This is a genomic window from Propionibacterium sp. oral taxon 192 str. F0372, from assembly GCF_000413315.1.
GTDB lineage: Bacteria > Actinomycetota > Actinomycetes > Propionibacteriales > Propionibacteriaceae > Brooklawnia.
Genome location: NZ_KE340297.1, coordinates 344,618 through 400,266, shown reverse-complemented (window position 1 = coordinate 400,266; position 55,649 = coordinate 344,618). Strand labels below are relative to the sequence as shown.

Sequence of the window (55,649 nt, the reverse complement as noted above, 5' to 3'; positions counted from 1 at the left end):
CCCACGGTCCGCGGGTCGCGATTACTAACCCGGGGCCCAGGGCCAGCCAGCGCCGGACCACGTCTTCCACCGGGGTCTGTTCCCCGTACAGCCACGCGATGTCCTCATCGGAGGCCTTGACGACATCGGACAGGGCAACGATCTCCTCGATTCGTGCGAGCACCGCATCGGGGGAGCCCATCAGCGCCGGGCGCACATTCGGGTCATAGGAGACCGTCCCGGTAATGGCCATCTTCTTGACCGCCGCGAGCACCCCTTCTGCCCCGGGGGCCAAGGTGGCGGCGAAGGACCCGGTGTGCAGATGGGATAGAGAGGTTGGTTCCGGAAGCGGCGGAACCTTCCACTCCAAGTTGAACTCGTAGCTGGCCCGGCCCTGCTCGTCGATGGTCGCGTCGGCAGTCGCGGTGTGCGGGGCGCCATCGCTGCCGGTAACGAGCTTAACATCGGCGGCTTGGGCAAACTGCTCGATGGCTTGACCACGTTGGTCCTTGCCCCACCACGAAGCCAGTTGCACTTGGTGGCCCAGGGCCGCCATCCCGGCCGCTACGTTGAGCGGTGACCCGCCGACGTGTTCGGAGACCTGGCCGTCGCGGTGGATGATGTCGATCAATGCCTCGCCGAGGCACAACACGGGAGAGTAGTTCTGCATCTCATACTCCTAGAGCAGGGACGGGGTCACTCAAGACCCAGTTTGACGGACATCTCCTCAAGCGGCACACCTTTGGTCTCGGGCATCACCTTGAGCACCCAGACCAGCTGGCCCACCATGCACACCAAGAAGATCGTGAAGGCGAAACCACCACCCAGTGCACCGATCACCGGCGGGAAGGCGTAGGTGGTGATTGCGGCGAAGACCCAGTGGGTCAGCGAACCCAGCGACTGACCACGCCCGCGCACTTGGTTCGGGAAGATCTCCGAGATGAACACCCAGATGACCGAACCCTGGCCGAAGGCATGCGATGCGATGAAAGCCATCAGACCGATGAGCACAAGCACCGAGGAGGTGGAGCTGAAATGACCCTCGAAAGAGAACATCACAACGGTGATGAATCCCAGTGACAACAGGTAGCCGATCGAACCGACGATCATCAGGCGGCGACGTCCGAAGCGGTCGATGACGGTCAGCGCCGCCATGGTGGCGATGAGGTTCATCAGACCAACCCCGACACTCATCAGGTAGGAGGTGTTCGCGGCCGCACCGGCGTCCTGCATGACCTTCGGTGCGTAGTAGAGGATCGCGTTGACCCCCGAAAGCTGATTGAAAGCTGCGATGGCGATGGCCATCAAGATGACCTTCAGGTAGCGCCGGGTGAAGAAAGGAGTGCGTGCTGCGCTGATGGCCTGGGCTTCGGCGATCTGTGCCCGGATTTCGTCGAGCTGGGCCATCGATTCCTCTTCGGTGTTGCACAGGCGGCGGGAGATCGACGTGGCGAGGTCCACCTTGCCGTTGGCCAACAGCCAGCGCGGGGTCTCCGGAGTGGTCATCAGCATGAGCAGGAAGATGACGGCAGGCACCGCCATCACCCCCAGCATCCACCGCCAGGCGACGTCCTCGGGGGCAATCAGCCGGATGATGTAGTTGCTGAGGTAGGCGACGAGGATGCCCAACACGATGTTGAACTGCACCAACCCGACTAGTCGGCCACGTTGCGCCGGGGGAGCGATCTCGGCGGTGTAGATCGGCGCGACGACCGATGACATGCCGACGCCGATACCGCCCAGGAAGCGGAAGATAATGAACATTGTGTGGGATGCGGCCAGGCCAGTGCCCAGCGCGCCCAGGATGTAGAGCACACCGATGATATAGAGCAGTCTCTTACGACCGTAGCGGTCGGCCAGTTGGCCGGAGAACAAGGCTCCGGCGATGGTACCGACGGTGGCGATGGCGACGATGAAGCCGAGCCCGGAATCGTCCAGGCTGAAGACTTCTTGCAGGGAACTGGTGGTTCCCGAGATGACAGCCGTGTCGAAGCCGAAGATGAGGCCGCCGATCGATGCGACGACGGCGGAGCGGATGACCAGTCCATTGGCTCGGGACTGGGGGATTGCTGGAGCGTAACTGGACACCAAGTCCTCCAAGGAGCGAAGCAGTTGCCAAAATCTTTGACAACGTTGTCTATGAGATGACTGTAAATCGGACATGTCACGGATGCAATAGGTTTCCGTGAATCTTTTCTATCGGGCATGCTTGTTGCTATGAGCATCTCGGACAGACCCACCATGACCGACGTGGCAGCCCGTGCCAAGGTGAGCCTCAAGACGGTCTCCAGGGTCGTCAACGGCGAGCCCGGAGTGGCTGCCGCGACCATCGAGACTGTGGAGAAGGCCGTTGCTGAGCTCGGTTATCGGGCAGATCTCCAGGCGCGCGGGCTGAGGCGCGGGGATCGTCGGTCGCAGTCTGTCGGGCTCATCGTGAGTGCCATCGCCAATCCCTTCGACGCAGAGATTCACGGGGCTGTCGAGGCCTTCGCGGGAGAACGCGACATCGTTGTCCTCGGACTGAGCTCTGGCGGGGATCCCGACATTGAACTACGCCGCGCGACGAGCCTTTTCGAACGGCAGATCGACGGTCTCATCATCTCCTGTGCCGGGCCGGACCAACAACCGCTGATTGATCTGGCCGAGAAACGCCCCGTGGTCTTCATTGACCGGGAACCCTCTGTCCCGCTGGGTGATGCGGTGGTCACCGACAACCAGATGGGAGCGGTACGGGCGACCAGGCACCTGGTGACGGCCGGGCACCGGCGAATCGCCCTGCTGGCCGACGACCAGCGCATCCAGACCGCCAGGCTTCGCTGTGAAGGCTTCCTGGCTGCCATGGACGAATTCGGGATAGGTCCCGATGCGGAGTTGATCAGGTGTGATCTTCTTAACGAGGAGATGGCCCATGCCGCCACCCATGAACTACTCAGTTCCCCGAACCCGCCGACCGCCATCTTCGCGGCCCAGAATGCACTGACCATCGGGGCACTGCGTGCCATCCACCAGCTGGGGCTGGAGGGCCGCGTCGGACTGGTCTCCTTCGACGACATCCCGCACGGTGACATGTTCCCGGTCGGGCTGACCGCCATCACCCAAGATCCGACGCGTATCGGGCAGGTCGCCATCGAACGCCTCCTGGGACGAATTGATGGTTCCATCACCACCCCACCCGAGCGCATCGTGGTGCCCACCGGTTTCGTGGTGCGTGGATCGGGGGAGATCCCGCCGCCGAACGGCGAATGACCCAGAGAATCAGTGGGATGACCGGGTGATTCCTGCTCGGTGTCTTTGGTTGATCGTGGAGGATATTGTCTGACGGCATTGCCGATCCCATTGTTGCCCTGCGATTGGCCAGCCGGTAGGGAAGCGGTTTTGTCGCATGCGCTACCGCCGTTTGTTGCGCCGGGGACCGGCCCGGGTCAGTCGAGTTGACGCCGGGCAGCTCCCTTGTCGGCGCTCTGGGCCAAGAGCCCGAAGACCTTCAGGGCGTTGGACACCGGTCGCTCACGATTCGCGGGTTTCCAGCCCGCGGCGTCGCGTTCGATACGTCGGCGTTCCAGTTCCTCGTCGGAAACCTCGGCATTGATCGAGCGTTCCGGGATGTTGATCGAGATGATGTCTCCGTCGTTGACCAGACCGATAGCCCCACCTGAAGCCGCCTCGGGGGAGATATGGCCCAGCGATAACCCTGATGAGCCGCCGGAGAACCGGCCGTCGGTGATCAGCGCGCATGTGGGGCCAAGACCCACGCCCTTGAGATAGGAGGTCGGATAGAGCATTTCCTGCATTCCTGGTCCGCCCCTGGGGCCCTCATAGCGGACTACCACCACGTCGCCCGCCTTGATACGGCCGCTGAGGATCGCATCGACGGCCTCCTCCTGGGATTCGGTCACCACGGCCGGGCCGGAGAAGACCCATTGCTCCTCGGGAACCCCGGCGGATTTCACCACACAGCCGTCAACGGCGATGTTTCCCTTGAGGATGGCCAGGCCACCGTCAGCGGTGTAGGCATTCGACACGCTGCGGATGCATCCGGCGGCCTCGTCGAGATCCAAACAGGGCCACCGATTGGTGGTGGAGAACATCTCAGTGGTGCGCACCCCGCCCGGAGCGGCCAGGAAGAGCCGTTTAGCCTGGTCAATCGCTTTGCCGCCGCGTACATCCCAGTCGTCGAGGAAGGATTGCAGATCGTCGTGGTGGATCGAGTGAACATTGTTGGTCAGCAGTCCGGCGCGGTTGAGCTCGCCCATGATCGCAGGGATGCCACCGGCGCGGTGCACGTTCTCGATGAAATAATCTTTGGAGTTCGGGGCCACTTTGCAGATGCACGGAACCCGGCGGGAGATCTCGTCGATGTCGTCTTGGGTGAAATCCACCCGAGCCTCCTGGGCTGCAGCAAGCAGGTGCAGGATCGTGTTCGTTGACCCACCCATCGCCACGTCCATGGTCATCGCATTGGTGAAGGCCGCCTTGGTGGCGATCTCCAGTGGCAACACGGAGCTGTCATCGGCGTCGTACCAGCGATGACATAGTTCGACGATTCGGTGTCCGGCCTCGATGAACAGCTCTTTGCGGAAGGCATGGGTGGCCAAGGTGGTGCCGTTGCCCGGCAGCGACAGCCCCAGGGCCTCGGTGAGGCAGTTCATCGAATTGGCGGTGAACATTCCCGAGCAGGAGCCACAGGTGGGACAGGCATTAGCCGTCACCCGCTCCAATTCGGCGTCAGAGATTGAGTCATCAACCGCCAGGGTCATCGGATCGATCAGATCAAGGCGCTTGGATTCGCTGCCGTCATCCATCTGGATTGGGCGACCAGATTCCATCGGGCCGCCGGAGACGAAGACCGTCGGGATGTTGAGGCGCAGTGCGGCCAGCAACATTCCCGGGGTGATCTTGTCGCAATTGGAGATGCACACCAATGCATCCGCCTTGTGGCCGTTGACAACGTATTCCACCGAATCGGCGATGATCTCCCGGGAGGGCAGGGAGTAAAGCATCCCGTCATGGCCCATGGCGATGCCGTCGTCGATGGCGATGGCGTTGAATTCCCGGGCGACCCCACCTGCCTCACGCACCGCATCGGCGACGATCCGCCCGACATCGCGCAGGCCGACATGACCGGGTACGAATTCGGAGAAGGAGTTTGCGATGGCAATGATCGGCTTCCCGAAATCCGAGGCCTGTAAACCAGTGGCGAGCCACAGAGCGCGGGCTCCGGCCATGTTGCGACCGTCGGTGGTGGTGCGGGAACGCAGTGTTGGCATGTGAGGTCCTTCCGAGTCCTGGTACACAGTAGTTGGGTGTTTTTCCCAGACCGGAATCGTGTTGCGGGGTGGACATTGGTGACGGGCCGGTGAACCTGCTACCCCTGCGGTCCGGTCATCCCAACCTTGACCGCATTGAGGCGTTCGAATAGCGCGGCATCGACGGATCAGGCCACCCTGGTGCCTTTGGCCAAAGTACGAGCGGGGGTACGCAGACATCGGCTGGCCAGCACCAGGCAGCCTGCTCCGCCGAGGCAGATGAAGGCCAGACTGAACGGCCAGAAGGCGTTGTGGTGGTGCAAAGTACCTCTGGAACGCGTGTCCTCGTAATGTTCTTCGGTATACGTCATGCAGGAGTACTCGACCCGTGAAGGAACAGGATCACGCATGCCGTTGATGCCTCCCCCGATGATGTCCAGCAGCGCTGGGCCGGTGGAGGAGTCGGAGTCTACAGTGGTGCGCAATGAAATGTCACCGAGCATCACGAACGGGTTGGCAGCGACGATCCACCAGATCCGGTCACCATGGACCACATCGTAGGTATAAATTTCCGGCTCTTGCTTGCACACCTTGTGATGTTCGGTGGAATTGTCGTAGTCAATCTCGTATCTGACAATTGTCTGCTTACCCTTGGCGACCAAGGTCGCGAGTGCGGTCATCAGCGGCGTTCCGACAACCAGCGTCGTGACCACCAGATAGGTGAGCACCGTGGAGGCCGCGGGGCGGGCCGTGGCAGCAGAGAAACCCAGCCCGACAGCGCATACCGCCCCCAAGGTAGCGACCATGACGAGCATGTGCAGAAGCAGCGTCGCCGCGCTCATCTGCCCGGCAGCGGTGAAAAAGGCTAGGAAGGGCAAGGCGATGGTGAGGAAGGCGAGTGCTGCGGTCCAGGACGCCACGAATTTTCCGAAAACGATCTCGCTGGCTCGCAAGGTTGTTGCCTGCAGCAATGCCAAGGTGGCGTCCGCCCGGTCGCTGTTGATTGAGGTGGCCGACAGTGTCGGCGCGATGACCAGGCCAATCCCCAGAACGAAGCAGAGGGTCAGTTCATACAGCAGGGGCGCGGATTCGGTGGGGTCGATGTTGCCGAGGGTGGCCAGGCCCTGTATTCCGGCGCACAGCAGGAACAAGACAACTGCCCAGATCCCCAGCATGACCTTCCATCGCGTCGATCGCACGCGCTGCCGCAGTTCGAGCACCGTCACGGTGCGGACCGCTCGCCAGTTCATCGTCGTTCCACCTCCATCATTAGATAGGTCTCCTCCAACAAGCCCATCGCAGGGGTGAAAGACACCACCTCCACGCCAGCTTCGATGGCGCCGCGCAACAGGGATGCGGCCTGGGTGTCGTCGTCGGCACGCAGCACGACGGTGCCGTCTTGGGCGGGCTGTCCACCGATTTGTGGGTCGGTGGCCCAGGTTGCGAGGGCCACCGGGTCGAGGGCGCGCATCGACCACTGGCGTTGCACGTGGCCGGTGAGTCTGGAGACCGGACCATCACCGCTGTTCACCGGCACCTCTGGTGGGTGGACTGCCTTGCCGTGGGCCATGAACACCGCGCCGTCGATCATCTGCTCGAGTTCGGACAGGATATGGCTCGATATCAGGATGGTTACTCCTTCGGAGGCGAGATCCTTCAGCAGTACCCGCAGATCGGCGCGGGAACGCGGATCCATTCCCGCGGCGGGCTCGTCGAGAAGAAGCACCTTCGGCTGGTGCAGCAGCGCCCGTGCCAGGCCCAGCCGTTGCTTCTGGCCGCGGGACAGCACCCGGGCAGGAGCATGGGTCATCTCCGAGAGGTGAACGGTGGAGAGCATCTCATTGCACCGTCGGCGTCCCGCTGCCCGGTCCAGGCCCTGGGCATCAGCGAAGGTCTCCAGAATCTCCAAACAGGTCAGTGAATCCCAGGTGCCGAAGGCATCCGGCATCCACCCGACCGTGCGGTGCACCTCCCTGGGCTGGGCGACCGGATCGAGATCGGCGATGCGGATCTCCCCGGAATCCGGGCACAACAACCCAGCAAGCATGAGAAGCAGGGTCGACTTCCCGGCACCGTTGGGGCCCACCAGACCGGTGACCGTACCGGCTGGGACCGTTGCCGACATGCCCGCCACGGCGAGGACGTGCCCGAAGCTCCGGAAGACGTCGTTGATCTCGATGCTCATGGAATAACCGTAGGTACCTATCGAGAAAGTGGGTGCCGAACTACGGCAGGTGTTTTCCCTGACTTCGTCCGGCAGCCAGGTACGTGCACGTCCGGCCCGGTGAACACGATCTTGCGTGAGGTCGATGCCTGGTCAGCGTGGGTAACTGGTTTCGACAAAGATGGTGTCAGCTGCCTTCTCGGCCTCAGCGATCGCATCCGGGTCGGATGTGACGGCGGTGAAGGTCAGCTCGTAGTAGTAGCCAGAGCTGCCCAGGGCCGCGACTGTCAGAGTAGAGGTGGGCTCGCCGTCGAGCAGTTCCGGGTCCCCCTTCGGGTCGCTCCACCGCCACTCCGCGGCCTGCTTGGCGCCTGGTACCGGGATGCTGCGACTAGAAAAGTCGTTGCCGATGCGCTGCCTGGCCCTGGCACCCATCTCCTCCATGGAGGACGCGTTCCCGGGCAGACCGGGGCCGAACCATGTGGCATCCACGAACCATTCATCCTTGTCAGAAGGTGTGAATCGTACCATCCAGCCGCCGGATCGTTGTTGTGGGGTGGTGTTGGTCGTCGTTACGGGCAGGGTGACCCCGACCCCGGAGAAACCGAAGATCGTAGCGTTCGCCCCTTGGGTGGTGCGGCTCACCTCCAGCTGACTGGCTTCGGTCACCGAGACAGCGGGGGCGGCAGAGGAGGGTGCCGCCGAATCAATCGCTGAAAAACTCGCCGACGCCTGCTCGGGTAGCGGCGCACTCGTACTGTCGGCCCCACACGCGGCGCTGGTGAACACCAGGGTGGGGACGACAGTCATCAACACTGCGCGTCCTGCATTCACCCGGCCACCCTAACCCGCAAAGGGTCAACATGGAGCTGATCAGGTGGGATAATCAATCGGCTCACAATTCCACCGGGTACTGCGGATGCGGTACCTCGGGGGCGATACGTCCGGTGACAAAGATGTCGTGCCACAGCATGAACACCAGTAAGGTCCAGATCTGACGCGAGTAGTCGCCCTGCCCGGCCTTATGGGCGTCGAGCAACCGCAGTGCAGCCGCTTTGTCGATGAACTCCCCGGCATCGGTCCGGTTGATTAGGTCGGCCGCCCATGAGTAGCCGTAGTCCTCGGTGAGGTAGACCCGCACCGGCACCGGGAAACCGAGCTTGCGGCGATTCAGCACATGGGCCGGAACCACCTTTGCCAATGCATTGCGCAGCGCGACTTTCGACTGGTCAGAGGTGATCTTCTGCTCCAGGGCAATGTGCCGGGCGACCTCGAAGACCTCCTTGTCCATGAACGGAACCCGCAATTCTAGCGAATTCGCCATGGTCACCCGGTCGGCCTTGACCAGGATGTCCCCGCGCAACCAGGTGAACAGGTCGATATGCTGCATCCTGGCTACTGGGTCCCAGTCCTTGGACAGCGCGTAGACCGGGTCGGTGACGTCACGGAAGGAGACCGCGGGATCGGCGGCGGGCATCACCTGACGGATCTGGGCGTCGGTGAAATGCCGGGCATTGCCGTAGTAGCGCTGCTCTAGGTCAATGGTGCCGCGCTCCAGCAGCGATTTGCCACGCATCCCCTGCGGTAGCACTCGGGAGATCGCTCCCAACCCGCGACGCAGCGGATTGGGCAGCTTAGTTAGCGGGGCCAGGCTGATTGGCTCACGGTAGATGTTGTAGCCGCCGAACAGTTCGTCGGCGCCCTCACCCGAGAGCACCACCTTGACGTGTTTGCGAGCCTCGCGGGCGACGAAGTAGAGCGGCACCAGGGCCGGGTCGGCGACTGGATCGTCGAGGTACCACACGATGAGGGGCAGGGTCTCGAACAACTCCTCCTGGGAGACGATCTTCACGTGGTGGGCTACACCGATGGCTGCAGCGGATTCCGCCGCGACATCTACCTCCGAGTAGCCCTCACGCTCGAAACCGGTGGTGAAGGTGAGCAGATCCGGGTTATAGCGCTTGGCCAGAGCGGCGATAGCGGTGGAGTCGATGCCCCCCGATAGGAAGGAGCCGACAGTCACGTCGGCACGCATGTGTTTGGCGACGGAATCGTCAAGCACGGTCAGGATGCGGTCCTCCAACTCGGTGGTCTCCTGCGCCCCAGAGACCGGGACCGCGTCGAAGACGGGGTGGAAGTAGCGGTGGGTGCTCAGCGCCCCGTCGCGCACCTCGAAACTGGTGCCTGATTCAATGCGCCGCAGATTTGCATCGGCCGATTCCGGTTCCGGCACGTACTGCAACACCAAATAGTGCTGGAGGGCTAGCTTGTCGACGACCCCGGGCCCGGTCATCTCGCGCAGGGTCTTGGCCTCGGAGGAGAAACCGATGCCGTCGTCGAAGGTGGCCACATAGAGCGGCTTAATGCCGAACCAGTCGCGGGCGCCGAAGGCGACCTTATCTACCGTGTCCCAGATGACGAAGGAGAACATGCCTCGCAACTGTTCCACCCAGGCTGCTCCGTGCAGGTGGTAGCCGACGATGACCGGTTCCCCGTCACCTGAGGTGTGGAACTGCGCGCCCTCGGCGATCAACTGTTCACGCAGCTCAACGTAGTTGTAGATCTCGCCATTGAAGACCATGACATAGCGGTCGGGCTGGTCGGCGGGGCCCCAGAACAGCGGCTGGGAAGAGCCCTCAATGTCGATGATCGACAACCGGTTGAACCCGAAGCAGGTCCGGTCGTCATTCCAGATTCTGGTGTCGTCTGGCCCCCGGTGGCGCTGGCAGACCATGCCGCTGCTCACCTGCCCGACGCGCTCGTCGCTCAGTTTCTCAGTGGCGATGAACGCCGCGAATCCACACACACAATCACCGATCCGAAGGCTGTAAGTACCCCTTGAGGATAGCCGAGCCCGGTGGCGACGCGCCCGGGCTCCGGATTCGGGCAGACCCCGGAGCATCCGTTGGCGCCCGGTTCCTGCCCTTGAGCGGGCCCAGATGGGGAATCGGGGAGTTTTCCTACCCCGGCGCCCACGATTGGAACTGGTCTGGCAGAATCAAACTCATGAGTCCGCGACAAATTGAGGTCTCCGAGCCCCGCGAGGTTGGAATCACCGAACTGGTGCTGCGTGACGCACACCAGTCCCTGTTTGCCACCCGTATGGCCTTGGAAGACATGGTTGATGCCTGCGCCGATATCGACGCCGCTGGTTACTGGTCCGTCGAGTGTTGGGGCGGTGCCACCTATGACAGCTGCATCCGTTTCCTGAACGAGGATCCGTGGGAGCGCCTCCGCACTCTCCGCAAGCTCCTCCCGAATTCCCGCCTGCAGATGTTGCTGCGTGGTCAGAACCTGCTCGGCTACCGCCACTACAACGACGAAGTTGTCGATCGCTTCGTGGATAAGTCAGCCGAGAACGGCATGGACGTGTTCCGCGTCTTCGATGCCTTGAATGACCCTCGCAACATGGCCCGCGCGATGGCTGCGGTCAAGAAGACCGGCAAGCACGCCCAGGGCACTATCTGCTACACCATCTCCCCGGTGCACACCGTCGAGGGTTATGTGAAGTTGGCTGGCCAGCTCATTGACATGGGTGCTGACTCGATCGCCCTGAAGGACATGGCTGCACTGCTCAAGCCGCAGCCGGCCTACGACATCGTCAAGGGCATCAAGGATACCTACGGCGACAAGGTGCGCGTCAGCGTGCACTGCCACTCCACCACCGGGGTGACTCAGGTCTCGCTGATGAAGGCCATTGAGGCTGGAGCCGACAGCGTTGATGCTGCAGTGTCTTCCATGTCGCTTGGCCCGGGCCACAACCCGACCGAGTCCGTCGTCGAGATGCTCGAGGGAACCGGGTACACCACCTCGGTCAACATGGATCGCGTTCTCAAGGTACGTGACCATTTCAAGAAGATCCGCCCGAAGTACCAAAACTTCGAGTCGAAGACCTTGGTCTCTACCAATATCTTCTCCTCCCAGATCCCCGGCGGCATGCTGTCCAACATGGAATCCCAGCTGCGCGCTCAGGGCGCTGAGGACAAGCTGGATGAGGTGCTTGCCGAGGTGCCGAATGTGAAGGCCGCTGCTGGTCACCCGCCGCTGGTGACCCCGTCGTCCCAGATCGTCGGTACTCAGGCTGTGTTCAACGTCCTCATGGGCGGTGACTACAAGAAGATGACCGCCGAGTTCGCCGACTTGATGCTCGGCTACTACGGCGAGTCCATGGGTGAGCGTGACCCGGAGGTCGCGAAGAAGGCCCAGGAGCAGACCGGCAAGGAGCCAATCGACTGCCGCCCGGCCGACAAACTCGACCCGGAGTGGGAGAGCCTGAAGGAGGAGGCCTCCAAGCTGGAGGGCTTCGATGGCACCGAGGAAGACGTCCTCACCTACGCCATGTTCCCGGGCGTGGCTCCCACCTTCTTTGCCGAGCGTCCGCAGGGCCCGAAGAACGTCGGTCTCACCGAGGGTCAGCTGAAGGCTGCCGCCGAGGGCCAGTCCGCCGCGCTGTCCGGCCCGGTCACCTACAACGTGACGGTCAACGGGATTACCAGCACCGCGACCGTCATCCCGGCCTGAAAGGGGCGTGACTGATGGCAACGCAACACACCATGGCCGAGCGCATTGAGCACCTGAGTAAGGAGCGCGCTCGTGTCCAGGCTGGTGGTGGCGAGGCACGTATCGCCAAGCAGCACGAGAAGGGCAAGATGAGTGCCCGGGAGCGCATCGAGCTATTCGTTGATCCCGGGTCGTTCACCGAGACCGGCGCCTTCCGCAAGAACCGTACGACCGCCTTCGGGATGGACAAGGCGGACATGCCCGCAGACGGTGTGGTCACCGGCCACGCCTCGCTGATGGGCCGTCCGGTCTTCCTGGCCTCCCAGGACTTCTCCGTCGTGGGTGGTTCGGCAGGTGAGACGCACAACATCAAGGTCACGGAGACGATGGAGTCTGCGCTCACCGCGGGTGCTCCGTTCATCTTCATCAATGACTCGGGTGGCGCTCGCGTGCAGGAGGGCATCGACTCTCTGTCTGGCTACGGCAAGGTGTTCTTCGCCAATGTGAAGCTCTCCGGCGTCGTTCCGCAGATCTCGATCATCGCCGGCCCCTGTGCTGGTGGAGCGGTCTATTCCCCGGCGCTGACCGACTTCATCATCCAGACCCGCAAGGCCCACATGTTCATCACGGGTCCCAACGTCATCAAGCAGGTCACTGGTGAGGAGGTGACCCAGGATCAGCTCGGTGGCGCCGATGCCCACCAGCAGATCTCGGGTGTCATCGATTTCGTGGCCGATGATGACGAACAGGCCCTGCTGATCGCCCAGAAGGTCCTGAGCTTCCTGCCGTCGAATTCGTACGAAGAAGCTCCGATCCACAAGCCCGACTACTCGGCAGACCCCGATGAATCCTTCCGGGACATCGTGCCGATTGAGGGTAACAAGGGCTACGACGTGCGTGACGTGATCAGCAAGATCGTGGATTACGGCGACTTCCTTGAGGTCAAGGCCGGTTACGCCGCCAACATCGTGACCGGTTTCGGTCGCGTCGGCGGTCGTTCGGTGGGCTTCATCGCCAACCAGCCGAAGGTGATGTCGGGCGTGCTCGATATCAACGCCTCCGACAAGGGCGGTCGTTTCATCCGCATTTGTGACGCCTACAACATCCCGATCATCAACCTGGTCGACGTTCCCGGCTTCCTGCCCGGCGTCGCCCAGGAGCATGGTGGCATTATCCGCCACGGTGCCAAGATGCTGTTCGCCTACTCCGCCGCCACCGTTCCGAAGATCACGGTTGTCCTGCGGAAGGCATACGGTGGTTCCTATCTGGCCATGTGCTCGAAGGAACTTGGGGCCGACAAGGTGTTTGCATGGCCGAGCGCGGAGATCGCGGTGATGGGTGCCGATGGCGCCGCAGCCGTGGTGTTCCGTAAGGAGATCGAGAACGCCGAAGATCCGGCTGCCAAGCGTGCGGAACTGGTTGAGGCCTACCGTGAGAAGTTCGCGACCCCGTTCGCGTCCGCAGCCCACGGCTATGTCGACGACGTCATTGATCCGGCAGCCACCCGTCGCGAAATCTTGGTCTCCTTGGAGCTGCTTGCCAACAAGCGCATCCAGCGTCCGGCCAAGAAGCACGGAATCTTCCCGGTGTAGTCGGTAGGAGTGAAATGAGCAACGAGAAGAATCTGTCCGCCGCGGAACTGGCGGGGATCGTGGCCAAGCTCCAGGCTGAGCTCGCCGAACTGAAGGCAGCCCAGCCGGTGCCCGAGGAGGATCTGGTCGTCATTGCGGCGACCGCCTGTGCCTTCCTCGGTCTCAAGGGCAAGGTCAAGGCCATCCAGTTCGCCGGCCGGGCAACCAACACCCTGCCGTCGGCATGACCCGTTGATGAACTGAAAGAGGAATTGAAATGCGTCTCAAGATGACCGTCAACGGCACTGAGTATGTCGTCGACGTGGAAACCGAGCCGGAGGTTCGTCCGGTCCCGGCACCGATCGTGATCGGTGGCGGTTCCGGTGCGGTTGCCGCTCCGGTCGCTTCGGCTGCCGGTGGTGCGGCCGGACCAAATGATGTCACCGCTCCGCTCGCCGGTTCGGTCGCCCGCTATGAGGTCGCCGTTGGCGACAAGGTGGAGGCTGGGCAGGTTGTGGCAGTGCTGGAGGCCATGAAGATGGAGACCGAGATCGCTGCCCCCAAGGCAGGCACGGTCACCGCACTGCTGTGCGAGATCCGTGAAGCCGTCCAGGGTGGCCAGCCGGTTCTGACCATCGAGTGATCCGGCCCCGACAGTTGCCGGGAACGACATTGAAAGGGGTATCGTCCTTCGGGGCGATGCCCCTTTCGTCGTCGCCGGTTTGTCGTGTTCGTTCGTTGCGGTGCCATTGGCTCGCACTGACATTCCCTGCAGCAGCGTAGCTATTGGGTATTCTTTACCTGTTTTGGGTGCGATTGGTCACGATACGTGGGGACGCCGTCCCCTGCCTACGAGCAGGATTCCCGCAACGATGAATGCGAGCCCAGGGCTGATCCACAGGGGCCAGCCCGGTCCTGGAACCGCGTAGGGGACCGTCGTCATGGTGGTGTGACTGCTGGTGGTCCGAGATGCGACGACGAAGGCATCACCCACGGGCATTGCCCCGAAGACCATGGCTCGTCCGTCCAGCATGCCCCTGCCCCGCCAAGGTAATGGTAAGCCGAGCAATTCCGCCTGCTGATTGAGTCTGTGTGCCAATGCGTCGTCCCCATTGGCCCGGGCAGCTCCCATGGTGACTGCTGAGGCCGACAGCGAGACTCCCGCAATGAGGGGGCCCGAATCCACATTCCCGGTGCCCTCAATGCCCAGGGGATGTTCGCGCACCCCGATCAGTCCCCAGGTATGGGTGACAAATTGTTCCCGGAAGCGTTTCCATTCGCTGGTGGCGACACTCTCGTCGATGTCTTGGAGGAAGGTATTGATGATTGCCTGGCTTGAGCCGGTTGCCCGTGTGACTTTTTGGGCCGTGAACCTCTCACCCAGCAAACCGGTCTGCGGATCACGCCAGGAATCCATGGTGGAGAGTAGGCGTTCGGTGGCTTCATCGAGGCCCTCCACCTCGGTGAGGTGATCTGCGCGGTGAACCGCCGACCATGCGACGATGAGGTCGCAGGGCCATGCCTGTCCCGGGTAGGAGGTCAGGGGAACGTGATGAGGATCGTCAAGGGCTGCCAGCAAGGATTGGGCCTCGTCGTGTGCCAAGGATCTGTCTGTGGAGTCGCCGAGCTCGGCGGCCAGCACCAAGAGTTGCAACCGCCACCCATGGTAGAAGGCACCATGGGGCACGCCGCGATGGTCCCCACCGAAGATCCCGGCGATCGTGTCCTCGTTGATGGCCTCAATCTGGGCGTGCAATAACGCGGTGTTGTGCTCGACATCGATGCCATCGAGGGCTTGGCGCCCAGCAGTCAATCCGGTGAGGGCCCGAGTGAAGAACTCTCCTTCAGGGAACATTTTTTGCATGTCGAGCCCCGCGCCGTGAGCGAGCTGGCGATCCAGGGTGCGGATATGACGCTGCTCGCGCGCGGGTGAGTGGATAGGAGCAGCTGCGGCTCGGAGAACCCAGGCGCACAACAGCATCCCGGCAACGATGAACGCCACACTGGTGCGAATCCTCAGCTTGTTCACGCGTCGCGGGCAACCTTCCAATTCGAGGCTTGGGCGCGGGGGCGGATTACTAGGCGATCGATGTTCACGTATTCGCTAAGCGATGCGATCCAGCGCACGGCCTCCGCGATGTCTTCGGCCAGCAGTGGGTGATCGACGCCTGCGTACACGGCATCGGCAGCAGCCTGATCACCCAGGCGCACCAGGGAGAATTCCTCGGTGTGCACCATTCCTGGGGAGATCTCGCACACCCGGATCGGGCGCCCGGCGAGTTCGAGACGCAACGATCCGACGAGGTAGCGCTCCGCGGATTTCGCTCCGCAGTACCCGCCTCCGCCCTCGTAGGCGGTCTCCGCTGCGGTCGAGGTGATGAACACCATCGCGCCGTGGGCGGCCTCCACAGCGGGCAGCAGCCCTTGGGTCACGCGCAGCGTGCCCGCAACGTTGATCTGGTACATGCGGTTCCAGTCGTCGGGGTCTGCGGTCTCGATAGGATCGACGCCGATCGCTCCGCCCGCGTTGTTGAGCAGGAGATCGACACGCTCGCCGACGATCTCGACGAGACCGCGCACTGATGCCGGATCCGTGGTGTCGCAGCGTACCGCGACGCCGCCGATCTCTGCGGCCAATGCTTCCAGACGGTCGATGCGACGGGCGGCGCAGAAGACTCTGAACCCGTCGGCTGCCAAGGCACGAGCCGAGGCCGCGCCGATTCCACTTGATGCTCCGGTGACGACTGCAATGGGTTGGTTCATGTTTCGATTCAACCATCGTATGCCCGGCGAAGCAGTGGGAACGACATGATCCGGACCATGCGGGATGACGAGCATCTGGGGAGAGCCGCCGTTCGCTATGTGCTCACAATCTGAACCGGGGCTGAGTGGCCGAACCGAGGCTGATTGGCGTTTGACTGAGCCATTTCCCGGACCGGAGGAAGAGATTGCCTACGACACCCGGCGTTGGCTCAGGAGGTCTCGATTCCGAATTCCTTGGAGTTCAGGTCGGCCCGTAGTCTCGCCCAGGAATCCCCGCGCGACCAAGTAATCTCCAACTCGTCGTTCGGGGTATCGGCAACGCTGATCTCAGCGTCGAAACCGAAGGCCGGATGGGTGCTGCGCAGTCGCAACAATTCCAGCTGCCGTTGCACGACTGGAGTCGCCAACCCGGCCTCAATATCGGCGACCGACAGGTTCGTGCGGTTGATCTCCTTGTGCCCGCCTTCTCCCGCCGCAGTAACCGCGGCATGGTCGTTGCGTCCGGCGAACAGATCCAGGTACCAGACCTGGGGCTTGCCCGGTACGAACATCTGGATGGCCCGTGCCAGCACCATGGCATCGTCGTCCTCGCCGAGGGCAGAGTAGTAGGTGGCGTTGACCTGGTAGTAGATGGTCGTGTCACCGTGCAAGTCCTTGACGTGACCTCCGCGTGAGGTAACGAGGCCGATCAGCTGCTGGATCTCGTCATCGCTCAGCAATCCCTTGAGATCAAGCAGCGGGATGCCGTCATGGCAGCCGAGCATGTTGATGGTCCGGATGTCCTTGTCAACCAGTTCACCGATCCACCGTTTGAGCACACCCGTATCCCTGGTGGCCAGCGAGTGGATGAGCAGGCCGGGCAGGAAGAAGTCGTAGGTCAGGTATCCCCTCGCCGAGATCTCCTCGTGGATCCGTTCCTCATAGCGGGAATGGATCTCTGGCAGCAATTTGACGCCGCGTTCATCCGCGAGCTTGCGCACCTTCGCCAGCAGCTCCCAGGTGTCGGGATCGTTGAGGAAATTCCTGGCCCCCGGTTTCTTGGACGCGTAGGCGAAGGCATCGAGACGCACGATCTGGGCTCCATACCCCGCCAAGGTGGTCAGTGTGTCGGCGTAGAACTCCCAGACCTTCGCCGAGTTGATGTTGAGATCCATTTGTCCCAGGAAGTGCCGACGGGATTCGAAGTAGTCGACGACGGCAGCGCGCTGGGCGGACGGCAGCTCGCCAAGGTCGGCATCGGCAGGGGATCCGTCGGCAGCCAACGCCCGGTTCACCCGTTCGAGAGCCAGTGAGGCCAGCCCGTATTGCAGACCGCAAGCGCGCATCAGGTCCTGGACATCTGGGGTGGGGTAGCTCACCTGTTGGTAGAAGGTGTTCCAGTACGGCTTCCTTGTCCCGTCGGGCATCGGCACCATGAGAAGTGGCAGGCCCGGTTTGCGGAAGAACATGTCCTTGGTCAGTTCTGGATCGGGCCGGAGGTACCCGGCTTCGGTCATCGTGCCGTGACCGTCCCAGAACGTGTTCCAGTCGATGAAGAAGTCCGCGTACTGCGATTCGTCTCCCTTGGCCAGCAGATCCTGGAACTGGGGGGATAGCACCGAGGCGTGGTTGAGGATGAAGTCCAGTTTCAGGTCGACACTGCGGGTCAGCGCGTCGATGTCGCCCTGGGTGGCGTAGCGCGTGGACAACTCGTAGTCGATGACGGAGAAACCACGGTCGAGATCGGTGTTGAACACGCTGGGCAGCAGGTATACCGAACCGAAGACTTCGCTCAGTTCGGGGCGGTCGAGGAAGTCGACGACGTCGTGGACGTGCCCGCCCAGGGAGTCTGGGTAGAGGTTGAGCATCGGGCGTGCATTTTGTTCACTGGACGCGGTCATTGCTGCCCGGTACTGCGCATGGCTCAGCAGTTCACCGGATTTCGAAACGATGATCCTGGCGGTGGGGGCCTGGGAGTGCAGCTTCGCTTGTTCCAGGCCGAGCACCATCATGGTGAAGGGACTGTCTGGGGCCCCGTCGCGGGCCCGGGATCGTCGGTGCGCGAGGGTCTCCTCCGGGGTGGAGTTCAGCAGAATGGGGATGTCGATCCCCTTTATCAGGGGGTTATTACCGTGGGTCCACTCGATGAGCAATACACCCACGTCGTGCACGTCGACAGGTTCGTACCAGACATCCCCCTCTGTGCGGCCCATCCGTTTCAGCGTCAACAACTCGGCCCCCGATTTGAAGGCCGCGATGATGTCGTTGACCTCGCCGAAGTCGACCTCTTCCGCGGAGCCTAAGTAGGCCTCCAGGGCAGCCCGTCCGGCTGCTTGGTAGGTAGCCAGCCAAGGGTAGGCCTCCACGGCGACAGGGTCGGCGTCGGCGGCGCTCTGCTGCAGCATCGTTAGGTCGCCCCGAATATCAACCGTGGTCAGGCCTGCATCCGCCAGTCCACGCACCCCGGCCATGCGGAAGCGGCGCAGCCGTTCGGCGTCGTTCGCTGCGGGGATGCGCCGTGGATAGTTATCCCCGGACATGACATAGCAACCGATTCCGTCGCGACGCAGCAGTTCGCCGAGTACCGAGCCGATTTCCGACTTCCCCACCCCGGACCCGCCGTGCACGGCGACAACCGCCCGGTGTGGGTCGTGCTCCAACAGGGGGGAGAGCATCCTGGTGAGCGTCGGCAGGATGACCTCGGCCTTGTCGACGTGCCCTTGGTCGATTTGCACGCTGTCGCCGGGCATATCGCCGGTCGGGATTCCCCGGAAGTCGTTGACGGGCATGGGCACGGCAGCCTCCCGTAGGCTCGATTTTGTCGGTCTGGTCGTGTGGCCCTTCCCCTGCCTCGCGACCAGAAGATGAGCTTAACCCTATCTCGTGGGCGCGGGATGGGTAGGGTTATCGCTCTTTTCCGGGATATTCGTGCGGGTCCGAGGCCTATTCTCACAAGTGCCGGGCGATCCAGCCGGTGGTCAGCTCCATCACTTCGTCGCGATTAGTCTCGTTGAAGATCTCGTGGCGTCCGCCCTCGTGGATGACGCAGGTCACGTCTCGGATACCCGCTGCGCTCAATGCGAGCGTGGCCGCACGGGCGCCCCGGCCATTGGCTCCAGCCGGGTCTTTCCCGCCCGACTGTGCCAGAACCGGAAGGTCTGCGGGAATGTGGCGCAGCAGACCCAGATCCGCCACTCTGGCCAGGCCGGTTACCACATCGCGGAAGAAGGCCGCGGAGGATACGAAGCCGCATAATGGGTCGGCGACATAGGCATCGACTTGGTCAGGATCCCTGCTTAGCCAGTCGAACTCCGTCCTGTTCGGATGAAATGGCTTGTTGAATCCCCAGAAGGCTAAATCATGCAGCCGTTGTGAAGGTCGGCTGGGGCCTTTGGCGGCTTCCCGGTTAGCTACTGCGCGGGCCACTGGGGTCAATCGCCCCACCCCCGCGGGAGTGCCCGAGAGCACCAGGGCCGCGAGCTCACCACCCCAGCGGATTGCCACGTCGCGCGCGATGGCTGTTCCCAGGCTGTGGCCTACCACGACGATCGGCAGCCCGGGATGGTCGCTGCGGTCCGCGTCGAGCAGGGCACGCTGGTCTTGGATGATCACTTCCCAGCCGTCCTCGTCGGCGAAATGCCCGATGGTTCCGCTGGCGGACACGCTGCGGCCATGCCCCCGGTGGTCGTCGACTCGCACCGCCCAGCCCCGGGCGGTGAGCGTTTCTGCTAGATGCTCGTACCGGGCGGCATGCTCGGCCATGCCGTGGATGACGTGGACCACCGCGGTGGGTTCCGTGTCGGGCAGCCATTGCTCGACAAACAGCTGCTGGTGGTCGTCGGTGGTGATCGTGCGGATGTCGTGACGCATGACTCCAACCTAAGTTCTGCGGCAGGGGTGATAGAAGAGGAGACGCCGGGTGATCGCCGCAAAACGGCACCCTGGCCACTGTGCCTGCCGTATCCTGCCGGTTAGGCTTGACTCATGACCTACAAGCTCATCCTGCTCCGCCACGGCGAGAGCGAGTGGAACTCCAAGAACCTGTTCACTGGCTGGGTCGATGTCGATCTCAACGAGAAGGGCGAGGGGGAGGCTAGGCGCGGCGGCCAGTTGCTTGCCGAGCAGGGTTTGCTGCCCGACAAGCTGCACACCTCGCTGTTGCGTCGCGCCATCCACACTGCCTACATCGCTTTAGACAACTGCGACCGCCACTGGATTCCGGTGGAGCGCTCCTGGCGGCTCAACGAGCGTCACTATGGTGGCCTTCAGGGGCTGAACAAGGCCGAGACCCTCGAGAAGTACGGCGAGGATCAGTTCATGGCATGGCGTCGTTCCTACGACGTGCCGCCGCCGGTGCTGGAACACGACGCCGAGTACTCCCAGTGGAATGATCCCCGCTACGCCGATATCCCCGCTGACGAGCGCCCGGTGACCGAGTGCCTCAAGGACGTCGTCGCTCGCATGCTTCCCTACTGGGAATCCGCCATCAAACCGGATCTGGCCGCAGGGGAGGTGGTCTTGGTGACCGCCCACGGCAACTCACTGCGTGCCCTGGTCAAGCATCTAGACCAGATCTCCGATGCCGACATTGCCGCCCTCAACATCCCGACCGGCATCCCGCTGCTCTACGAGTTGGACGACGATTTCCGTCCGGTGACTCCGGGTGGGCGTTACCTCGACCCGGAGGCAGCCGAGGCAGGCCAGAAGGCCGTTGCATCGCAGGGCAAGAAGTAACCTTCATCACTCTGGCAAGAGGGCCGGGAGCCTAGGGCTCCTGGCCCTCGTCGCATGGTGACGAGAAATCTTGGTGCCCACCCTTGCGCGCCATATCGAAAAGCATTAGTATCGAGAAACGTTAGCAACGATTTTCGATAATATCGTCTCTCGATAAGGAGCAACGATGGATACTACGCAACGCACCAGGAGCAACCTGACCCTGATCGCCATCGGGTTTGCTGCAGTGATCCACTGCGTCGAATCGCTGAGTTGGCTGCTGCGACCCGATCCCTATGTGCCCACCAAGCTCGCGGTAGCCGCCGGTGAGGCCATGTCGCCAGACGGCAGGGGTATCAAACCCGAGGCGCTAGCTCCCGATGCTGCCTGGACGCTGTGGGGCACCTCGATTCTCACAACTGTCATCGGGCTGTTGGTCTGCTGGATGCTGTATATCGTCGCGAGCAACGCGTTGTCGAGCAGGCTGCTCGCCGAATCGACGGTGCGCGCAGCACGCCACGTCTCGAACCTGATGCTCGTGTGGATCATCGTCGATTTCGTGGGAGTCACAATGGGTAACAACTGGGTACTCAACAATCTCGGATTGAGCCGTGACATCCCAAGTTACGACCTGACGAGATGCGTGTGGGGCTACCTGCTGTGGGCCCTGCTGTTCATCTTCCGCGTCGCGCTTTCTCGGGCTCGGGCTGCCGAGGACGAATTGGAAGGTATCATCTGATGAACGAGCCGGTCGTCGTCGTCCACTTGGACAAAGTTCTCGCCGATCGGGGAATGACCTTGGCCGCTCTCTCTGAACTGGTCGATGTCTCCGTCGTGAACCTTTCGGTACTCAAAAATAACCGTGGCAAGGCGATTCGATTCACCACCTTGGCCGCACTCTGCAAGGCCCTCCAGTGCACTCCCGGTGACCTGTTGGGTGTCGAATACCACTGACCATCCGTATTCCGATTGCACGTCAACATTCCGATTGCACGTCACCCCACATTTTCAAGGAGATACACACGATGAACCCCATCAAGAAAACCCGCAAGGTAAAGATCATCATCGCATCGGTCGGCATCGTCTTGTTGGCCGTGATCCTGGCTGCGGTGCATTTTATCGGCCCGCTGTTCGGTTTCTGGCTCATCCCGCCCTCACCGAAGGCCCATGGTAAATACGCAATCTCCCTGATGGACCGCGGATTGCACGCCAATACTCCGCAATGGCAGACCAAACGGGCCGAGGCATTGGATGCGATCGGGAAGGCACGTAGCCGCGAGGAGGTGACTCCCATCATCGAAGACGCTCTGAAAGTGGCCGGGGGCAAGCATTCCTTCCTGACGACTGATGAGCAGCGTAAGGAAGACGAGACCTTATTCGAGCTGCCGACCAGCCAGGCCGATGGTGGAGTGGTCACGGTGCACCTGCCCGGATATTCCGGCACGAGCGAGCAGGGCCAGCAGTATGCCGACACCGTGGCCAATGCACTGACGGCATCCGGGGCCTGCGGTGCCATCATTGACCTGACGATGAACGATGGCGGAGACATGGGGCCGATGCTCGCCGGGCTATCGCCACTGCTGCCCAATGGTGAGGTGGTCACCTTCAACACATCCCTCGGTGACATGGTGGTCACCCTTGAGGGCGGCTCGGTGAAGGGCGGCGGCACCCCGACCAAGACCGATGCCGGGGCGACGAAATTGAACATACCGGTGGCCATCATCACCAGCGCAGACACCGCAAGTTCTGGGGAACAGGCTCTGCTGGCCTTCCGCGGCCTGGACAATGTGCGGGTCTTCGGCCAGCCGAGCGCGGGCTATGCCTCGGTCAATCAGGGTTTCCCTCTCTACGGTGGGCTGCTCATGCAGCTCACCGTGGGCGAGACCATCGCCCGGACCAGCGAACATTTCGGCGAGATACCGATCGATCCAGATGAGGTGGTGAGCCTCGACGAGGCTCCCACCACCGCTCGTGAGTGGCTGGCATCGAAGGGCTGCAACTGATTCGTACCCGAACTCTGACTCCGCGCGATGGCGTGGGGCCAGAGTTCGGTGCCGTGCTGGAAGGCGGCCAACAAGTTTTGGGGAAGCGGGCCGCCGTCATCGCCGAGCCGCCATAGGGTCAGTCGGCGATCAGCCGAGCGATGACTGCGGGTTCGGGTATGCGACCCGCACGCAGGGTCGGCACCACGGTGGCCGCGATGGTGATGGTGAAAGTCACGAGAATCGTGCCCACGAAGATCCCATACGGCGGTTCGAATGCGAACACCAGTCTGTGTGTGAGCGGGAAACCGAGAGCAAACACCCCCAATGCACCGACAGACATGGCGAGCCCGAGAATCGTGGCCGTCACCGAGATGATGACCGCCTCAAAGAGGGGAACAAGCACCCGCTGGCGTGGAGTTGCGCCCACGATGCCAAGCAGGGCAAGCTCCGCGTCCCGCTGTTTCGACATCATGATGAGCGACCCGACACCACCCGACAGGGACACCAGCAACGGCAGGCCTAGAAGGGCGATCATCGCTCTCCACCCGGTCCCGACCATGTCCTTGGTGTATCCACTCGCGTCGAAACTGCTTTGCAGGGAACCGACCGTGCAGGCCATCCCCAGGAATAGGCCGATGGTCATCATCACCGGAATGATCGAACGCAACAGCCGGGGAGCCCGGGCATGTGCGGTGCGTCGCGCAAGCTGCCAGCTGGGAATCGTCAGTGGCAGCAACCTGACCCAGGCGAAGGTGAGTGGCTGGATCAGGACCGGGGCTAGCAGCGAGAACAGAACGGCCAACAGCACCAACGTGGACACACCCGTCTGCACGAGGTTGTACAACGTGTCCTCATTCATATTGGCCGTAGTGAAGAACACTGAGACATACGTTCCCACCACGGCGATAGCGACGACAATGGCAACCACGATGCGCAGGCGTGACATCTTCGCCACCTCGGATCCACTGGCGTGCTGCCGAACCGCTTCGACGGGCGGTACCTTGCTGGCCCGGCGTGCCTGGCGGAGGCCGCCAACGACGGCCACAACAACTGCTATGGCCACGATGGCCAAGGCCATGGGAAACGAGTACAGGGGTTCGATCGTTGCTATGTCCTCGTGAGCTTCGAATCGTCGCCACTCGACGAGGAAGTTGAGCGCGGGACGCAGCATGAGCATGGCCAAAGCAGCTCCCAGGACCGAGCTCAACAGGCTCATCGCAACCAATTGCACGACCACGGTCCGAACGATCTGTTGCGGGGTGGCCCCACCCAGAGCCAACCTGGCTAGGGAGCCGTGCCGCGCGCCGAGCGCCAGGTTCGTCGCGGTTCCCAGAACCGAAAGGCTGACGATAGCCGAGAACACCATGTTGCTGCCTGCTATGGAAATCAATGCAGCGGCGTACTCACCACCTGCCGCGGCCACAGAGGCGCACACGAGCCCTGGGAGCAATAGGGCGAAATTCGTTGCGACGAAGGCCAGGCTGACACCGAGCCAGGTTCGAAGAGACCCGCGCAACTCCGCGAACATGATGGTTCTCATGCCTGCGCCCTCTCCGTGAGCTGGGTCAGTACGTCAGCAACCTGCGCGACATTTTGCGGACGCAACTCGCCGGTCAGCCGCCCATCGAATAGGAAGACCACACGGTCGCACCGTGCCGCCACACCCGGGTCGTGGGTGACCACAACAACAGATCGTCCCGGCTCACGAGCAACCTCCGCCAGCTTCGCCATCACCAGTTCACCTGAGCGTGAATCCAGCGCACCGGTTGGTTCATCGGCGAAGACAATCTGGGGCTGCTGCGCCAAGACCCGCGCCAGAGCAGTCCGCTGCTGCTCACCGCCGGACATCGAGGGGACTTTGGCGTCGACGCGATGTTCAAGACCCACCTCGTTCATGATGGCGACGAGCTGCTCCCTCGGGGGCTTCTTGCCTGACAGGAGGTACGGTAAAGCGACATTCTCGTAGGCGGTGAGCGTTGGGACGAGGTTGTATGACTGGAACACGAACCCCAACTCGCCCCGGCGCATCTCGGCTAGCGCCTTGCGAGACCGGCCCGCCAGGTCGGTTCCGTTGAAGCTGACCTGACCGCTCGTCGGCTGGTCAAGTCCGGCGAGGCAGTACATGAGAGTGGATTTGCCGGAGCCCGAGGGGCCCATGATGGCAACCATCTGTTCCGGCATGATCTGCAACGACACCTCGTGCAGAACGGGGAGGTCTTTCCCGTCGACCGAGAAGGATTTTGATACCTGGTGGGCGTGCACTGTCGGTGCTGTGCTCATCGTGCTTCTCCTGTTTCCTGCTGGGATGACTGGGCATCGTTCATGTGGGGGTGGTGGGCGATGTTCGCCCTGTGGAAATGGTCCGGGTCATCCAGTGGCTGCTGCTCGGATAACAGCAGCCACTGGGAGGAGGTTCCCAGCTGTTCTCACCGCCCATCGGGAAGGGCGAAGGGCCCGCGCTGGGCGATCTCCTCCCATCGTTGTGGCGTGATCCGCCTGGCGATCACCAAGGCCAAAGCAATCATGACCAGGCCGACAACCACCATGGTGATGATCGATGCGTTGCCCAGGCCCAGCAGCCGGGTAATCATGTGCCCGGTGTGCCATCCGCCGTGGATGCCGACGGCTGCCCACACGCTGCGCGTCCACAGCGCCATGTACCCGGCCAGCAGTGCGATGCCGAAGGTCCCCACCACGTATAGGACATGGTCGAGGGCGTTGTTCTGGCCTCCATTGGAAATCAGGTGCATGGCGGCGAAGACCGTGGCACTCACCCACAGGGCTCGCTTGGGGTGGATAGACAGGGACTGCATGAGGTAGCCGCGCCACAGCACTTCCTCGCCAATTCCTTGCAGGATGAATGCCAGTGCGAGGTTGGTGATGATGAACATCGCCACAGATGTACCGAGGTTGTTGCTCGTTTCTGCCTGGTTATTTCCGATCTGGTTCATCACTGCGCTGACCAGGACCATCACGGTCACCGACAGCGCGGTGGCGCAGGCCAGAATGGCCATCGACCGGGCGTTGATCCGCAGGCCCAGCGCAGCCACCGGGCGCCGGTCTAGGAAGCGGGTGAGCAGGACTGACAGCAGCAGGTAACAGAGCAGGGCGGGGGTGTAAAAGATCACGACAACGAATATCTGCGTCGCCATATCCTTGCTTTTCGCCAGCTCGGCCAGGCCGGGGACGTATTTCATGAGGATGATGGAGGTTGCGGAGACCATCATGGCCACGATGGTCAGCACCACGCGGACCCACTCGGGTGCGCGCGGTGGGGCCTGCCACTCGGGTGAGGCAGGGGCATGTGTTGTGTGGGTGAGGGACTGGAGTTCCGGAGCGACGGTGCGTGTCAAAGTGTTCATGCCACGACGGTAGGAAGCGGGGTGGGGAGGTTTCGCGTGACCGTGGGCCGGACTATGGGTCGCGCATCATGACCCGGGTCGCTGCCCACCCATGACCCCGGTCATGGGACGTGGACCCCATCCGCCGCCTACCTTGGGGGTATGAACATACGGCACGACGTCACCGCCGACGGCCACCCAAGGATGTCAGCCGGTTCATGGTGGCCCGACCCCACTAGAGGGTTCTTCATACCCGGGCTCAAGGCCGTCGCCGTGGCTTGTCAGGTGCTCGCCGGGCTTCAGCTCCTGAAGCACCTGGAGGCCGCCCCGGTACTGATCGGTGCTGTTCAGATGGCGCCGGTGGTCACAGCCATTGCCTGGACCGTCCGTTACCGTACGCGCAGCCAACGTGTGAGAGCCGTATGTTCCCTCGTCGCTTTCGTGAGCGCTGCTGCCTCCACCTCGGTGGGCACGCTGGGGTTTGGAGCGCCGACCCTCATGGTCGCCGTAGCGTTGCTGGTGGTGGACCTGTCTTTGAAAGCTGGGCTGATTGCCAACCTGATCTTCGTTGGGGCGGCATCCATCGTGACCCTGATGCTTGATCGGGACCCGCTGGAGGTCGCTTTGGTGGGGATCAACTTTCTCATTTTCCTGGGCTCCGGTATCCTTCTGGGCTTAGTTTTGGCTCGCTACGATGCTGTCCTGACCGATCTGCGTCAGACCTTGGCCGAGCGCGACGCGGCCTTGGGACGCGCCGAGCGTCAGGCCGCCGTGGAAAAGGAACTCATGCTCGCCGAAGAGCGGGCCCGCGCAGCCCATGAACTCCACGACGGCTTGGGGCATCGCCTCACTCAGATCGGCATGAGCTTGGAATTCGCTGCCCGCGTGCGCGAGCGCGACCCCGAGGCCGCCTGGCAGGAGGTCGCCGTTGCCGAGCGTACGAGCCGCGAGGCCGTCGGTGAGATGCGTACCTGGGTGCGGGCGTTGAGCCCTGCCCACCCCAGTGTCTTGCAGGCTTCCGGGGAGAAGAGCGCGGGAGCGGCGAACCTTACGGATGCTGTGGGGGCTGCAGGGCTCGACGTTGTCGCAGCCTCTTTTCGCGGCACCGGAGTACAGGTCGACGTCATGGATGAGGTGGGGCCGGGCGTGCTCACCCAGGAGGCTGAACTTCTCGTCCATCGAGCCGTCCAGGAGGGGTTGACCAATGCCCTACGACATTCAGGTGCCCGTGTCATCACCATTCACCTGACGAGCGCAGCCAACGAGGCTCGCGAGAACAGCGCTCGGCCCAGCCACATTGAGCTGACCGTCACCAACCCGATACCCGCCGAGCGTCGCGAAGCTATCCCTATCCCGGCCGTGGGGCAAAACGGTGGGCCTACACCCGGCTTCGGTGTCGGCGGACTCGCGCAGCGTGCCGCCGAGCTTGGCGGCACGGCCACCGCCGGACGTGACGGTGACGCCTTCCGTCTGTGCCTGACTCTCCCCGCCAGCACCGCCCTGCAAGCAGCCCATGAGGAGGTCGCATGAATGCCGTGCGTGTCCTCATCGTCGATGACCAGCAGCTGCTGCGCCGCGGCCTGATCATGCTTTTCTCCACCATTGAGGAGGTGGAGGTTGTCGCCGAGGCCGCTCACGGCGAGGAAGCACTCGCGGTGCTGGCCTCCCGCGAGGTGGATGTGGTCTTGGCCGATGCCAAGATGCCCACCATGGACGGCATCACCTTGGTGCGCCGGGCCGCAGAGCACCACCCGGGGCTGCCGGTGCTGGTGCTCACCACCTTCGACGAGCCGGACATTGTCCAGGGAGCGATTGCTGCGGGGGCTGCCGGTTTCCTCCTCAAAGACACCTCTATCGAGGCTCTTGCCGAGGCGGTGCAGGCTGTGCATCGTGGGGGCATGGTCATCGACCCGCGTGTGGCGCGTTTGGCATTCGCGGCTCAGCAGGGCGTCGACGAATCTGGGCCGCCCGAGTTGGCGGTGCTCACCCCTGCTGAGCGGGCGGTCGGTGAACTCGTTGCCCAGGGGATGACGAATGGGCAGATCGCCACCCGCTTGGTTCTGGCGGAGGGCACTATCAAGAATCATGTCTCCGCGCTTTTGCGTAAGTTGGCTGCGCCCGATCGTACTGCACTGGCGCTTGCCCTGTACCGGGCGCTTCACCCGTCGGCACAGTAGGTGTCGGCGTTGGTAGGGTGCGGGGTCTGCAACCGGTCAGTCGGCCCTACCAAGAGCGCAAACACGCACCCGTCACGGATCGCGTTCAGCATTCGCCCAGGAATAGTTCTTGTCTTGCTCACCACACATCATTGATGTCGTGGATCAAAGCTCGATACCGTGTCGGAAGGTGGCTAGGAGGTTTCGGGTGATTTGGTCGTGTTTGCGGGTGAGGAGTTCTCGTTTGCCGAAGGTGACGGTTGGTGGGGTGTGTTTTGTGCGGGCGCGTTTGTAGGCGGTTTTGACTGCTTTGGTGATGTCGCTGGAGCGGATGTTGGTTGCTAGCCATTGTGGGTCGAAGGTGGCGCTGATGGGTTGGCCGAAGATGCCTAGGGTGATGGTGAGTGCGTTGTCGTAGGCGGTGGCGGTGGTGTGGTGGCCGATCCATGTGGTGGGTTCGGTGTCGCCGAGGGCGGTGAGTTCGGCGTCGACTTTGGCGTGTTCGCGGTCGGCTAGTTGGAGGGTGTGCCATCCGAAGGGGCCGGGGTAGGGTTCGGCAGGTAACGGGTCGGGGGAGGGGAGCCGGTGTCCGCCTTGGTGGTAGATGGCGTTGATGGCCATGAATATGATGCCGAAGGCTTCGTCGAGGCTGGAGTGTGTGAGTTTGTGGCGCCAGTTGAGTGATACCCGTACGCGTTGTAGGTCGAAGGTGGGGGTCATCCATACTCGGACGGCTCCGGTGGGGTCGGGGAAGCCTTTGTCTGGGGACCAGTGCTCGGTGTCCTCATCATCGCCGGTGTCCTCGTCATCGTTGGTGTCGTGTTCTTGGTGGGTGGGTGTGTGGTGGCCACCGAGCATGGGTTGTGTGGGGTCGAGGGGGTCGTGGTCGTCGTGCTCGGGTTCTGGTTGTGGGTAGTTCGGTGCTGCTAGGAACTCGTCATCGACATCATCGAAGTGCCATATAGATCCATCCATTGGGTACTCCTTGATCATGTGATGGGTGTGAGGGTTCCGGTGATTTGCATTCGGGTGCCTAGGAGGATGGATGCGAATCGCCAGGTGATGGTGTTGCTGCCGTCGGGGTTGGGGTTGAATTCTAGGTTGGAGCCGCTGGGCATGGGTTGGGTGATGTCGATGCCGGATTCTTCTTTGATGTGTTGGGCGGCGATGTTGACTAGGTTGGGGTCGTAGTCGGACAGCCGGAAGGTGGGCGGTTTCGGGGTGTTCTGATCGAGCGGGGTGTCGTTTTCGGAGGTTCTGTAACAGTTGAGATCTGTTGCCGCTGCAGGGACGCTTGAGGTGCTCAGATATGGGATGCAGACTGTGCCGAAGATCGTGGTAGTTCGGGGTAAAAAAGCTGTTTCGCTAACCTCGTGGAGCCATATCACCCAAGTGGTGATGGCTCCGTTGTTGGGGATGACTTTGGCGCGGTCGGTGGCCATGGTGGCCACGTCGTGGGGATTGAACGGGTCGGGTGAGTCGATTACTGGCTGTCCGTCGATTGTCGTGCTGCCCGGAAGGTAGCGATCGTCGCCCTCGGGGGCGGAGCAGTGCATGTCTTCTATGTGGGCGCCCATCAGGGAAATCAGCTTGGTGGCCACGGGTTTCTCGCAGTTTCCTGATTGCTTCGTCTGCTCATAGCGTTCGATCAGGGCTGGTACGTCGAAATCAGATAATGGGGCAGATCCCCGAAAATGGAGATAGGACGACGCATCTGTGAGTTCGGTGACCCTGAGTTCCTTGTTGTCGAGACTCAGAGAATGTGGTGTTCCTTGATAGGTGGTATGCACCATGACGGTGTCCAGAAAAACCTCTATTTCGTGGGCCTGGGTGATGCCGGTCTCGGCGATGATCTTGTCCAGTTGTTTATCTAACGGCAACCCAGGGCCCGGTTTAGATCTCCAGCACCCAGTCATCACCACCAGCACCACCAATGCCGTGGTGAGGACTGCTGTTGTGCGTGTGAACCGGTTCATGTGGTTCACCAGCTCTTCTCGAAATGTGTGTTCTTCCCGGAGAATCCGGTACCGCACACATCTGCGGTCTCCACGGTGGTCTGGGTGATGTAGTCGGCCCGGCTACCCATCCACCGCCGGGCCTCAGCCAAAGCGGCGGCCAGCTTCTCGTTGGTGTCCTGTGAAACCTTCTGCCACTCCTGGCTCTTATGCCCAATCGACTCCACCCCAGCAATCGCAGACTGAATATGTGACTCAACGATCGAAGTTCGAATATAAAAATCCCAGGCAAAGAACTCGTTCCGAGACATTTTATCAAATTTTGATCGAATCTTATCAGGATGGAATTCCCACTTTTCTAAGTTTCTCTTAGCATCATTGATGGCGCCGAAAATTTCGTCTGCTGTGGTGCTGCCGAGGGTTGCCTGGATGATGCACACCGATTCGACGGCTCCCTTGGCATTGCTTGCCAGATCGGCCAGCGCCCGGGCCTGGTCTGCCCGGTAGAAGGTGTTGGCGGCGTAGGCGTCGGCTGCTTGTCCGGACCATTCCGGTATGCGCACCATGGCCCGTACCTCTTCGGCGATGCTGGCCAACTCGGCAGCAGCCGCCTTCCACCTGGCAAACGGGCTGGTCATGTTGTGCTCTACCACATCGGCGGTTCGCACATACGGCTCCACCAACCCCTGCAACTCGGCGAATTTGTCCTGAGTCAGCTTCTCCAGGCCGCCGAATCGCTCCATCGTCGTGGCAGCGTCGTAGCCGGCGGTGCAGTACCAGGTGCGTGGGACGCAGGATTTGGCGATCTCCACCTCGGCGCGGTCCGTGGCGATCGCCGTGTCCATCAATCCACGCAGCTGATCCATCAGGTCCTGGATGTCCTTGCCATTGGAGAACGGCACCCCACCGTGGGTATCGGTCGGGGCTACCCCCGATCGCGGGGCCGGCTTTTCGCCTTGAGTTTCATCAACTGGTGTGCTCATTTGTGGTCTCCTGTGGATGAGGCTGTTGAGGTGTTTTCGGTCTCGGTGTTTTCGTAGTCGTTGGCGCTTCGGTGCAGCGCATCGGCAGACCCGTGGTAATTCGACGACACTTCGGTGGTTTGCTGCTGGGCAGAGCCCTGCATCGACTGGTAGGTGGCCGAGGCATGCGCCACTATCTCGAAGCGCATGTCCTGATCCAAACCACTCATTGACTGGGCGAGGGTTGTCATGCGTGTGGAGAGGTCGTCCCATCGTTTGGAGGAGGTGTGCATGTCGGCGGGGGAGGTGTGAAAATCGCTGGTTGATCCGCTGGCGTGGGTCATCCCGCCGTTAGTAGGCATCGGGGTGGTTGTTCCTCCGATGGTTGGGTGAGTGGTGGGTGTTCCTGGTGATGGTGCTGTCCCCGGTGAAGGTGTAATACCTGGTGTGGGTGTGGGGATGATGCCTGGAGTGTGACCACCCACCTCGGGCGGGGTACCGGGGATCCCGCTGCCGGGAGTGGTGGGTGTAGTGCCGGGTTGTGGGGTGGGGGTGGTTGTCCATCTGCCGGTGGTTGGGTTGTAGGAGCGTCCTGTGAGGGGGTTGTCGTAGGTGTGGGTGTGGGGGTTCCAGGTGCCGAAGTGTTCACTGAATCCTGGATCCAAAGGATGCCATGGTTGTCCGGTGGCTGGGTTGATCCCAAACCCGTACTCGGTTCCGGCAGCACCGGCAGCCGCGGTGCCTGACCCGCCAGCACCCATACCGCCAGCACCTAGAGTCCCACTGGGTGAACTCAACACCCCACCACTAGCCAGGGGTCCGGCCCCGGTTCCTGTACTACTGGTGGTCAACGGACCACCGCTAGCAAGCCCTGGGGATCCGGCACCTATCCGGCCAGCACTAGCAGCGGTGGCCGGGTTGGCGGGCCCACCCCACATAGGAGGCGGCATCATTGTGGTGGGTCCGCTGGTGTGTTGGTTTCGGTGGCGTTGTTCGCCTGGATTGATGTCTTCTTCAATCAATTCAAGATCATTGACCACATCATCGGTATCTGATCGATAACCACCCTCATCCACCGGCGCAACCCGCAAACACCGCTCCCCAAAATCCACCACCACACACCTCCACGTGATACCTCGCCACGACCCGACCGGTCGCTTGCTGCTGGCTTTGAACATAGCCGCCGACAGGAGCACTTATGCGGGAAAAGCAAACAAAATCCGGAGAAAAATCTAACCACCAAGATCAATACACTACTGTATTGAAACCCTGCAATGTGCTTTTAACAAGCAAAAACCTCTGCTGTGGGATAGCTGCCATCCGCCGCGTCACCGGCCACCATGCTGGATCAAACCGTTGGCTGGCTGCACTTTCTGAGCACAGCCAGCCAACAGGCTCCTGCAGGCGCAGAACCACTGTTGCGGGAGAACGTCACCTTGTTCTGGTGATACCGGTGGCAGCGATGGCCTCAGCCGCTGGCTCGTCCAGGGGCAGAACCATGGTCATGCGGTCCAAGCCGCCCCAACGAGCCATCCTCGAACTGTTCATCTGGTTACGCAACCGCCCCGTGGCTGCTTGCGGACGAAGCTTGAGCAGCAGGCATGGTTGCTTCCCCAGGATCGACTTTGTGTCGGCGACGGTGCACGAAGAAACCATGTCGTGTGTCAGCGTCCAGCCAAAGCGACCGGTTCTGGTCACTGACTCAGAGCCCACCACTGCATCGACCCGGTACTTGGCGAACCACACCATCGCCTGCAGCCCCCACATCAAGGCGCCGCCTCCAGCACCAAAAGCCCAGAACGTACGTTCGTGTTGAATGCAGTACACCGTAGTCAAGATGAAATGCAGACTCAAGAAGGTCATTGCGACGGCATAGCTCAGCCCAGCACGGTCCATGGAATGAACCTTGATCATTTGATCCTGCGCTGGCGTGGTGTCTCGATGGTTGCTTGCGGTCATTTTCTGAGATTCTGTGCGCTCCTAGCTCGAAATGTGTTGTGCATGGTTTGCTGGAATGTGTTCACCATGTCCTGAAGCCTCTGGATAGCGGACGGCAATATTGATCAACGCCACACTCAGGTTGTCGGCCAATCCTCGCCCTCGGGGAACTCGCCGGTGATGATGTAGATCACCCGTCGGCCCATAGCCACCGCATGGTCAGCAATTCGCTCAAAATAGCGACCCAGCAAGGCCACGTCGACGGCCGCCTCCACCCCGAACTCCCAGTCGTCACCAAGGATCACCTGGAATTGCCTGGTGCGCAGGTTGTCCATCTCCTCATCCTGAGCGGCCAGCGTGCGGGCCTCCTCCAGGTTTCGTTCCGCGAGCACCCGCCCGACGTTGCCGATCATGTCCTGGGCGACGGTGCTCATCCGCTCGAAATTTCCCACCAGGGTCTCCGGCACTGCCCGCTCCGGGTAGCGCATCCGGGCGATCTTGGCGATGTGCGCGGCGAGATCACCCATCCGCCCCAGTGCCGCATTCATCTGGATCACCGCCACCAGGGTGCGCAGATCACCAGCAACCGGTGCCTGGCGGGCCAGGATAGTGAAGGCCTTCTGCTCCAGGGCATCGTGGGCGGCGTCGATGCGCAGATCTCCACCGATCACCCGCTCCGCCACCTGAAGATTGGCGTTGAGCAGGGCCCTCGTCGCGTCGCGCACAGCGATTTGGATGCTGTCCGACATGGAGGCCAATTCATTGACGACGCTTTCTAGGTCATTGCGGTAGAACTCGCGCATTGTCACTCCTTCATCCGGCTGCCAGCACCAGTGTCGTGCAAGCTGGCGCAGTGCTCAACCCGTGGAGCCTCGCGCTGGGCGCCCTATGATGCGAGATGTGGAGATCATCCTCGTCGCCCTCATCGCGCTGGCTATCGGCTTGTCCCATGCGCCGGTCGTGGCATGGCTGAGACGCAGAACCGGGATCGAGGATGTGCTGAACACCGAACCACCGAGGGTCCACGAACAGCTTGCCGTCGCCCTCGACGTGTTAGAGGAGACCGCAGCCGTCGTCGTCGGCCCGCACGACGAACTCTTCCACGCCAACGCCCAAGCGAAGGCCTTCGGAGTTGCCCGTGGCACCAGGATCGCCCCGGACTTGCTGCTCGACGAGGTGCGTGCGGTGCGTGAATCGGGCGAAACCCGGCGCATCCCGCTGAGCGTGCGGCAAGAGATCGGGGTGCCGGTGCTAGAGGTACGTGCAGTGATCGCCCCACTGATCGACGGCATGGTGCTGGTCTTCGCCGACGATAGCTCCGTGCGACAGCGCACCGACGACATCAAACGAGATTTCATCGCCAATGTCTCCCACGAACTGAAGACCCCGGTGGGGGCCATGCGAGTGCTGGCCGAAGCGGTGCAACAGGCGGTCGATGATCCGCGGGCGGTGGAGCGTTTCTCGGAGCGGATGATTTCTGAGGCTGATCGGTTGAATGGGCTGGTTGCCCAGATTATCGAGTTGTCGCGGCTGCAGTCCCACGATCCGCTGTTCTTGCCGGGCCCGGTCAACCTCGACGAGGTGCTCGCGACTGCCATCGATCATTGCCGCGAGTTGGCCGATGCCCGGCAGATGATGCTGAATGTGTCCGGGCAATCAGGACTTTGTCTGCCTGGGAACACCGAGCAACTGGTTTCCGCCGTCGAGAACCTCGTTACCAACGCCATCACCTACTCCGAGGACCGGGCGCGCGTGGCCATCACGACGCGGATGGTGGTCGTCGACGAGGAGTCCATGGTCGAGATCCGCGTCGCCGACAACGGCATTGGCATCAGCCCCGAGGAGCAGCAGCGAGTCTTCGAGCGCTTCTACCGGGTCGACGACGCCCGTTCCCGGGCGTCCGGCGGCAGCGGTCTGGGCCTGGCGATCGTCAAGCACATCGTCGGTGCTCATGGCGGAACCATCAGCTTGTGGTCCAGCCCTGGCCAGGGTTCAACCTTCACCATCTTGCTGCCTGCCTTGGCCGCCGAGCCCGAAGTCACTGCAGGGGAAGGTGAGCCGTGAGCCGCATCCTGGTCGTCGAGGATGAGGACTCCTATCGTGAGGCCATCGCATACATGCTCGCCAAGGAGGGTTTTGAGGTGAGCCAGGCCGCCGACGGGGTTGCCGGGCTGGCGGAATACGAACGCACCGGAGCCGACTTGGTGCTGCTCGACTGGATGATGCCCCGGATGGATGGCGCCGAGATGTGCCGCAGATTGCGGGCCCGCAGCAATGTTGCGGTGATCATGGTTTCCGCCCGGGATTCCGAGGTCGACAAGGTGGTGGGCCTGGAGATCGGCGCCGACGACTATGTCACCAAGCCGTTCTCCCAGCGGGAGCTGGTGGCTCGAATACGTGCCGTGCTGCGGCGCGGGCAGGATCCGGCGATTCCTCCCGGTGTCATTGAGGTGGGGGAGGTCCGGATGGACATCGATCGTCACGAGGTCTCGGTGCATGGTGCCGTGGTGCGGCTGGCGCTCAAGGAATTCGAGCTGCTTGAGGTGTTGATGCGCAATGCCGGGCGAGTGGTGACCCGGGACCAGCTCATCGACCGGGTCTGGGGCGCCGGTTACGTGGGGGATACCAAAACCTTGGATGTCCACGTGAAGCGGCTCCGGGCGAAGATCGAACCCGATCCCGGCAACCCCACCCGGCTGCTCACCGTGCGCGGGCTCGGCTACCGGTACGAGGCATGAGGTCTGGGCGTCGCACGATCTAGTGATGCAGCATCCAATCAGCAAGACCGGATGGGGGATCGGGAATTGAGTGCCAGCACTGCGGCTGCCAACTGCTCATCGACGATGAGCAGATCGAGCGCCCCGGTACGCAGGGCGCCCAGCACTCCAGCCGCCTTCTCCTTGCCCGAGGCTAGGCCCACCACGACGTCGATCCTGGCCAGCGCTTCCAGGTCGAGGCCGATCACCCGGTCTGCGGTAGGGGCGCCGACGGGGCATCCCTGGATGTCGAAATAGCGCCCGAGCATGTCGCCGACTGGTTGGCTGGCGGCCAGCGTCGCTACTTCGTCTTCGGCGAGTTTCATCGCGGTGACGACTTGTTTGGAGGTTTGGTATTGGTAGCCTCCGATGCCGACGAAGGCCAGATCACAACTGGCCGCCCGTTCCAGGGCCTCACGCACCGAGGTCTCGCTCATCATTGCCTGCTGGGTGAGCGGTGATTCGACGATGGCCGGGGCGTAGAAGTGGTCGGCGGTGACCGAACACTTCGCGGCGACGACCTCCATATTCGTATTGCCCGATGGGGCGGTGTCCAAGGTCGGCATGCCGCCCACCAGAGGAATCAGACGGGTCTGTTCCGGCAGCTCCATCTCGGGAAGTTCGTCGATGAGTGCCCCCACGGTGGTGCCCCAACTGAAGCCGATCCGGGAGGCCCGCGGGGCGCGGTGGGCGAAGGCCCGCACGCCGAGCCTGGCGACGTCGCGCAGGGTGGGTGTTGGGGCCTGGGTTTCGCAGACCAGCGCCTCGCTCAGGGTGAAGGTGCTCATCAAAGCGGATTCAAGGTCGCGATTGCGGTCAATGTGCTCGACTCCGGCGATGGTGATCTTCACCAGGCCGGATTCCCGGGCCTCCGACAGCATCCGGGAGACCGTCGATCTTGATAGCTGCAGCCGTTTGCCGATCTGGCCCTGGTCCATGCCCTCCAGGTAGTACAACCGAGCTGCCTCGACCAGCTGCTGCCTGTCACGACGTGTCGACACGACGCTCCTCCTGCTCGGGACTGGGGGTCATGAGCAATGGTGAGGGCCCGCAGCACAGGATTGCAAGTTGCTTCGGTGCTTGGGCTGGCGATGATCGTCGAATGGGGTCCACCCCGTCGCATCGACTCCGGTCTGCGAGCCCAGGGCCACGACGTGATATCACGCGGTGGAATCCCGGCTTTTCTTGGAACTCCACCGCGTGACAATCCGGAACTATCGTCAGCCCAGGACCCCCCTGGCGACGAGCGCATCCTGTAGGCGGCGCATCGCCACCAGCGGACGGGTCTCGTCGATCTTGATGTCGTCGTAGGTGATGATCTCGTCGACCGGCTTGTCCACTATCAGCGTGGAGTGTTGCAGAAGCCCGATCGGCACCGCGTTAAGTTCCCGGGCGCGTTCGGCGGGAATGGCCCACCCGTAGAAGTGGTGCCCTCCCATGCCCTCCAGGGTCGTTCCGGCCTTGAGCTCAGCCTTTGCCCGGCCCACCACCTCGGTGCACACATAGGTGGACTGGAAATCAGCCTGACGGTTCAGCACCGCCTCGGCGATGGACAGGTGTGCCTCAATGGAGGCGATATGCCACGGCCGGTAGAACAGGTAGTAGGGCCCGTGCCCGAGCTTCAGGTAGTCGAGTTCCTCGGTGATCACCTCGGAATCGGATTTCACGATGGCGAAGACTCCGGGGGCCACGTCGCCGGTCACGTATTCGACCACTGCGCCCTTCCCGAAGTCGAGGATGCCCCCGTCGGCTGCGGGAATCAGCTTTTCGGCGAGTTGCTTGAGCGGGATCTCTTGGCCATGCATGCCCTCCACCTCGACCGGCAGATTCGTCGCATTGGACAGGGCCGCCATCTCTAGCTGGGTTTTGGTGCCGTCGGTGAACTCGGTGAGCATGCGCGGGTTCATCTTCTTGCGTGCAGCCTCGGCTTCGTTGTCTTCGGGCACCGAGTGTGGGATGTTGACGTTGTTCTTTCCCTTGCCAGCGCACACCACGGTGAGCCCGAGATCCTCGGCGTATTCGACGAGCTTGAGGCACTCGACCGGTTCGTCGCCGCGCATCACCGTGTAGACCGAGTTGCCAGCATTGGCCATCTGCGACAGCAGCGGACCGACGGTGATATCGGCCTCTACGGTCATCAGGGCCACATCCTTGGCGTGGGTGATGCAGGTGTAGGCGATCTGTGCGGCGATCTCCGGCACACCCGATACCTCCACCACGATGTCGACCGGCAGCTCGGGCATCTTGAGCCCGTCGGAGATCACCGTCGATTTGCCCTTGGCAATCGCCTCGGCGGCAGCGCCGAGATCGGTGTCGGCGACCACGACATCGTCGCGCCCGGCATTGTGTAGCGCGGATGTCGCCTTGTCGAGCACGATGTCGGCGACGGCTGCTACGGCCATTCCTGGTGCCTTCTGGATCGAGGCGACCAGCCCCGAACCCATCTGCCCGGCACCGACAACGCCTACCCGCACCGGGCGTCCCAGTTCGGCCTGGCGGGCCAGCAGTCCCTTCGTGTAACCCATGTCATTCCTTTCAATCACTGCGCATCGGGCCGAGGGGCGGTTGCCGGTGCTTTTCGAGTCAGCCCGGAAGCGGTTCTGGCGGGCTGGGTTATGTTCTTGTGCAGATTGAGTTGGACCATCGCCATCTCGACGGCGGCCTTCAGTTGGCGGCCATGAACCCGCTCCGCCGCCCCGTCGACCGACCCCAGCAGTTCGGGCCGGTCACGGAAGCGGGCGAAGACCGTCGCCCCGGACATGGCCCGGGCCCAGACGACCTGCCGGGTGGCGGTGTCGACGATGGCGATGAGGATCGCGCCTCCGGCCATGGACCGCCCCCGGCCAGAGACGAGCATCAGGTGCTCGCCTGTCATGGCAGTCGATGCCTTGCGGAGTTCGGCGTTGTAGGAGCGCATCTGGAGCCAGGTGAGCGCCACTCCGATGAGCATCGCCGCGACGAGAATCGCGGGGAATCGCCAGTCGACACCGTTCATCTCAGGCTCCGGTGAACTCGATGGCCGAACCCTGGGCCGGTGCGGTCGGATCCGGCCCACTCGCCAGGACCGCCCCGGGGAGCAATTCTTGTTCGGGCTGGTTGATGTAGACCACGATATGGCCGAGTTCGGTGAGGTTTTCGCAGGCTCGTCCACCTACCGCGTCGATCGTCCAGGTGCTTCCAGCCAGGTGTAGCTGGTCACCTGCCGCGATGGGGCGGATCAACTCCGTGGCGTTCGTGTGAACCACGCTCACGTCGGCCAGGGCCTCGGGAACGGGTTCGCCGAACAGGATGATGACTCCGGCCTCAAGCATCTCGGCGGCGTCGGGGCCGACCTTGGTGACATCGGCTTTCCATAGGGTTGTCATGTGTGTCTCCTCTGGTTGGAGGCTGGGTTCAGATGAGCAGGAAGGATGCCAGGTAGGCGATCAACACCGCGAGCGGTGAGGTCACCAGACGAGTGAACAGTACCGCGGACACACCCACCGACACCGTCTCGGGCTGGGCTTCGCCCAGGGACAGCCCCACCGGAACGAAGTCACAGCCGACTTGACCGTCGATCGCGAATAGCGTCGGCAGGGCGTATTGCACCGGAAGCGCCCCGGCCGCGATCTGCTGGCCCATCAGCACGCCGATCACCTGGGCGATGGCTGCACCCGGGCCGAGCACCGGTGACAGGAATGGCAGGCCGACGATGACACCCAGCAGCACCAGGCCGATCGGATTTGAGGCCAGCGGAGTTACCCAGGTGGCCAGCGCATTCGAGATACCGGTGTAGTTGACGATGCCGATGAGCAGGGCGACGTAGGCCATGAACGGAAGCACTGTCTTCAAGATGATGTCCAGGGCCTGACGACCCGAGGAAAGCAGGGTGTTGATCAGGTAACCGATCACATTGCCGAAGCGCACCACCAGGCTCATGAAACCGCCCTGTTCGAGCTGGGTCTGGGAGACGGTCTTCGGCCGCTCAGCGACGGGCTCGGGCTCTGCCTGTGTGGTGGTGGCCTCGGTGACGTCCGTTGTGGTGGCTTCCGTGGCCTGCGCGGTGGTTACCTGGTCAACGCCCACGGCCGACACGAAGATATCGGCGGTGATGAATTTGGCGAGTGGTCCTGTCGGAGAACCCGGGTAGACGTCGACGGTAGGAATCCGCTTTTTGGGGTATACCCCGATGCGGGCTGTGCCGCCACAGTTGATCACTGCGGCCATCACACGGGCATCGTCGACATGGTTGCTGAACCCGTCGACGGCCTCGGCTCCCGACAACTCGGCGATGCGCGCCGCCACCGGGTGGATGCCGCCGTTGGTGACCGACAAGACGACGTTCTTCTCGTCGGTTGGGGTGAGGATCATGTCGTCGCCCCAGCCGCCGTTGCCCTTGACGATCTTCACGCTCTGGTAGCTCATGCGACACCTCCTTGGATGTGGCCGGAAGCGTAGGCCTCGTCATATTTCTTGAAGATATCCTCGTGGCCGCCACGCTTGATGAGGATCGCGGTCATCCACTGGGTGGCGAATCCGCGGATAGCGATGACCACCAATCCGACGAGGAAATACAAGATCGTCAAGGTGGCATATTTGCCGGGAGCCACCTGCATTACCCCGGCCGATACGCCCGTCCACACGAAGATCTCGCCCGCGTTGGCGTGCGGGAATAGCGAGGTGATTGGGTGACACATAGAGACGGTGGCGTCATAGAAGGCAGGCTTGTAACGCTCGGGCAGAAACCGCCCGAAGGTGTAGGCCATCGGATTGGTTAGCAGCAGCATCGCCAAGAAAGGCATCACGGTGTAGCGGGTGATGGCGAATCGCCCGGCCCACTGCATGGCGTGGTTCACGCGTTCCTCGCCGATCCATGTGGTGATTGCGTACATCGCGGTGAGCATCACCATCAGCAACGGGATGATGCCGGTGGCGAGAGAGGTGAACGACTTCGCGGCTTCGTTGAACAGCCCGATGAAGTGTTCGGCGAACCAAGTGATGGCTCGCATCACGGGATTGTCACCCATGAGAACTCCTTTGGTCTCGGAGGATCATCGTCCGGGACGGTGGCCCCGGCCAAGTGCATCCGGAGCATCCGGCGCTGAGTGCGCCATCGGCTCCTTCGCGGGTGCCCGGTCGCGGAGCCCCTCGGCTCCGGTGACCGGATGACAGGCCGACCGGCCTGTCATTCCAACGCCATAGCCTGCCTCACCTCCTCGTTGAGCAGGTTCTGGACGGCGGACACGGCTTCGGTGGAATCGGCAGCCCCCAGCGCTGCTCGGGCCATCTGCTGGCAGGTTTCCAAGGAGGTGTGCCGTAGGGCGAAGCGGACGGCGGGGATTGATGCGGTGGACATCGACAGGGAGGTGATCCCCATTCCGACGAGCACCAAGGCCATCAGTGGGTCGGATGCCGATTCGCCGCACACCCCGACCGGGGTCGCGGTGCGCTGCCCGGCCTCGGCGGTTTGCGCTACCAGCCGCAGCACCGCGGGCTGCCAACGGTCGATGAGATCAGCGAGGGCGCCCAGCTCACGGTCGGTGGCCATCGTGTACTGAGCAAGATCGTTGGTGCCGATGGATGCGAACTGCACCGTGGACAGCACCTCGTCGGCGCACAGCGCGGCGGCTGGCACCTCCACCATGATGCCGATGCGTGCCTTGCCTCCCAGGCCCGCGGCCTCGGCCCTGGCCATGAAATCGGCTGCTTCGGTAGCGGTCGAGATCATCGGGGCCATGACCCAGGTTTCGGTGTTGGGGCAGGCATCAATGGCCTGGGCCAGGGCAGTGAGTTGATGAGCCATCAGATGTGGCACGCTGCGGACCAGCCGGTAGGCCCGCTGCCCGAGGGCCGGATTGGCCTCAATGCTCAGATTCGCATAGGCCAGTGGTTTGTCTGCCCCGGCATCCAGGGTGCGCACCACCACCTTGCGTCCGGCGAAGGCAGACAACACCTCGCGGTAGGCCTCGGCTTGGACCTCGATGCAGGGCTCCTGGTCTGAATCCAGGAACATGAATTCGGTGCGGAACAACCCGATTCCTTCCACGGGCTGGCTTGCCGCTGCCCGGGCATCTGCCGTGGTACCGATATTTGCCAGTAACTGAACCGGATGCCCGTCGCTGGTCGCTCCCGGGCGATCGTCGTCGAGCAGTCTCGCGTAGCGCTCCATCCGCTCCTGGATCGCGGCCAGGGTGCGCTCGTCGGGATCAACAATCACCTGGCCACGGGCCCCATCGACGGCGAGGACGGTTCCGGCAGGTACTGTCGTCGCCCCATCTACCTTCACCACGCAGGGCAGCCCGAGCTGGCGGGCAATGATCGCGGTATGCGAGGTGGGGCCGCCGACCTCGGTGACCAAGGCGATGACCTTCGACATGTCCAGCCCCGAGGTATCTGCCGGGGTTAGCTCGTGGGCGACGACCACCGCAGGTTCGGTGAGCTCGGCGAGGCCACCGCTTTCGACTCCCAGGATGTGGGCGACGGCCCGGTCACGGACCGAGTTCAGATCGGCGACTCGTTCTGCCATGTACCCGCCAATCGCCCGGAACATCGTGGCAAACTCCTCGGTGGCCACGGTGAGCGCATTGGCCGGGCCATGTGTGGCCAGGTGGCCGATGGCCAGTTCGGCGTATTCGGGGTCACTGGCCATCTCGGCGGTAGCGGCCAGCACATCACCCAGGGTCTGGCCCGCATTCACTTCGGCTGCCGCCGACAGCTCCGCGCAGACCTTGCCGAGAGCCGATCTGATGGCTTCGGTGGCGGTGGCCAATTGCTCAGGTCCGGAAGGCACAGCTTCGTCGGTGGGGGCGTTAACCGGCGGGGTGAACTGCACGCAGGGCCCCGCAGCGGCTGTTGAACCGACACCGATGCCAGTGAGCACGGTCATCATTCGACCTCCGCCAACACCTTGGCGAGTTCCGCGAGGGCCTCCTCGGCGCCCTCGCCCTCGGCGCTGAGCGTGACAGTGTCGCCACATTTTGCGCCCAGGGTGAGAACCCGCAGCATTGAGGCTGCGGAGACCGGTTCGCTGTCGCCCATGGAGATCGTCACCGGTACCTTAGCCTTCTTGGCCGCCTGGACGAATAGGGATGCGGGACGGGCATGGAGGCCTTCTGCGGCTCGGACGGTTGCTTCGATGCTGGGCATGTCGTGCCTCTTTTCCTTTGATTCTTCCGGGCCGATGCTGGTGGTCGGCTGCCAGGTGTGGTGGGATTTTATTCGCCGATGATGGTCAGCTGGCACTTGCGAGATCGTTCCCGCGCACGGTCCCAGTCGACGAAGAAGATGTAGCCGGTGACGCCGAAGCCCAGCGCCCCGTCGATGACCGGGAAGGTTGAGGAGGAACCGATCACCGAGGCTTTCAGGTGGGCGTCGGCGTTGAGCAGATTGCGACGGTCGCCACCGGGCAGGTATTCGGGGGCCGATGGCCAGGCCTCTACCGCTTCGAAGTGTTTGATGCCGGGGTAGGAATAGCCGTCGGCAGGAGGGAAATCCTGCTGGGCGGGAATGATCTTCTCCAGCACCATGCCGAGGTCGTGCTGCAGGTAGTCGGTGCCGTCAGGGTATTCATCGTGCACCCATTCGTCGTAGTAGATCGAGCAGGTGGTGTGTGGTGACATGACAGCGACGATCCCATTGGCGATGCCGGATTCGGCTACCGCCGCGCGGACCTGCTCGGTGATGTCGAGGAAGCTGGGGGTGCCTCCGTGGGAGGTAAGCCCCAAGGTCTTGTGGAAGACGGTCATCGGTGACCACTCCGATCTGTGTGGTGGTTGTGTGTCAAACGGCTGCGCAGGTCTCGATGAACTCGGCTGCATTGGATAGGGCCCCGGTGCGCGCGGCGACGGCGAGGTCTGAGAAAAGGATGATGCCGGGATCATCCACCAGGGGAAGGACCGCGTCGTAGGCTGCCTTGGCCAGATAGGTGTAGTAGTTGATCTTCCGCACGCCGTGGCGGATGCATTCGTGGTACTCCTGCTTGCTGAGCCCCGATCCGCCGTGCATGACGATCGGAACCCCGGTGGCTCTGCGTAGCTCGGCGATCAGGGCGTAATCGAGTTCCGGTTTCTGGCGGTAGACCCCGTGCACCGTGCCGAAGGATGCGGCCAGGCAATCTACCCCGGTGGCCCTGACGAATTCGGCGGCGACCTCGGGATCGGTGTACAGCGTGGAATCGGCGACGCCCTGGCTGGGATCACCGTTTTCGTTGCCGGTCATCACCCCGATCTCGCCTTCCACCTTGATTCCGCGTTCGGTGGCCATCTCCACCACCTCGCGGGTCATGGCGACGTTGGTGTCGTAGTCGTGGGTGGAGCCGTCGATCATCGCTGAGTTGAAGCCGATGTCTAGGCCGGTGCGGATGTAGTCGATGTCGGCACCGTGGTCGATGTGCAGTACGAAGGGGGCTTCGGAACGCTTGGCAAGTTCGACCATCGCCGGGCCCATGTCCTCGATGGAAACGATTGGCTCGTGCACCTGGGCGAATTGGAGGATGACAGGTACCCCGACCCTCTCGGTGGCTTCGATGGTGGCCAGCAGCCCCTCGAAGAAGGGGGTGTTGATTGCCGCTAGGCCGATGTTCTTGTTTTCTGCGAAGGCCAGCGCCTCGTCGAGTCCGATGATCATGCGTGTTCTCCTGTGGATTGATTCAGGCCTTGTGAGCAGCGATGACGGTCATCATTTCGGTCAGTACCTGACGCCAGTCGGGATGCTTGACGATTCCGGAGGTGCCTCCCGAGCCGTCAGCTCCCTGGGCCAGCACCCGGATGATGTCATCGGCGCCGGTTACCCCGGCGGCCTGGATGACCAGGATCGATGGGTCGACCTCCTTGACTACCTTGGTGGTGCGTTTGATGTAGTCGCTGGCGTCCATCCGGCCGGTGCCGATGTTCGCGGTGGGCTCGCAGATCATCATCGTCGGATGCAGATGGGCGACGGCGCGGCACTGGGCCTCGGAATCGGCGCAGACGATGGTCATCAGTCCCACCTCTTTGGCTCGCTCAATGGTTTCGTCGAGGACTGCTAGCTGGAGCGGGTGTTCGGCATGGTTGAGCACCACCGCCCGGGCTCCGGCCTCGACTAGGGAGTCGGGGAGGATGTGGCCCATTCCGCGGCCTTTGCGGATCGGGTCCATGTGCTGGGCGGTGACGGTCACATGCTCGGTAGCCTCGGCCACCATGCGAAGATCAACGTGCTGGGCGGTGAAGATGACGTCGATCCCGAACTGGGCGGCGAGTTCATCGGTCAGCCGGGCCAATTCGAGGGTTTCCGCGCTGCCCAGGTACGCCTTGGGATTGACGATGAGGAACGGTGCGGTAAAGCTGTCCTGCTTGCCCATCTGAAACCATCCTCCATTGGATAGTGCACATATGTGCATGTTGATGAGAATTCTTGTGATGGATCGATCCTTGCACACGCACATCCGTTCCGCAAGAGCGAATCTGTGCAGGTCACGGCATGCTGAGCCCCCGACGATGGTGACAACTCAGAGCTATGGCAAACTCATGTGCATGTCCGAACCAGTCGTTGCCGTGATCGTGGGGGCTGGCCTCGGTGTTCGCTACGGTGGGCCGGTATCCAAACCGGCCCTGAAGCTCACCGGTCGGGCATTGATGGCGATGTCCGTCGAGGCGATGGCCGCGGGGGGATGTACCCACGCCGTCGTGGTGGTCAACGAGAAGGTGGCTAGGGAACTGGGGCCTGAGTTGTCAGCTATGCCGATCCCTGTCGTGCAAGCCTTTGGTGGAGCGTCGCGTCAGGCCTCAGCCCACAATGGCCTGAGGGCGGTTCGCTCTGATCCCGAGATGTCTGCTGCGAATGTTGTGTTGATCCACGACGCGGTACGCCCCATGGTGCCCGCATCAGTTGTTCACTCGGTCATCAAGGCCGTACAGGAGGGTGCCGATGCGGTGGCTCCCGCGCTGGCGGTCACCGATTCGATGCGGATGGTCCAAGACGAAGGTAATTCCCCGGTCAACCGCGATCGGCTGCGTGCCGTCCAGACCCCCCAGGGATTCCCGATGGAGGTCATCTGGGAGGCCCACGAGAGAATGGCGAGCACTGCTGAACCCTTCACCGACGATGTGTCCTGCGCTGAACTTGCTGGTCACGCGGTGACCTTGGTGCCGGGGTCCAGGTTATCGATGAAGATCACCGAGCCGACCGATATGACCGTCGCTGAGGCCCTATGGAAGGTGCGTTCGGCCCTTGGGCACCACTCGGGTCGCAGGCTCAGGCGGAGACTTCCGTGAACATCCGCACCGGTATCGGCACCGATGTCCACCGGCTGGTGGCCGACGTGGGGATGTGGGTGGCTGGATTGTATTTCCCGGAAGAACCAATGGGGCTCGCTGGTCATTCGGATGGCGATGTCGTCGCCCATGCCATGTGCGACGCCCTGCTGTCGGCATGCGGGTTGGGCGATATGGGATCTAACTACGGCACCAAGGAGCCTCAATGGGCTGGCGCCTCGGGGGTTGCCTTCCTGACCGAGACCCGGCGTCGTGTTGAGGCCGCCGGGTGGCGAGTGGGCAACGTTGCTGTCCAGGTCATCGGGCAGCGCCCCCGGATGGCCGCTCGGCGTACCGAGGCCGAGGCAGTGCTCAGCCGAGCCCTGGGTGCCCCGGTGTCGGTCTCCGCGACCTCCACCGACCACCTCGGGTTTACTGGCCGTGACGAGGGAGTCGCGGCGATCGCTACGGCCTTGGTTGTGGCAGCCTGATTCCGGGCGAAGACGCCTCGCCCGGATGATCATGGCTGGTGAGGGCTATTTCACCTCTGAATCACTCGCGATGAAGGTATTGCAGGTTCCCATATTGGGACTGCTGGATCCCTTCCAGAACCAGGATTGACGGGAATCGCCGTGGCCGTGGTTCCCCTCGTAGTTCGGGTCGCCGCTCAACTGATCGTCGCCGATGGCGTAGAACAAATTGGAGATATCGGCGATCCCCTGATTGTCGATGCTTACCGACTGGGCGACGGTCGAGATGAACTCGCCGGCGAAACAATCGGCCTGGGTCTCAAGACGACGAGACAGGCTGAGCGCGGTCGACTCGCTAGACTCCTGCTCCCAGGCGAGTTCGGAAACCAGAATCCCGGTGCGGGCCTGGATGGCATGCCCAAATTCGTGGGCGATCACGGATTCCACGATGTAGTTGGTGTTCTTCAGATTAGAAGGAATCACATCGGGAAGATCGACGGCGTAGTAGACCTGCTGATCGGCTCCGCAGTAGACGGCATTCTGCATCGGAACCTCACCACATTTGGTGGTGATCTCCGAGCTGTAGATTGTCACCGTCGGGCGTACCGGGGTATACCCGGCCTCCTCAAGAGCAGGGCCGAAAACCTTCATCAAGCAACCGGTGAACTCGTTGAAGTGTTTCTCGAGTGCTTCGGTGGAGGCATTCTCCAGGTCGATCGGGGTCGCCGTGCACTCCACCGGCTGGTGCAGTGATACCTGGTAGATGGCGTTGCTCTGCATCCACTGCTTGGCTTCCTCATAGGTATCCGGGATGGGAAGCTCCGGGGGATTCTTGGTGGCCTCCGGCACCTGGTAGTCCTCGTTCTGGTAGCCCCCGGTGGGAACCGATGGCTTGGCCTGCCCACCTCCCTGGATGAGCAGCATGACCACCGTCGCCGCTACGATGAAACCCAGTGCGACAAGGATGGCGAATATGATCGGAGTCTTCCCGCCACCTTCCGGACGAGACTGGGGTGGGGCCCACCTCCGCGTGGGCGAAGCGCCGACGTTCGGATTCCACGTGCTTGTCGTGGGTGCCGCGCTCCAACTCGGGCCGGTCCTGCGGCCCCACGACTCCTGGGGAGCCTGGCTGCGCGGCAGGCCCCATTGGTATGCGTTCTGATAACCCTGCGGTGCAGGGCGATATCCTTGCTGACCCCATTGACTCACGAGCCCAACCATAGCTGGTGGCTGGTTCATAGCTGGTGACCGGTTCATGGTTACTGGATGGCTCGACTGGGCATTAGCCCGCGGGTGCGATAGCTTGGCAGGGCATCCAGTTCTTCCCCCAGCTCGGGTGTCGTGAATTTTGCGCGGGTGGTTCCGTCACATCGGGTGGCGGGGGAGCGCCCGCCTCGGAAAATAGAGGTGCATGTTGAATCGTTTCCAGCGGTCCAATCCCCTGGTGGGGCTTGCCGTGGCGGCTGCGGTGGCCGCCGGGATGTTCGGTTTCGGCGCCGTCGCCCATGCTGGTGGCGAGATGGCTGATTCCTATGTTGTCGATGGAACTGTCGCTCGTGATGGTTCCATGGAGGTTGTCGAGACGATCACCTTCGCCATGTCGGGGCCATCAGATCTGACCCAGCGCATCGCCAACAGCCGTGAGCTGCTCGATAAAACCCAGCTCAACTACACCATCAGCGATGTGAAGGTGAGCGATCAGAAATCTGACCTGAAGCCCAAGGTGGAGACCGATGGCGACTACACCGTGGTGAGCGTCGATGCTTCCAAAGCGAAGGTCGTGGAGATCTCCTACAAGGTCGTCGGTGCCGCCGTGGCTCAGCAGCAGGTTGAGGGCCAGGGCCCCCGCACCGAGCTTTCTTGGCGGTTGTTGCAGGGACTCAGCGTCGGCGCCCGCGAGGTGAGCGGGAGCATGGCCCTCCCGTTGGGTGCTCCGGTGAACGACGTGAGCTGCAAATCGGGCCCGCCGGTCTCGACGAGCACCTGTAGCTCCTATGCGGCAAGCACTTTCAATTCGCCACATCCGACCTTCAAAGACGGTGCGCGTGGTCCGGGTGAGGTGGTCGAGATCACCGCCGTCACCTCCGCCGATGCGGTCAAGCCCAACCAGGTGATTACCGAGCACTGGTCACTGGACCGGGCCTTTTCTGTCAGGCCACTGCCGCTCGGCCTGGCTCTGGGGCTGCTGGCGCTGGGTGGTTTCGGCCTGTACTTCATGCATCGCAGGCTGGGTGCTGATGCCACCAACATCAAGCCAGCCCTGGTGGCCAGCTTCGAGCCGATCGCTGCTGGCCAGGAGAGCTTCACCCTCGCAGAGAAGTTGCGGCCCGGGGAGATTGGAACCCTTGCCGACGAGCGCGTCGACCCGATTGATATCACCGCGACCATCATCGACTTGGCGCAACGCGGCTACCTCACCATCATCGAGATCCCGCGCGAGAACAATCACCAGATGATCGACTGGACCTTCGAGCGTGGTTCCTCGATGGAGGGCCTGCAGAACTATGAGCGCACCATTATTGATGCCTTGGCTCCTGCTGACAGTGCGCCGGTGGTGCTGTCCAAGGTCAACGAGGCCATCAACCCAGTGGTTGCCAAGATGCAGGACGAAATCTATGCCGAGGTGGTTTCGGAGGGGCTGTTTGCTGCCCGCCCCGACGATGTGCGCAGCAACTGGTCGCGCATCGGTTTCGGTGCCATCATCGCCTCGCTGGCAGTCTTGGTGTTGCTGGTGATCTTCACTAGTTTCGGCCTGCTGGGCCTGGTGCTGGTCGGTTTGGCGATCGCCTTGTACTGGATCGGTCAGGAGATGCCGCGTCGCACCAATAAGGGCGTCGCGCTGTTGAAAGGCCTTGAGGTGTTGTCGTTGACCCTGGCCACCCAACCCACCAAGAACGTCCCCCCAGACGATGCTTACGCCGAGATCTCCCGGGTGCTGCCCTATGCCATCGTGCTCGGCTCCTTCGAGCGCTGGCTGGAAGCTTTGGTGGATGCCGATGATGATCCGGGTGTGCCCGATCCCGACGACTTGGGGTGGTACCGGGCACCAGACACATGGCAGCTCAGTGACATGCCGTCTTCGATCGATGGTTTCGTCACTACTGTTCAGGGCAAATTGTTCTCCCGCGGCTGAGCGCTGCTGGAACGTGATGAGGGCCTCCTGCTGGTTGGTGGGAGGCCCTCATCACGTTGTGGAACAGGTTTCTGCTGCTGGTGCGGTTCCTGTTCAACAGCGTGACCGAACTGGTGTGGTGGCCGGTCACGCTGCTGTATTCACAACTGCAATTCGGGGTAGAGCGGGTGGTTGCCGAGCAGTTCGTCGGCGCGGGCATGAACACGCTCGGCGACGCCATCGGCAATGACGTATTTCGCTTTGCCGGGGGTTCCTGCAGCGGTCGACGCAGGGGTGGTGGCCTTCAAGGCTTCGGTGATCAGCTCGGCTACCACATCCATATCGGCGGTGGTGAAACCACGGCTGGTCAACGCCGGGGTGCCCACCCGGATGCCAGAGGTGTACCAAGCCCTGTTCGGGTCGCGGGGGATCGAGTTGCGGTTGGTGACCACCCCGGAATCCAGCAGGGCATTTTCTGCCTGACGGCCGGTCAGTCCGAAGGAGGAGGCCACGTCGATGAGCACCAGGTGGTTGTCGGTGCCGCCGGTGACCAGGGTCACGTCGCGCCTGCGCAGGCCTTCGGCGAGGGCCTGCGCATTGTCGGCGACCTGCTGTGCATAGCTTACGAAGGCAGGGGTCCGGGCCTCGGCCAAGGCGACGGCCTTACCGGCCATCATGTTGCCGAGCGGGCCGCCGAGTACCATCGGGCACCCGCGGTCCACGTCGTCGGCGAAATCCTTGGTGGCCAGCACCAGACCACCGCGTGGGCCGCGCAATGACTTGTGGGTGGTGGTGGTGACGATGTCGGCGTAGGCGACCGGGTTCTCTTCGCCGGTGAATACCTTTCCGGCGACCAGACCGGCGAAATGGGCCATATCGACCATGAGCACCGCGCCCACCTCGTCGGCGATCTCGCGCATCTTGGCGAAGTTAATCCGGCGCGGATAGGCGGAGTAGCCCGCAACCAGGATGAGCGGCTTGAACTCCTTGGCTTCGGCGAGCAGGGCCGCGTAGTCGATGAGACCGGTGGCCGGGTCGGTGCCGTAGGAACGCTGGTTGAACATCTTGCCGGAGATGTTGTGGCGGAAACCGTGGGTGAGGTGGCCGCCGGCATCCAGGCTCATGCCCATCACCCGCTGGTTGCCCAGATCGGCACGCAGCTGGTTCCAGTCGGCGTCGGAGAGATCGTTGACGGTCTTGGCACCGAATTTCTCCAAGGATGGGCGTTCGATGACATGGGAGAGAATTGCCCAGTAGGCGACCAGGTTGGCATCGATGCCCGAGTGCGGCTGGGCGTAGGCATAGTCGGCGCCAAACAATTCCCGGGCATGTTCGGCGGCCACCGATTCGACGGTGTCGATGTTTTGGCACCCCGCGTAGAAGCGGTGCCCGATGGTGCCCTCGGCATATTTGTCGGACAGCCACGTGCCCAGCGAGATCAGGGTCGGCAAGGAGGCATAGTTCTCAGATGCGATCAGTTTCAGGGAATGACGCTGGTCATTGAGTTCGGCGGCGATCGCTTCGGCAATGCGCGGCTCGACGCTTGCCACCTGCGCGAGCAATGACTTGTAGGTGGCCGAGATGTCTTGGGTCATGCGATTCTCCTTCGGTTTGCTTCGGTGCGGTGGATATCGGGCAGATTGCGAGTCAGTTCCGGTCGATGTTCCCGCGGCAGCGTGCCACCTCGTAGAGACAGATGGATGCTGCGACGGAGGCATTTAGAGATTCGGTATTGCTGGTGATGGGGATGGTGGCCAGCACGTCACAGCGTTCTCGGGTGAGGCGTGCGAGCCCGTCGCCCTCGGAACCGACAACCAGCGCCAGTGGGCCGTCGACGCCGGGAATCCCGGAGATATCGGTGTCGCCCTCACCGGCCAGCCCGACCACCATGAATCCAGCCTTGGCGTAGTCGCTCAGGGTGCGGTTGAGGTTGACGGTGCGTGCTACGGGGGTGTGGGCGAGTGCTCCGGCCGAGGCTTTCCAGGCGACGGCCGTGACCGAGGCGGAACGACGTTCGGGGATGATCACCCCGTGGGCACCGAAGGCCGCGGCGGAGCGGACGATCGCGCCCAGATTGTGCGGATCGGTGATTCCGTCCAAAGCGACGACTAGACCCGGATGGGTTTCGTCGTGCAGGGCGTCGGCCATCAGGTCATCGGGGTGGAGGTATTCGTAGGAGGGCAGTTGGATGGCGATTCCCTGATGGACGGCACCGCCGGTGAGCCGGTCGAGTTCGGTCCGGGTGGTCTGCATCAAAGAGATGGAGTGTTCGGCTGCGTACCGGAAGATGTCGCGCAGCCGGTCGTCGCGTTCGGCTCCTTCGGCGACGTAGGCGGCCTTGATCGGCATCTTGGCCAGCAGGGCCTCGTGGACGGGATTGCGCCCGACTACCCAGTCGGCACCTGCTCCCTTGCCGTGTGAGGTGGTGCGCTGGGTGCGCCCGCGTTGGTTTGACTGCGACTGGGCTGCCTGTTTGGCCTTGTAGGCCTTGTGATAGACGCGGTCTTCCGCTTTGGGGGTGGGGCCGCGCCCGGCGAGCCCGCGCTTGCGGTGGCCACCGGACCCCACTTTGCGTCCTGCCATCGACATATTCCTTCCGCAATTTGCGCCGGTTGCCATCTGGTCGGCTTCAAGCTTAGTGGGATCGCTCGTCGCGGACCGGTTCTGCGGGCAAGTTCGTGGCTGCTCGTCGGCGGTGGGCTGGCCATCTGAGGGCGGTCGGAAGAGTTCATGGGTTGGTGTGGTCGTCGGGTGCGGGTCTTGGTATGGCTGCGTTTTGTTCACAGATTGTTGAGTGGGGTGTTGCGGGTGGTGTTGGGCTGACAGAATCGGTTCATCGGGATTCCGCACCCCTTGGGAGTCGCTATGCGAGGTTCGACGTCGTTGGTCTTGGTGATTCTTCTCGTGCTGGTTGCCGGGTGTTCTTCCGGTGATGGGGCCTCTCCGGGGCTGAGTGAGGCTCCGTATTCTGTGGCCAGCACCCCTGTGATGCCGTCTGCGTCTGTGTCGCCCAGCGTTGACGAGGTGCAGTTACGCATGCAGGAAGCAGAACGAGTGCTCCGGCGCGTCTACGAGTTGGAGGATTATCCGCTGGTGAGCGGTGATTTTTCTCAGTATCCGCCGGAGTTGGAGGAGTTGCTGATGGGCGACTATCTCACAGCTAGCAAGGCTTCCTTCGAGACCGCGAAGCAAGCTGGATGGCGCGGATCGCCCGATACCGTGGCACAGGTCTCTGTGATTCCTAAGCCGGGCCTGTTCTACCAGGACTCCACTGCGGCCTTGCTTGTTTGTCTCGACACCCGTGATGCTCCGGTTCTTGATTCGAGCGGTGCTGTGGTGTCGGAGGGCGGCATCTGGACATCGGTCCATTTCTTCAAACCAGATCAAGGAAAGCTCAAGATCTTCACCGCACGTGATGACCAGGAGGTGCCTCGATGTCCCACCGAATAACGCCATTGTTCGGCGCGTGGTGTGTTCTGTTGGCTTTGGTGTTGCCTGTTGCTGCACAGGCCGAGGACCCCGGGGCTGCTCAGCGGAATCCTCGCGGTGATGTCTCGACCCGTGGTTCGGGGGATACCGCGGTGGTGAACGCTTCCACCCGTTCCACCTCGGGTGGAGGTGCCGGTGGGGCTGGGCAAGGTGGCGGGGCTGCTGGTCCGCCCCAGCCGGTTGCCACCGGGAAACCGTTGCCGTTCAGCAGATGCTACGTGCCGGAACCTGGTGTGACGCGATGCAAGCTTGCCGAGACCCAAGCCGACCCTCATATTCCTGCTTCGGTGGCTGCTGCCCAGGCGGCTGCCAGCTTGCAGGTTCCGGCACCGGCCATCGTGATCGGTCCGGATCCAGCGAAAAACCAGTGGAATGCCCTGGCCATTGGGATGCCGATTTGGCTGCACGTCACTAACGCGTTCAACACGAGTTCCCATACCACCGAAGATGGCATCGCCATCGAGTTGAGCGCCCACCAAGACAGCCTCACCGTCGATTGGGGTGACGGTACCGTCATCACCTGTACCTCAACCACTCAACGCCCACCAAACATAGACCCCCGCAAGAAATCACCCACCTGCGGCCATGTCTACCAAGACCCCGCGGTGTACACGATCACGGTCACCGGGAACTGGATTGCCACGTGGTGGGCTCAAGGCCAAGCAGGTGATATCCCGCTCACCAGCACCGCGAACACCACCCTCGAAATCGCCGAATTTGAAGCAGTCGTCGTCGGCTAAGGAACCACGTGATGGGGTGATATGTGGAATCCTGGCGGGCTTGTAGCGTGTCATTCGGCGCATCGCCGTGCTGTTGGTTTGGCCGAACTTTTGCTTCGTGCCGAACGCGCCCGGTCGATGCAGCTAGGTTTGTGTCATGCCAGAGGTCATCGTCGTGGGAGCCGGGATCAGCGGGCTGGTGGCCGCGTGGCGGCTGCAGCAACAAGATGTCGACGTGGTCGTGTTGGAGGCAGCGGACCGCCCGGGTGGGCGTATCCATTCGGTTGAGGTGAACGGCTGCACCGTCGAGGTGGGGGCGAATTTCATCACCGACGCGTACCGGATTATTCCCGGGCTGGCCCACGAGGTAGGGGCCGAGTTGCGTCCGGTCAGCGATAACAGCGGGATTGTTGTCGGCGGAAGGCTTCACTCGTTTACCGCGAGCAAACCTTTCACTGCCTTCGGCTCGGGTCTGATGCCGTGGAGCGCGATGCTGTCCCTGGTTCCCGGGCTGGGCAGATTTGCGGCGCTTCGGCGTCATCGTGGAACCGTTGATCCACTGGATTGGGTGGATCTTGACGAGGTCTCCGCTTTCTCGTGGGCTCGCAGTCTTGGGTTGCGGACTTTGTTTGAGCGCAGCTGGCGACCGGCGTACCACGGTTTCTATTTCCAGGATGCCGCTATCACATCGGCTGCCGGGGTGGCAGCGATGGCTGCTCACGGGCTGCGTCAGAAGACCTTGACCATTGTCGGTGGGCTTTCCACGCTCACCGATGCTTTGGCTGCTCGTCTTGATGTCCGGTTGAGGGAGCCGGTTGTGCGCATCGAGGAGTGTGCGACTGGTGTTGCAGTGCACACTGCGTCGGGTGTCCATCGGGCACCGATGGTGATTGTCGCGGTTCCCGGCACGGTTCTGCCGGGGATCATGGAATTGGATCCGGTGCAGCGTGCCGTCGCCGATGTGCCGTACAGCACCGGGCTGCTCGTCGCATTGGGGGTCAATCGGTATCTGCATCCCGATGAGCTCGGTGGGGCATATGGTGTCTTGTTTGAACCTGGCGGCTCTGATCTTGCTGCCTTGGCTGTCGCATCCCGCGCGGGTCATGCTTTTGGGGATCGCGATGTTGTGACCTGCATGTTTACCGCCGAGGCAGCTCGGGCGCTTGATGCTACCCCAACCGAGGAAATCCTGCAGGCGGCTCGCAGACACCTGCTGACGTGGGCCCCGAGCCTGGCCGATGCACTGATTGATGATCCTGCTTCGTGTTTGGTGCAATCCATACCGCACGCCATGCCGATGAGCCCACCTGGTCGTCTGGCGCGTATCGCTGCCCTGCGTGAGGAAGAGCTAGGCAGCAGAATTCTTTTCGCAGGAGATTCTGTGGCGTGGCCATGGACGGATTCGGCTGCTTTCGCCGGTGTTCGGGCAGCCGAGATGCTGCTCGTCCGCAGAGCGTGACTGCCTGCTGCCTGAAATCGAGTCAGGCGACAGACGGTCACGTTGCACTAGAGAGACTTCTTTAGTCAGCGATCTATTACTTAGGGGCCCTCTAAATCTGAGGGCGATACCCCGGTTTCGAGAAACTCATCGATGTGCTCCGGTGGTTGTTTCAATAGGGGCCCTCTAAATCAGAGGGCGATAC

55 protein-coding genes (1 of these 55 cut by a window edge) are annotated in these 55,649 nt (G+C 62.4%); 20 read left to right on the top strand and 35 right to left on the bottom strand.

The features are described 5' to 3' along the window. Positions 1 to 649: the 5' portion of a carbohydrate kinase family protein gene (locus HMPREF1531_RS01900; protein ID WP_016668199.1), read on the bottom strand. The gene continues 308 nt to the left of window position 1, outside the view; the window shows 649 of its 957 coding nt (coding positions 1–649); it begins with the start codon at positions 647 to 649; its stop codon lies off the left edge, out of view. A 26-nt stretch (positions 650 to 675) separates the two neighbouring features. After that, the gene (locus tag HMPREF1531_RS01895; protein ID WP_016668198.1) at positions 676 to 2,067 is read right to left on the bottom strand and encodes a sugar porter family MFS transporter; all 1,392 of its coding nucleotides are present in this window, start codon (positions 2,065 to 2,067) and stop codon (positions 676 to 678) included. A 129-nt stretch (positions 2,068 to 2,196) separates the two neighbouring features. Here HMPREF1531_RS01895 and HMPREF1531_RS01890 point away from each other — a divergent pair, with 129 nt between their 5' ends. Continuing rightward, a complete protein-coding gene (locus HMPREF1531_RS01890; protein ID WP_232210209.1) occupies positions 2,197 to 3,225 on the top strand; it encodes a LacI family DNA-binding transcriptional regulator in 1,029 nt (342 codons plus the stop codon). A gap of 176 nt (positions 3,226 to 3,401) precedes the next feature. Here the strand turns inward: HMPREF1531_RS01890 and ilvD are convergent, their stop codons facing one another. From ilvD to asnB, 5 genes are all read right to left on the bottom strand, one after another. Continuing rightward, complete coding sequence (gene ilvD, locus HMPREF1531_RS01885) at positions 3,402 to 5,246, bottom strand: dihydroxy-acid dehydratase (protein WP_016668196.1); 1,845 nt, start codon at positions 5,244 to 5,246, stop codon at positions 3,402 to 3,404. Positions 5,247 to 5,413: 167 nt separating this feature from the next. Beyond that, positions 5,414 to 6,475: an ABC transporter permease gene (locus HMPREF1531_RS01880; protein ID WP_016668195.1), complete on the bottom strand. Its 1,062-nt coding sequence runs from the start codon at positions 6,473 to 6,475 to the stop codon at positions 5,414 to 5,416. Further along, positions 6,472 to 7,410: an ABC transporter ATP-binding protein gene (locus tag HMPREF1531_RS01875; RefSeq protein WP_016668194.1), complete on the bottom strand. Its 939-nt coding sequence runs from the start codon at positions 7,408 to 7,410 to the stop codon at positions 6,472 to 6,474. The genes HMPREF1531_RS01880 and HMPREF1531_RS01875 overlap by 4 nt, the downstream gene beginning before the upstream one ends. A gap of 132 nt (positions 7,411 to 7,542) precedes the next feature. After that, positions 7,543 to 8,223, bottom strand: coding sequence for a hypothetical protein (locus HMPREF1531_RS01870; protein WP_156860133.1), 681 nt, complete (start codon positions 8,221 to 8,223; stop codon positions 7,543 to 7,545). A gap of 61 nt (positions 8,224 to 8,284) precedes the next feature. Further along, on the bottom strand, positions 8,285 to 10,195 hold the full coding sequence (gene asnB, locus HMPREF1531_RS01865; RefSeq protein ID WP_036896972.1) for an asparagine synthase (glutamine-hydrolyzing): 1,911 nt from the start codon (positions 10,193 to 10,195) through the stop codon (positions 8,285 to 8,287). A gap of 200 nt (positions 10,196 to 10,395) precedes the next feature. Here asnB and HMPREF1531_RS01860 point away from each other — a divergent pair, with 200 nt between their 5' ends. The 4 genes from HMPREF1531_RS01860 to HMPREF1531_RS01845 are packed head-to-tail and all read left to right on the top strand — an operon-like array spanning position 10,396 to position 14,103. Next, positions 10,396 to 11,910: a methylmalonyl-CoA carboxytransferase subunit 5S gene (locus HMPREF1531_RS01860; RefSeq protein ID WP_016668191.1), complete on the top strand. Its 1,515-nt coding sequence runs from the start codon at positions 10,396 to 10,398 to the stop codon at positions 11,908 to 11,910. 14 nt (positions 11,911 to 11,924) lie between these two features. Next, positions 11,925 to 13,481, top strand: coding sequence for an acyl-CoA carboxylase subunit beta (locus HMPREF1531_RS01855; protein WP_016668190.1), 1,557 nt, complete (start codon positions 11,925 to 11,927; stop codon positions 13,479 to 13,481). Positions 13,482 to 13,495: 14 nt separating this feature from the next. After that, on the top strand, positions 13,496 to 13,708 hold the full coding sequence (locus HMPREF1531_RS01850) for a hypothetical protein (RefSeq protein WP_016668189.1): 213 nt from the start codon (positions 13,496 to 13,498) through the stop codon (positions 13,706 to 13,708). A 29-nt stretch (positions 13,709 to 13,737) separates the two neighbouring features. Further along, positions 13,738 to 14,103, top strand: coding sequence for a biotin/lipoyl-containing protein (locus tag HMPREF1531_RS01845; protein ID WP_016668188.1), 366 nt, complete (start codon positions 13,738 to 13,740; stop codon positions 14,101 to 14,103). 177 nt (positions 14,104 to 14,280) lie between these two features. Here HMPREF1531_RS01845 and HMPREF1531_RS01840 read toward each other — a convergent pair whose 3' ends face one another. The 4 genes from HMPREF1531_RS01840 to HMPREF1531_RS01825 form a co-directional block, all read right to left on the bottom strand. Beyond that, entirely contained in the window at positions 14,281 to 15,489 is a 1,209-nt protein-coding gene (locus HMPREF1531_RS01840; RefSeq protein ID WP_016668187.1) for a hypothetical protein, read from the bottom strand. Next, a complete protein-coding gene (locus HMPREF1531_RS01835) occupies positions 15,486 to 16,223 on the bottom strand; it encodes an SDR family NAD(P)-dependent oxidoreductase (RefSeq protein ID WP_036896969.1) in 738 nt (245 codons plus the stop codon). Before HMPREF1531_RS01835 ends, HMPREF1531_RS01840 begins: the two co-directional genes overlap by 4 nt. Positions 16,224 to 16,432: 209 nt before the next feature. Continuing rightward, positions 16,433 to 18,991 (bottom strand): sucrose phosphorylase, encoded by a 2,559-nt coding sequence (locus tag HMPREF1531_RS01830; RefSeq protein ID WP_016668185.1) that lies wholly within the window; start codon positions 18,989 to 18,991, stop codon positions 16,433 to 16,435. A gap of 160 nt (positions 18,992 to 19,151) precedes the next feature. Beyond that, positions 19,152 to 20,072 carry an alpha/beta fold hydrolase gene (locus HMPREF1531_RS01825; RefSeq protein WP_016668184.1) on the bottom strand — a complete coding sequence of 307 codons (921 nt, stop codon included), beginning with the start codon at positions 20,070 to 20,072 and terminating at the stop codon, positions 19,152 to 19,154. Between the two features lie 114 nt (positions 20,073 to 20,186). Here HMPREF1531_RS01825 and HMPREF1531_RS01820 point away from each other — a divergent pair, with 114 nt between their 5' ends. The 4 genes from HMPREF1531_RS01820 (at position 20,187) to HMPREF1531_RS01805 (ending at position 22,918) form a co-directional block, all read left to right on the top strand. After that, a complete protein-coding gene (locus tag HMPREF1531_RS01820; protein WP_016668183.1) occupies positions 20,187 to 20,936 on the top strand; it encodes a phosphoglyceromutase in 750 nt (249 codons plus the stop codon). Between the two features lie 166 nt (positions 20,937 to 21,102). Beyond that, on the top strand, positions 21,103 to 21,654 hold the full coding sequence (locus HMPREF1531_RS01815; protein WP_016668182.1) for a hypothetical protein: 552 nt from the start codon (positions 21,103 to 21,105) through the stop codon (positions 21,652 to 21,654). Then, the gene (locus HMPREF1531_RS01810; protein WP_016668181.1) at positions 21,654 to 21,869 is read left to right on the top strand and encodes a helix-turn-helix domain-containing protein; all 216 of its coding nucleotides are present in this window, start codon (positions 21,654 to 21,656) and stop codon (positions 21,867 to 21,869) included. The genes HMPREF1531_RS01815 and HMPREF1531_RS01810 overlap by 1 nt, the downstream gene beginning before the upstream one ends. Before the next feature lie 71 nt (positions 21,870 to 21,940). Continuing rightward, positions 21,941 to 22,918 (top strand): S41 family peptidase, encoded by a 978-nt coding sequence (locus HMPREF1531_RS01805; RefSeq protein ID WP_016668180.1) that lies wholly within the window; start codon positions 21,941 to 21,943, stop codon positions 22,916 to 22,918. 118 nt (positions 22,919 to 23,036) lie between these two features. Here HMPREF1531_RS01805 and HMPREF1531_RS01800 read toward each other — a convergent pair whose 3' ends face one another. From HMPREF1531_RS01800 to HMPREF1531_RS01790, 3 genes are all read right to left on the bottom strand, one after another. Continuing rightward, positions 23,037 to 24,440, bottom strand: a complete 1,404-nt coding sequence (locus tag HMPREF1531_RS01800) for an FtsX-like permease family protein (RefSeq protein ID WP_016668179.1) — start codon at positions 24,438 to 24,440, stop codon at positions 23,037 to 23,039. Beyond that, positions 24,437 to 25,180, bottom strand: coding sequence for an ABC transporter ATP-binding protein (locus HMPREF1531_RS01795; protein WP_016668178.1), 744 nt, complete (start codon positions 25,178 to 25,180; stop codon positions 24,437 to 24,439). The genes HMPREF1531_RS01800 and HMPREF1531_RS01795 overlap by 4 nt, the downstream gene beginning before the upstream one ends. Before the next feature lie 146 nt (positions 25,181 to 25,326). Further along, positions 25,327 to 26,262, bottom strand: a complete 936-nt coding sequence (locus HMPREF1531_RS01790; protein ID WP_016668177.1) for a CPBP family intramembrane glutamic endopeptidase — start codon at positions 26,260 to 26,262, stop codon at positions 25,327 to 25,329. A 141-nt stretch (positions 26,263 to 26,403) separates the two neighbouring features. On the opposite strand from HMPREF1531_RS01790, the gene HMPREF1531_RS01785 reads away from it, so the two are divergent. Further along, positions 26,404 to 27,771: a sensor histidine kinase gene (locus tag HMPREF1531_RS01785; protein ID WP_016668176.1), complete on the top strand. Its 1,368-nt coding sequence runs from the start codon at positions 26,404 to 26,406 to the stop codon at positions 27,769 to 27,771. Next, positions 27,768 to 28,418, top strand: a complete 651-nt coding sequence (locus tag HMPREF1531_RS01780; protein ID WP_016668175.1) for a response regulator — start codon at positions 27,768 to 27,770, stop codon at positions 28,416 to 28,418. The genes HMPREF1531_RS01785 and HMPREF1531_RS01780 overlap by 4 nt, the downstream gene beginning before the upstream one ends. A 144-nt stretch (positions 28,419 to 28,562) precedes the next feature. On the opposite strand, the gene HMPREF1531_RS01775 is transcribed toward HMPREF1531_RS01780, so the two are convergent. The 6 genes from HMPREF1531_RS01775 to phoU form a co-directional block, all read right to left on the bottom strand. Next, the gene (locus HMPREF1531_RS01775; protein ID WP_016668174.1) at positions 28,563 to 29,372 is read right to left on the bottom strand and encodes a hypothetical protein; all 810 of its coding nucleotides are present in this window, start codon (positions 29,370 to 29,372) and stop codon (positions 28,563 to 28,565) included. A 14-nt stretch (positions 29,373 to 29,386) separates the two neighbouring features. Further along, a complete protein-coding gene (locus HMPREF1531_RS01770) occupies positions 29,387 to 30,373 on the bottom strand; it encodes a hypothetical protein (RefSeq protein WP_016668173.1) in 987 nt (328 codons plus the stop codon). 5 nt (positions 30,374 to 30,378) lie between these two features. Further along, entirely contained in the window at positions 30,379 to 31,335 is a 957-nt protein-coding gene (locus HMPREF1531_RS01765; RefSeq protein ID WP_016668172.1) for a hypothetical protein, read from the bottom strand. Continuing rightward, positions 31,332 to 32,075: a hypothetical protein gene (locus HMPREF1531_RS01760; protein ID WP_036896965.1), complete on the bottom strand. Its 744-nt coding sequence runs from the start codon at positions 32,073 to 32,075 to the stop codon at positions 31,332 to 31,334. The genes HMPREF1531_RS01765 and HMPREF1531_RS01760 overlap by 4 nt, the downstream gene beginning before the upstream one ends. Before the next feature lie 670 nt (positions 32,076 to 32,745). After that, entirely contained in the window at positions 32,746 to 33,228 is a 483-nt protein-coding gene (locus HMPREF1531_RS01755; protein ID WP_016668170.1) for a hypothetical protein, read from the bottom strand. A 161-nt stretch (positions 33,229 to 33,389) separates the two neighbouring features. Beyond that, a complete protein-coding gene (gene phoU, locus HMPREF1531_RS01750; RefSeq protein ID WP_016668169.1) occupies positions 33,390 to 34,055 on the bottom strand; it encodes a phosphate signaling complex protein PhoU in 666 nt (221 codons plus the stop codon). A gap of 97 nt (positions 34,056 to 34,152) precedes the next feature. Here phoU and HMPREF1531_RS01745 point away from each other — a divergent pair, with 97 nt between their 5' ends. Both HMPREF1531_RS01745 and HMPREF1531_RS01740 read left to right on the top strand, forming a co-directional pair. Continuing rightward, a complete protein-coding gene (locus HMPREF1531_RS01745) occupies positions 34,153 to 35,316 on the top strand; it encodes a sensor histidine kinase (RefSeq protein WP_198010962.1) in 1,164 nt (387 codons plus the stop codon). Then, positions 35,313 to 35,990, top strand: coding sequence for a response regulator transcription factor (locus HMPREF1531_RS01740; protein ID WP_016668167.1), 678 nt, complete (start codon positions 35,313 to 35,315; stop codon positions 35,988 to 35,990). Before HMPREF1531_RS01745 ends, HMPREF1531_RS01740 begins: the two co-directional genes overlap by 4 nt. Positions 35,991 to 36,028: 38 nt before the next feature. Here the strand turns inward: HMPREF1531_RS01740 and HMPREF1531_RS01735 are convergent, their stop codons facing one another. The 11 genes from HMPREF1531_RS01735 to HMPREF1531_RS01685 form a co-directional block, all read right to left on the bottom strand. Next, positions 36,029 to 37,009 (bottom strand): sugar-binding transcriptional regulator, encoded by a 981-nt coding sequence (locus HMPREF1531_RS01735; protein ID WP_016668166.1) that lies wholly within the window; start codon positions 37,007 to 37,009, stop codon positions 36,029 to 36,031. Between the two features lie 219 nt (positions 37,010 to 37,228). Beyond that, positions 37,229 to 38,533: an NAD(P)H-dependent oxidoreductase gene (locus HMPREF1531_RS01730; RefSeq protein ID WP_016668165.1), complete on the bottom strand. Its 1,305-nt coding sequence runs from the start codon at positions 38,531 to 38,533 to the stop codon at positions 37,229 to 37,231. Positions 38,534 to 38,547: 14 nt separating this feature from the next. Next, positions 38,548 to 39,003: a transcriptional regulator GutM gene (locus HMPREF1531_RS12680; protein WP_016668164.1), complete on the bottom strand. Its 456-nt coding sequence runs from the start codon at positions 39,001 to 39,003 to the stop codon at positions 38,548 to 38,550. A 1-nt stretch (position 39,004) separates the two neighbouring features. Beyond that, positions 39,005 to 39,373 carry a PTS glucitol/sorbitol transporter subunit IIA gene (locus HMPREF1531_RS01720; protein WP_016668163.1) on the bottom strand — a complete coding sequence of 123 codons (369 nt, stop codon included), beginning with the start codon at positions 39,371 to 39,373 and terminating at the stop codon, positions 39,005 to 39,007. A gap of 28 nt (positions 39,374 to 39,401) precedes the next feature. Beyond that, positions 39,402 to 40,412, bottom strand: coding sequence for a PTS glucitol/sorbitol transporter subunit IIB (gene srlE, locus HMPREF1531_RS01715; protein ID WP_016668162.1), 1,011 nt, complete (start codon positions 40,410 to 40,412; stop codon positions 39,402 to 39,404). Further along, positions 40,409 to 41,014, bottom strand: coding sequence for a PTS glucitol/sorbitol transporter subunit IIC (gene srlA / locus HMPREF1531_RS01710; RefSeq protein ID WP_016668161.1), 606 nt, complete (start codon positions 41,012 to 41,014; stop codon positions 40,409 to 40,411). Before srlA ends, srlE begins: the two co-directional genes overlap by 4 nt. Before the next feature lie 158 nt (positions 41,015 to 41,172). Further along, complete coding sequence (gene ptsP / locus HMPREF1531_RS01705; protein ID WP_016668160.1) at positions 41,173 to 42,876, bottom strand: phosphoenolpyruvate--protein phosphotransferase; 1,704 nt, start codon at positions 42,874 to 42,876, stop codon at positions 41,173 to 41,175. Then, positions 42,873 to 43,133: an HPr family phosphocarrier protein gene (locus HMPREF1531_RS01700; RefSeq protein ID WP_016668159.1), complete on the bottom strand. Its 261-nt coding sequence runs from the start codon at positions 43,131 to 43,133 to the stop codon at positions 42,873 to 42,875. Before HMPREF1531_RS01700 ends, ptsP begins: the two co-directional genes overlap by 4 nt. 68 nt (positions 43,134 to 43,201) lie before the next feature. After that, positions 43,202 to 43,732 carry a YjbQ family protein gene (locus tag HMPREF1531_RS01695; RefSeq protein WP_016668158.1) on the bottom strand — a complete coding sequence of 177 codons (531 nt, stop codon included), beginning with the start codon at positions 43,730 to 43,732 and terminating at the stop codon, positions 43,202 to 43,204. A 34-nt stretch (positions 43,733 to 43,766) separates the two neighbouring features. Continuing rightward, positions 43,767 to 44,612: a class II fructose-bisphosphate aldolase gene (locus HMPREF1531_RS01690; RefSeq protein ID WP_016668157.1), complete on the bottom strand. Its 846-nt coding sequence runs from the start codon at positions 44,610 to 44,612 to the stop codon at positions 43,767 to 43,769. Between the two features lie 22 nt (positions 44,613 to 44,634). Continuing rightward, positions 44,635 to 45,324 carry a triose-phosphate isomerase gene (locus HMPREF1531_RS01685; protein ID WP_016668156.1) on the bottom strand — a complete coding sequence of 230 codons (690 nt, stop codon included), beginning with the start codon at positions 45,322 to 45,324 and terminating at the stop codon, positions 44,635 to 44,637. 172 nt (positions 45,325 to 45,496) lie between these two features. On the opposite strand from HMPREF1531_RS01685, the gene HMPREF1531_RS01680 reads away from it, so the two are divergent. Continuing rightward, complete coding sequence (locus HMPREF1531_RS01680; protein ID WP_232210208.1) at positions 45,497 to 46,237, top strand: IspD/TarI family cytidylyltransferase; 741 nt, start codon at positions 45,497 to 45,499, stop codon at positions 46,235 to 46,237. Continuing rightward, entirely contained in the window at positions 46,234 to 46,707 is a 474-nt protein-coding gene (ispF, locus tag HMPREF1531_RS01675) for a 2-C-methyl-D-erythritol 2,4-cyclodiphosphate synthase (RefSeq protein ID WP_016668154.1), read from the top strand. The genes HMPREF1531_RS01680 and ispF overlap by 4 nt, the downstream gene beginning before the upstream one ends. A gap of 45 nt (positions 46,708 to 46,752) precedes the next feature. On the opposite strand, the gene HMPREF1531_RS12675 is transcribed toward ispF, so the two are convergent. Beyond that, positions 46,753 to 47,610, bottom strand: coding sequence for a neutral zinc metallopeptidase (locus tag HMPREF1531_RS12675; RefSeq protein WP_051123307.1), 858 nt, complete (start codon positions 47,608 to 47,610; stop codon positions 46,753 to 46,755). Here HMPREF1531_RS12675 and HMPREF1531_RS13810 point away from each other — a divergent pair. Together HMPREF1531_RS13810 and HMPREF1531_RS01660 are read left to right on the top strand one after the other, a co-directional pair. Further along, positions 47,609 to 47,848, top strand: a complete 240-nt coding sequence (locus tag HMPREF1531_RS13810; RefSeq protein WP_036896961.1) for a hypothetical protein — start codon at positions 47,609 to 47,611, stop codon at positions 47,846 to 47,848. The genes HMPREF1531_RS12675 and HMPREF1531_RS13810 overlap by 2 nt on opposite strands. 249 nt (positions 47,849 to 48,097) lie before the next feature. Then, a complete protein-coding gene (locus HMPREF1531_RS01660) occupies positions 48,098 to 49,819 on the top strand; it encodes a DUF2207 family protein (RefSeq protein ID WP_016668152.1) in 1,722 nt (573 codons plus the stop codon). 140 nt (positions 49,820 to 49,959) lie between these two features. Here the strand turns inward: HMPREF1531_RS01660 and HMPREF1531_RS01655 are convergent, their stop codons facing one another. From HMPREF1531_RS01655 to HMPREF1531_RS13480, 3 genes are all read right to left on the bottom strand, one after another. After that, the gene (locus tag HMPREF1531_RS01655; protein ID WP_016668151.1) at positions 49,960 to 51,393 is read right to left on the bottom strand and encodes a glycine hydroxymethyltransferase; all 1,434 of its coding nucleotides are present in this window, start codon (positions 51,391 to 51,393) and stop codon (positions 49,960 to 49,962) included. Positions 51,394 to 51,445: 52 nt separating this feature from the next. Further along, positions 51,446 to 52,381: a 23S rRNA (guanosine(2251)-2'-O)-methyltransferase RlmB gene (gene rlmB / locus HMPREF1531_RS01650; RefSeq protein ID WP_016668150.1), complete on the bottom strand. Its 936-nt coding sequence runs from the start codon at positions 52,379 to 52,381 to the stop codon at positions 51,446 to 51,448. Between the two features lie 197 nt (positions 52,382 to 52,578). Beyond that, positions 52,579 to 52,836: a hypothetical protein gene (locus HMPREF1531_RS13480; RefSeq protein WP_156860131.1), complete on the bottom strand. Its 258-nt coding sequence runs from the start codon at positions 52,834 to 52,836 to the stop codon at positions 52,579 to 52,581. Here HMPREF1531_RS13480 and HMPREF1531_RS01645 point away from each other — a divergent pair. The 3 genes from HMPREF1531_RS01645 (at position 52,835) to HMPREF1531_RS01635 (ending at position 55,465) form a co-directional block, all read left to right on the top strand. Further along, complete coding sequence (locus HMPREF1531_RS01645) at positions 52,835 to 53,248, top strand: hypothetical protein (protein WP_156860130.1); 414 nt, start codon at positions 52,835 to 52,837, stop codon at positions 53,246 to 53,248. The genes HMPREF1531_RS13480 and HMPREF1531_RS01645 overlap by 2 nt on opposite strands. Beyond that, complete coding sequence (locus tag HMPREF1531_RS01640; RefSeq protein ID WP_016668148.1) at positions 53,233 to 54,027, top strand: hypothetical protein; 795 nt, start codon at positions 53,233 to 53,235, stop codon at positions 54,025 to 54,027. The genes HMPREF1531_RS01645 and HMPREF1531_RS01640 overlap by 16 nt, the downstream gene beginning before the upstream one ends. Positions 54,028 to 54,163: 136 nt before the next feature. Continuing rightward, positions 54,164 to 55,465 carry a protoporphyrinogen/coproporphyrinogen oxidase gene (locus tag HMPREF1531_RS01635; RefSeq protein WP_016668147.1) on the top strand — a complete coding sequence of 434 codons (1,302 nt, stop codon included), beginning with the start codon at positions 54,164 to 54,166 and terminating at the stop codon, positions 55,463 to 55,465. Positions 55,466 to 55,649: the final 184 nt, after the last annotated feature.

Excerpts from the sequence above, each read along its gene's own strand:
- HMPREF1531_RS01890 (WP_232210209.1), top strand. The coding sequence starts at position 2,197 with ATGAGCATCTCGGACAGACCCACCATGACCGACGTGGCAGCCCGTGCC.
- ilvD (WP_016668196.1), bottom strand. The coding sequence starts at position 5,246 with ATGCCAACACTGCGTTCCCGCACCACCACCGACGGTCGCAACATGGCC.
- HMPREF1531_RS01880 (WP_016668195.1), bottom strand. The coding sequence starts at position 6,475 with ATGAACTGGCGAGCGGTCCGCACCGTGACGGTGCTCGAACTGCGGCAG.
- HMPREF1531_RS01875 (WP_016668194.1), bottom strand. The coding sequence starts at position 7,410 with ATGAGCATCGAGATCAACGACGTCTTCCGGAGCTTCGGGCACGTCCTC.
- HMPREF1531_RS01860 (WP_016668191.1), top strand. The coding sequence starts at position 10,396 with ATGAGTCCGCGACAAATTGAGGTCTCCGAGCCCCGCGAGGTTGGAATC.
- HMPREF1531_RS01855 (WP_016668190.1), top strand. The coding sequence starts at position 11,925 with ATGGCAACGCAACACACCATGGCCGAGCGCATTGAGCACCTGAGTAAG.
- HMPREF1531_RS01850 (WP_016668189.1), top strand. The coding sequence starts at position 13,496 with ATGAGCAACGAGAAGAATCTGTCCGCCGCGGAACTGGCGGGGATCGTG.
- HMPREF1531_RS01845 (WP_016668188.1), top strand. The coding sequence starts at position 13,738 with ATGCGTCTCAAGATGACCGTCAACGGCACTGAGTATGTCGTCGACGTG.
- HMPREF1531_RS01835 (WP_036896969.1), bottom strand. The coding sequence starts at position 16,223 with ATGAACCAACCCATTGCAGTCGTCACCGGAGCATCAAGTGGAATCGGC.
- HMPREF1531_RS01830 (WP_016668185.1), bottom strand. The coding sequence starts at position 18,991 with ATGCCCGTCAACGACTTCCGGGGAATCCCGACCGGCGATATGCCCGGC.
- HMPREF1531_RS01825 (WP_016668184.1), bottom strand. The coding sequence starts at position 20,072 with ATGCGTCACGACATCCGCACGATCACCACCGACGACCACCAGCAGCTG.
- HMPREF1531_RS01820 (WP_016668183.1), top strand. The coding sequence starts at position 20,187 with ATGACCTACAAGCTCATCCTGCTCCGCCACGGCGAGAGCGAGTGGAAC.
- HMPREF1531_RS01815 (WP_016668182.1), top strand. The coding sequence starts at position 21,103 with ATGGATACTACGCAACGCACCAGGAGCAACCTGACCCTGATCGCCATC.
- HMPREF1531_RS01810 (WP_016668181.1), top strand. The coding sequence starts at position 21,654 with ATGAACGAGCCGGTCGTCGTCGTCCACTTGGACAAAGTTCTCGCCGAT.
- HMPREF1531_RS01805 (WP_016668180.1), top strand. The coding sequence starts at position 21,941 with ATGAACCCCATCAAGAAAACCCGCAAGGTAAAGATCATCATCGCATCG.
- HMPREF1531_RS01800 (WP_016668179.1), bottom strand. The coding sequence starts at position 24,440 with ATGAGAACCATCATGTTCGCGGAGTTGCGCGGGTCTCTTCGAACCTGG.
- HMPREF1531_RS01795 (WP_016668178.1), bottom strand. The coding sequence starts at position 25,180 with ATGAGCACAGCACCGACAGTGCACGCCCACCAGGTATCAAAATCCTTC.
- HMPREF1531_RS01790 (WP_016668177.1), bottom strand. The coding sequence starts at position 26,262 with ATGAACACTTTGACACGCACCGTCGCTCCGGAACTCCAGTCCCTCACC.
- HMPREF1531_RS01785 (WP_016668176.1), top strand. The coding sequence starts at position 26,404 with ATGAACATACGGCACGACGTCACCGCCGACGGCCACCCAAGGATGTCA.
- HMPREF1531_RS01780 (WP_016668175.1), top strand. The coding sequence starts at position 27,768 with ATGAATGCCGTGCGTGTCCTCATCGTCGATGACCAGCAGCTGCTGCGC.
- HMPREF1531_RS01775 (WP_016668174.1), bottom strand. The coding sequence starts at position 29,372 with ATGGATGGATCTATATGGCACTTCGATGATGTCGATGACGAGTTCCTA.
- HMPREF1531_RS01770 (WP_016668173.1), bottom strand. The coding sequence starts at position 30,373 with ATGAACCGGTTCACACGCACAACAGCAGTCCTCACCACGGCATTGGTG.
- HMPREF1531_RS01765 (WP_016668172.1), bottom strand. The coding sequence starts at position 31,335 with ATGAGCACACCAGTTGATGAAACTCAAGGCGAAAAGCCGGCCCCGCGA.
- HMPREF1531_RS01760 (WP_036896965.1), bottom strand. The coding sequence starts at position 32,075 with ATGGGTGCTGGCGGGTCAGGCACCGCGGCTGCCGGTGCTGCCGGAACC.
- HMPREF1531_RS01755 (WP_016668170.1), bottom strand. The coding sequence starts at position 33,228 with ATGATCAAGGTTCATTCCATGGACCGTGCTGGGCTGAGCTATGCCGTC.
- phoU (WP_016668169.1), bottom strand. The coding sequence starts at position 34,055 with ATGCGCGAGTTCTACCGCAATGACCTAGAAAGCGTCGTCAATGAATTG.
- HMPREF1531_RS01730 (WP_016668165.1), bottom strand. The coding sequence starts at position 38,533 with ATGGGTTACACGAAGGGACTGCTGGCCCGCCAGGCCGAACTGGGACGC.
- HMPREF1531_RS12680 (WP_016668164.1), bottom strand. The coding sequence starts at position 39,003 with ATGAACGGTGTCGACTGGCGATTCCCCGCGATTCTCGTCGCGGCGATG.
- HMPREF1531_RS01720 (WP_016668163.1), bottom strand. The coding sequence starts at position 39,373 with ATGACAACCCTATGGAAAGCCGATGTCACCAAGGTCGGCCCCGACGCC.
- srlE (WP_016668162.1), bottom strand. The coding sequence starts at position 40,412 with ATGAGCTACCAGAGCGTGAAGATCGTCAAGGGCAACGGCGGCTGGGGC.
- srlA (WP_016668161.1), bottom strand. The coding sequence starts at position 41,014 with ATGGGTGACAATCCCGTGATGCGAGCCATCACTTGGTTCGCCGAACAC.
- ptsP (WP_016668160.1), bottom strand. The coding sequence starts at position 42,876 with ATGATGACCGTGCTCACTGGCATCGGTGTCGGTTCAACAGCCGCTGCG.
- HMPREF1531_RS01700 (WP_016668159.1), bottom strand. The coding sequence starts at position 43,133 with ATGCCCAGCATCGAAGCAACCGTCCGAGCCGCAGAAGGCCTCCATGCC.
- HMPREF1531_RS01695 (WP_016668158.1), bottom strand. The coding sequence starts at position 43,732 with ATGACCGTCTTCCACAAGACCTTGGGGCTTACCTCCCACGGAGGCACC.
- HMPREF1531_RS01690 (WP_016668157.1), bottom strand. The coding sequence starts at position 44,612 with ATGATCATCGGACTCGACGAGGCGCTGGCCTTCGCAGAAAACAAGAAC.
- HMPREF1531_RS01685 (WP_016668156.1), bottom strand. The coding sequence starts at position 45,324 with ATGGGCAAGCAGGACAGCTTTACCGCACCGTTCCTCATCGTCAATCCC.
- HMPREF1531_RS01680 (WP_232210208.1), top strand. The coding sequence starts at position 45,497 with ATGTCCGAACCAGTCGTTGCCGTGATCGTGGGGGCTGGCCTCGGTGTT.
- HMPREF1531_RS13810 (WP_036896961.1), top strand. The coding sequence starts at position 47,609 with ATGACCACCGTCGCCGCTACGATGAAACCCAGTGCGACAAGGATGGCG.
- HMPREF1531_RS12675 (WP_051123307.1), bottom strand. The coding sequence starts at position 47,610 with ATGCTGCTCATCCAGGGAGGTGGGCAGGCCAAGCCATCGGTTCCCACC.
- HMPREF1531_RS01660 (WP_016668152.1), top strand. The coding sequence starts at position 48,098 with ATGTTGAATCGTTTCCAGCGGTCCAATCCCCTGGTGGGGCTTGCCGTG.
- HMPREF1531_RS01655 (WP_016668151.1), bottom strand. The coding sequence starts at position 51,393 with ATGACCCAAGACATCTCGGCCACCTACAAGTCATTGCTCGCGCAGGTG.
- rlmB (WP_016668150.1), bottom strand. The coding sequence starts at position 52,381 with ATGGCAGGACGCAAAGTGGGGTCCGGTGGCCACCGCAAGCGCGGGCTC.
- HMPREF1531_RS01645 (WP_156860130.1), top strand. The coding sequence starts at position 52,835 with ATGCAGGAAGCAGAACGAGTGCTCCGGCGCGTCTACGAGTTGGAGGAT.
- HMPREF1531_RS13480 (WP_156860131.1), bottom strand. The coding sequence starts at position 52,836 with ATGCGTAACTGCACCTCGTCAACGCTGGGCGACACAGACGCAGACGGC.
- HMPREF1531_RS01640 (WP_016668148.1), top strand. The coding sequence starts at position 53,233 with ATGTCCCACCGAATAACGCCATTGTTCGGCGCGTGGTGTGTTCTGTTG.
- HMPREF1531_RS01635 (WP_016668147.1), top strand. The coding sequence starts at position 54,164 with ATGCCAGAGGTCATCGTCGTGGGAGCCGGGATCAGCGGGCTGGTGGCC.